The organism is Streptomyces sp. NPDC022910, from assembly GCF_055561075.1.
Genome location: NZ_JBVHHL010000012.1, coordinates 1 through 56,962 on the forward strand (window position 1 = coordinate 1; position 56,962 = coordinate 56,962).

Annotated in this window: 48 protein-coding genes and 7 pseudogenes; 27 read left to right on the top strand and 28 right to left on the bottom strand. The window is 70.4% G+C overall.

Going from position 1 to position 56,962, the window contains the following annotated elements; genetic code table 11:
* The coding region (locus tag ACZ3TS_RS14170; protein ID WP_467617315.1) for a YrhB domain-containing protein at positions 1-403 on the bottom strand (403 nt) is incomplete at its 3' end.
* A gap of 505 nt (positions 404-908) precedes the next feature.
* Here ACZ3TS_RS14170 and ACZ3TS_RS14175 point away from each other — a divergent pair.
* Complete coding sequence (locus tag ACZ3TS_RS14175; RefSeq protein ID WP_467617318.1) at positions 909-1,733, top strand: hypothetical protein; 825 nt, start codon at positions 909-911, stop codon at positions 1,731-1,733.
* Positions 1,734-1,976: 243 nt separating this feature from the next.
* Here the strand turns inward: ACZ3TS_RS14175 and ACZ3TS_RS14180 are convergent, their stop codons facing one another.
* The gene (locus ACZ3TS_RS14180) at positions 1,977-2,684 is read right to left on the bottom strand and encodes an SMI1/KNR4 family protein (protein WP_467617320.1); all 708 of its coding nucleotides are present in this window, start codon (positions 2,682-2,684) and stop codon (positions 1,977-1,979) included.
* A 270-nt stretch (positions 2,685-2,954) separates the two neighbouring features.
* Here ACZ3TS_RS14180 and ACZ3TS_RS14185 point away from each other — a divergent pair, with 270 nt between their 5' ends.
* Both ACZ3TS_RS14185 and ACZ3TS_RS14190 read left to right on the top strand, forming a co-directional pair.
* On the top strand, positions 2,955-4,040 hold the full coding sequence (locus ACZ3TS_RS14185) for an integrase core domain-containing protein (protein ID WP_467617323.1): 1,086 nt from the start codon (positions 2,955-2,957) through the stop codon (positions 4,038-4,040).
* Positions 4,041-4,262: 222 nt separating this feature from the next.
* A complete protein-coding gene (locus ACZ3TS_RS14190) occupies positions 4,263-4,970 on the top strand; it encodes a response regulator transcription factor (protein WP_467617325.1) in 708 nt (235 codons plus the stop codon).
* On the opposite strand, the gene ACZ3TS_RS14195 is transcribed toward ACZ3TS_RS14190, so the two are convergent.
* From ACZ3TS_RS14195 to ACZ3TS_RS14230, 8 genes are all read right to left on the bottom strand, one after another.
* Positions 4,956-6,599: a sensor histidine kinase gene (locus ACZ3TS_RS14195; protein WP_467617328.1), complete on the bottom strand. Its 1,644-nt coding sequence runs from the start codon at positions 6,597-6,599 to the stop codon at positions 4,956-4,958. The genes ACZ3TS_RS14190 and ACZ3TS_RS14195 overlap by 15 nt on opposite strands.
* A gap of 295 nt (positions 6,600-6,894) precedes the next feature.
* Positions 6,895-8,076: an ABC transporter permease gene (locus ACZ3TS_RS14200; protein ID WP_467617722.1), complete on the bottom strand. Its 1,182-nt coding sequence runs from the start codon at positions 8,074-8,076 to the stop codon at positions 6,895-6,897.
* A gap of 104 nt (positions 8,077-8,180) precedes the next feature.
* Positions 8,181-8,894, bottom strand: coding sequence for an ABC transporter ATP-binding protein (locus ACZ3TS_RS14205; RefSeq protein ID WP_467617330.1), 714 nt, complete (start codon positions 8,892-8,894; stop codon positions 8,181-8,183).
* Complete coding sequence (locus ACZ3TS_RS14210; protein ID WP_467617332.1) at positions 8,891-10,171, bottom strand: peptidoglycan-binding protein; 1,281 nt, start codon at positions 10,169-10,171, stop codon at positions 8,891-8,893. Before ACZ3TS_RS14210 ends, ACZ3TS_RS14205 begins: the two co-directional genes overlap by 4 nt.
* Before the next feature lie 2 nt (positions 10,172-10,173).
* Entirely contained in the window at positions 10,174-10,749 is a 576-nt protein-coding gene (locus ACZ3TS_RS14215; RefSeq protein WP_467617335.1) for a hypothetical protein, read from the bottom strand.
* 101 nt (positions 10,750-10,850) lie between these two features.
* The gene (locus ACZ3TS_RS14220) at positions 10,851-11,258 is read right to left on the bottom strand and encodes a hypothetical protein (RefSeq protein WP_467617337.1); all 408 of its coding nucleotides are present in this window, start codon (positions 11,256-11,258) and stop codon (positions 10,851-10,853) included.
* A 199-nt stretch (positions 11,259-11,457) separates the two neighbouring features.
* Entirely contained in the window at positions 11,458-11,781 is a 324-nt protein-coding gene (locus ACZ3TS_RS14225) for a hypothetical protein (protein WP_467617339.1), read from the bottom strand.
* Between the two features lie 94 nt (positions 11,782-11,875).
* The gene (locus tag ACZ3TS_RS14230) at positions 11,876-12,769 is read right to left on the bottom strand and encodes a LysR family transcriptional regulator (protein ID WP_467617342.1); all 894 of its coding nucleotides are present in this window, start codon (positions 12,767-12,769) and stop codon (positions 11,876-11,878) included.
* Between the two features lie 382 nt (positions 12,770-13,151).
* On the opposite strand from ACZ3TS_RS14230, the gene ACZ3TS_RS14235 reads away from it, so the two are divergent.
* Complete coding sequence (locus tag ACZ3TS_RS14235) at positions 13,152-13,658, top strand: hypothetical protein (RefSeq protein WP_467617344.1); 507 nt, start codon at positions 13,152-13,154, stop codon at positions 13,656-13,658.
* 32 nt (positions 13,659-13,690) lie between these two features.
* On the opposite strand, the pseudogene ACZ3TS_RS14240 reads toward ACZ3TS_RS14235, so the two are convergent.
* From ACZ3TS_RS14240 to ACZ3TS_RS14250, 3 genes and pseudogenes are all read right to left on the bottom strand, one after another.
* Positions 13,691-14,209, bottom strand: a pseudogene (locus ACZ3TS_RS14240) (IS701 family transposase); the annotation flags it as partial.
* 3 nt (positions 14,210-14,212) lie between these two features.
* Positions 14,213-14,766: pseudogene (locus ACZ3TS_RS14245) on the bottom strand (ISAzo13 family transposase); the annotation flags it as partial.
* 140 nt (positions 14,767-14,906) lie between these two features.
* Positions 14,907-15,884, bottom strand: coding sequence for a transposase (locus ACZ3TS_RS14250; protein ID WP_467617347.1), 978 nt, complete (start codon positions 15,882-15,884; stop codon positions 14,907-14,909).
* A 135-nt stretch (positions 15,885-16,019) separates the two neighbouring features.
* Here ACZ3TS_RS14250 and ACZ3TS_RS14255 point away from each other — a divergent pair, with 135 nt between their 5' ends.
* The gene (locus tag ACZ3TS_RS14255; protein ID WP_467617349.1) at positions 16,020-16,751 is read left to right on the top strand and encodes an HAD family hydrolase; all 732 of its coding nucleotides are present in this window, start codon (positions 16,020-16,022) and stop codon (positions 16,749-16,751) included.
* A gap of 75 nt (positions 16,752-16,826) precedes the next feature.
* Here the strand turns inward: ACZ3TS_RS14255 and ACZ3TS_RS14260 are convergent, their stop codons facing one another.
* Positions 16,827-17,417, bottom strand: coding sequence for a hypothetical protein (locus ACZ3TS_RS14260; protein ID WP_467617351.1), 591 nt, complete (start codon positions 17,415-17,417; stop codon positions 16,827-16,829).
* 107 nt (positions 17,418-17,524) lie between these two features.
* Between ACZ3TS_RS14260 and ACZ3TS_RS14265 the strand changes: the two genes are divergently transcribed.
* Positions 17,525-18,025 carry a metallophosphoesterase family protein gene (locus ACZ3TS_RS14265; protein ID WP_467617353.1) on the top strand — a complete coding sequence of 167 codons (501 nt, stop codon included), beginning with the start codon at positions 17,525-17,527 and terminating at the stop codon, positions 18,023-18,025.
* 5 nt (positions 18,026-18,030) lie between these two features.
* Here ACZ3TS_RS14265 and ACZ3TS_RS14270 read toward each other — a convergent pair whose 3' ends face one another.
* Genes ACZ3TS_RS14270 through ACZ3TS_RS14300 form a run of 7 tightly spaced genes read right to left on the bottom strand, consistent with a single transcriptional unit; the run spans position 18,031 to position 25,468 of the window.
* On the bottom strand, positions 18,031-18,663 hold the full coding sequence (locus ACZ3TS_RS14270; RefSeq protein WP_467617355.1) for an SRPBCC family protein: 633 nt from the start codon (positions 18,661-18,663) through the stop codon (positions 18,031-18,033).
* Between the two features lie 10 nt (positions 18,664-18,673).
* The gene (locus ACZ3TS_RS14275) at positions 18,674-19,786 is read right to left on the bottom strand and encodes an XdhC family protein (RefSeq protein ID WP_467617357.1); all 1,113 of its coding nucleotides are present in this window, start codon (positions 19,784-19,786) and stop codon (positions 18,674-18,676) included.
* 15 nt (positions 19,787-19,801) lie between these two features.
* Entirely contained in the window at positions 19,802-20,905 is a 1,104-nt protein-coding gene (locus ACZ3TS_RS14280; RefSeq protein WP_467617359.1) for a vWA domain-containing protein, read from the bottom strand.
* 1 nt (position 20,906) lies between these two features.
* Positions 20,907-21,782: an AAA family ATPase gene (locus ACZ3TS_RS14285; RefSeq protein ID WP_467617362.1), complete on the bottom strand. Its 876-nt coding sequence runs from the start codon at positions 21,780-21,782 to the stop codon at positions 20,907-20,909.
* 4 nt (positions 21,783-21,786) lie between these two features.
* Entirely contained in the window at positions 21,787-22,644 is an 858-nt protein-coding gene (locus tag ACZ3TS_RS14290; RefSeq protein ID WP_467617364.1) for an FAD binding domain-containing protein, read from the bottom strand.
* Positions 22,641-25,001, bottom strand: a complete 2,361-nt coding sequence (locus tag ACZ3TS_RS14295; protein WP_467617366.1) for a xanthine dehydrogenase family protein molybdopterin-binding subunit — start codon at positions 24,999-25,001, stop codon at positions 22,641-22,643. Before ACZ3TS_RS14295 ends, ACZ3TS_RS14290 begins: the two co-directional genes overlap by 4 nt.
* Positions 24,998-25,468 carry a (2Fe-2S)-binding protein gene (locus ACZ3TS_RS14300; RefSeq protein WP_467617368.1) on the bottom strand — a complete coding sequence of 157 codons (471 nt, stop codon included), beginning with the start codon at positions 25,466-25,468 and terminating at the stop codon, positions 24,998-25,000. The genes ACZ3TS_RS14295 and ACZ3TS_RS14300 overlap by 4 nt, the downstream gene beginning before the upstream one ends.
* Before the next feature lie 246 nt (positions 25,469-25,714).
* On the opposite strand from ACZ3TS_RS14300, the gene ACZ3TS_RS14305 reads away from it, so the two are divergent.
* Both ACZ3TS_RS14305 and ACZ3TS_RS14310 read left to right on the top strand, forming a co-directional pair.
* Complete coding sequence (locus tag ACZ3TS_RS14305; RefSeq protein ID WP_467617370.1) at positions 25,715-27,685, top strand: GTP-binding protein; 1,971 nt, start codon at positions 25,715-25,717, stop codon at positions 27,683-27,685.
* A gap of 378 nt (positions 27,686-28,063) precedes the next feature.
* Positions 28,064-28,567 (top strand): annotated as a pseudogene (locus tag ACZ3TS_RS14310) (endoglycosylceramidase); the annotation flags it as partial.
* Here the strand turns inward: ACZ3TS_RS14310 and ACZ3TS_RS14315 are convergent.
* Positions 28,560-29,810 (bottom strand): YncE family protein, encoded by a 1,251-nt coding sequence (locus ACZ3TS_RS14315; RefSeq protein WP_467617372.1) that lies wholly within the window; start codon positions 29,808-29,810, stop codon positions 28,560-28,562. The pseudogene ACZ3TS_RS14310 and the gene ACZ3TS_RS14315 overlap by 8 nt on opposite strands.
* A 224-nt stretch (positions 29,811-30,034) precedes the next feature.
* Here ACZ3TS_RS14315 and ACZ3TS_RS14320 point away from each other — a divergent pair, with 224 nt between their 5' ends.
* The 4 genes from ACZ3TS_RS14320 (at position 30,035) to ACZ3TS_RS14335 (ending at position 33,409) form a co-directional block, all read left to right on the top strand.
* Complete coding sequence (locus tag ACZ3TS_RS14320; RefSeq protein WP_467617375.1) at positions 30,035-30,694, top strand: TetR/AcrR family transcriptional regulator; 660 nt, start codon at positions 30,035-30,037, stop codon at positions 30,692-30,694.
* A 231-nt stretch (positions 30,695-30,925) separates the two neighbouring features.
* Positions 30,926-31,222 carry a hypothetical protein gene (locus tag ACZ3TS_RS14325; RefSeq protein WP_467617377.1) on the top strand — a complete coding sequence of 99 codons (297 nt, stop codon included), beginning with the start codon at positions 30,926-30,928 and terminating at the stop codon, positions 31,220-31,222.
* A gap of 180 nt (positions 31,223-31,402) precedes the next feature.
* A complete protein-coding gene (locus ACZ3TS_RS14330; RefSeq protein WP_467617380.1) occupies positions 31,403-32,860 on the top strand; it encodes an aldehyde dehydrogenase family protein in 1,458 nt (485 codons plus the stop codon).
* Positions 32,861-32,941: 81 nt separating this feature from the next.
* Positions 32,942-33,409 carry a PaaI family thioesterase gene (locus tag ACZ3TS_RS14335; RefSeq protein WP_467617382.1) on the top strand — a complete coding sequence of 156 codons (468 nt, stop codon included), beginning with the start codon at positions 32,942-32,944 and terminating at the stop codon, positions 33,407-33,409.
* 80 nt (positions 33,410-33,489) lie between these two features.
* On the opposite strand, the gene ACZ3TS_RS14340 is transcribed toward ACZ3TS_RS14335, so the two are convergent.
* Entirely contained in the window at positions 33,490-33,849 is a 360-nt protein-coding gene (locus ACZ3TS_RS14340) for a hypothetical protein (protein WP_467617384.1), read from the bottom strand.
* A 162-nt stretch (positions 33,850-34,011) separates the two neighbouring features.
* On the opposite strand from ACZ3TS_RS14340, the gene ACZ3TS_RS14345 reads away from it, so the two are divergent.
* From ACZ3TS_RS14345 to ACZ3TS_RS14360, 4 genes and pseudogenes are all read left to right on the top strand, one after another.
* Positions 34,012-34,869: a LysR family transcriptional regulator gene (locus ACZ3TS_RS14345; RefSeq protein ID WP_467617386.1), complete on the top strand. Its 858-nt coding sequence runs from the start codon at positions 34,012-34,014 to the stop codon at positions 34,867-34,869.
* 8 nt (positions 34,870-34,877) lie between these two features.
* Positions 34,878-35,636 carry a PIG-L deacetylase family protein gene (locus tag ACZ3TS_RS14350; protein WP_467617725.1) on the top strand — a complete coding sequence of 253 codons (759 nt, stop codon included), beginning with the start codon at positions 34,878-34,880 and terminating at the stop codon, positions 35,634-35,636.
* A pseudogene (locus ACZ3TS_RS14355) lies at positions 35,633-35,998 on the top strand (RraA family protein); the annotation flags it as partial. The gene ACZ3TS_RS14350 and the pseudogene ACZ3TS_RS14355, both read left to right, overlap by 4 nt.
* Position 35,999: 1 nt before the next feature.
* Positions 36,000-36,305, top strand: a pseudogene (locus ACZ3TS_RS14360) (VOC family protein); the annotation flags it as partial.
* Between the two features lie 763 nt (positions 36,306-37,068).
* Here ACZ3TS_RS14360 and ACZ3TS_RS14365 read toward each other — a convergent pair.
* The gene (locus tag ACZ3TS_RS14365) at positions 37,069-37,473 is read right to left on the bottom strand and encodes a hypothetical protein (RefSeq protein ID WP_467617389.1); all 405 of its coding nucleotides are present in this window, start codon (positions 37,471-37,473) and stop codon (positions 37,069-37,071) included.
* 392 nt (positions 37,474-37,865) lie between these two features.
* Here ACZ3TS_RS14365 and ACZ3TS_RS14370 point away from each other — a divergent pair, with 392 nt between their 5' ends.
* Positions 37,866-38,402: a MarR family winged helix-turn-helix transcriptional regulator gene (locus tag ACZ3TS_RS14370; RefSeq protein WP_467617392.1), complete on the top strand. Its 537-nt coding sequence runs from the start codon at positions 37,866-37,868 to the stop codon at positions 38,400-38,402.
* 12 nt (positions 38,403-38,414) lie between these two features.
* Here the strand turns inward: ACZ3TS_RS14370 and ACZ3TS_RS14375 are convergent, their stop codons facing one another.
* On the bottom strand, positions 38,415-40,181 hold the full coding sequence (locus ACZ3TS_RS14375; RefSeq protein WP_467617395.1) for an ABC transporter ATP-binding protein: 1,767 nt from the start codon (positions 40,179-40,181) through the stop codon (positions 38,415-38,417).
* Positions 40,182-40,401: 220 nt separating this feature from the next.
* On the opposite strand from ACZ3TS_RS14375, the gene ACZ3TS_RS14380 reads away from it, so the two are divergent.
* From ACZ3TS_RS14380 to ACZ3TS_RS14395, 4 genes and pseudogenes are all read left to right on the top strand, one after another.
* Entirely contained in the window at positions 40,402-41,490 is a 1,089-nt protein-coding gene (locus ACZ3TS_RS14380) for an S-(hydroxymethyl)mycothiol dehydrogenase (RefSeq protein WP_467617728.1), read from the top strand.
* The gene (locus ACZ3TS_RS14385) at positions 41,490-42,119 is read left to right on the top strand and encodes an MBL fold metallo-hydrolase (RefSeq protein ID WP_467617397.1); all 630 of its coding nucleotides are present in this window, start codon (positions 41,490-41,492) and stop codon (positions 42,117-42,119) included. The genes ACZ3TS_RS14380 and ACZ3TS_RS14385 overlap by 1 nt, the downstream gene beginning before the upstream one ends.
* A gap of 77 nt (positions 42,120-42,196) precedes the next feature.
* Positions 42,197-43,110 (top strand): annotated as a pseudogene (locus ACZ3TS_RS14390) (SDR family oxidoreductase).
* A 157-nt stretch (positions 43,111-43,267) separates the two neighbouring features.
* Positions 43,268-44,236: an aldo/keto reductase gene (locus ACZ3TS_RS14395; RefSeq protein ID WP_467617400.1), complete on the top strand. Its 969-nt coding sequence runs from the start codon at positions 43,268-43,270 to the stop codon at positions 44,234-44,236.
* 73 nt (positions 44,237-44,309) lie between these two features.
* Here the strand turns inward: ACZ3TS_RS14395 and ACZ3TS_RS14400 are convergent, their stop codons facing one another.
* On the bottom strand, positions 44,310-44,861 hold the full coding sequence (locus ACZ3TS_RS14400) for an RNA polymerase sigma factor (protein ID WP_467617402.1): 552 nt from the start codon (positions 44,859-44,861) through the stop codon (positions 44,310-44,312).
* A gap of 46 nt (positions 44,862-44,907) precedes the next feature.
* Between ACZ3TS_RS14400 and ACZ3TS_RS14405 the strand changes: the two genes are divergently transcribed.
* The 3 genes and pseudogenes from ACZ3TS_RS14405 to ACZ3TS_RS14415 all read left to right on the top strand — a co-directional run.
* The gene (locus ACZ3TS_RS14405; protein ID WP_467617405.1) at positions 44,908-46,290 is read left to right on the top strand and encodes a serine/threonine-protein kinase; all 1,383 of its coding nucleotides are present in this window, start codon (positions 44,908-44,910) and stop codon (positions 46,288-46,290) included.
* Positions 46,291-46,440: 150 nt separating this feature from the next.
* Positions 46,441-47,169, top strand: a complete 729-nt coding sequence (locus ACZ3TS_RS14410) for a DUF4232 domain-containing protein (protein WP_467617407.1) — start codon at positions 46,441-46,443, stop codon at positions 47,167-47,169.
* 120 nt (positions 47,170-47,289) lie between these two features.
* Positions 47,290-47,602: pseudogene (locus ACZ3TS_RS14415) on the top strand (SDR family oxidoreductase); the annotation flags it as partial.
* 33 nt (positions 47,603-47,635) lie between these two features.
* On the opposite strand, the gene ACZ3TS_RS14420 reads toward ACZ3TS_RS14415, so the two are convergent.
* Positions 47,636-49,651 (bottom strand): ArnT family glycosyltransferase, encoded by a 2,016-nt coding sequence (locus ACZ3TS_RS14420; protein WP_467617410.1) that lies wholly within the window; start codon positions 49,649-49,651, stop codon positions 47,636-47,638.
* Positions 49,652-49,977: 326 nt separating this feature from the next.
* Entirely contained in the window at positions 49,978-50,652 is a 675-nt protein-coding gene (locus tag ACZ3TS_RS14425) for a maltokinase N-terminal cap-like domain-containing protein (protein ID WP_467617413.1), read from the bottom strand.
* A gap of 168 nt (positions 50,653-50,820) precedes the next feature.
* Here ACZ3TS_RS14425 and ACZ3TS_RS14430 point away from each other — a divergent pair, with 168 nt between their 5' ends.
* From ACZ3TS_RS14430 to ACZ3TS_RS14440, 3 genes are all read left to right on the top strand, one after another.
* Positions 50,821-52,488, top strand: a complete 1,668-nt coding sequence (locus ACZ3TS_RS14430) for an NAD-dependent malic enzyme (RefSeq protein ID WP_467617731.1) — start codon at positions 50,821-50,823, stop codon at positions 52,486-52,488.
* A 281-nt stretch (positions 52,489-52,769) separates the two neighbouring features.
* Positions 52,770-55,664, top strand: a complete 2,895-nt coding sequence (locus ACZ3TS_RS14435) for a bifunctional glycosyltransferase/CDP-glycerol:glycerophosphate glycerophosphotransferase (protein ID WP_467617415.1) — start codon at positions 52,770-52,772, stop codon at positions 55,662-55,664.
* Entirely contained in the window at positions 55,661-56,794 is a 1,134-nt protein-coding gene (locus tag ACZ3TS_RS14440; RefSeq protein ID WP_467617418.1) for a glycosyltransferase family 4 protein, read from the top strand. The genes ACZ3TS_RS14435 and ACZ3TS_RS14440 overlap by 4 nt, the downstream gene beginning before the upstream one ends.
* The last annotated feature ends 168 nt before the right edge of the window (positions 56,795-56,962 follow it).

Genomic DNA, 56,962 nt, shown 5'->3' on the forward strand with positions numbered 1-56,962 from the left:
GCCCCCCGGGCGAAGTGCACGCCGAGTTCCAGGAATTGCAACTCACGGCATGAATTGCTCGGCCAGACCCTGTCCGAAAAACGCGAGGCCCCTCAAGCTCACGCCGCGGTATCTCACCCCGGACCTTCTGGCGGTATTGGTCCTCCCACTCCAGACCGTCGCTGCAAAACTGTCTGTGCACCATGTGCAGGCTGCCGTCCAGCTCGTCAACGAGGAATGGACCGTGACCCACGAACGCGTCCTTCCAGTTGCGCGTACGTGCAAACTGCTGCGACTGGCAGTGAACGAGCCATCCCAGTGAGTGGCGCTCGACGCCGATAACCACCATTGGCGGCGAGTGTTCAGTCTCTTCTTCACACAGGTGCCGCTGCACCACCTCGACCGCCCACTCACGCGAGATCACGCGCTCAGCGTACGTGGCAGTCCGGATCGCCCACGTGTTGTTCTTGACGATCGATCGGTGTGACCGTGACGGCAACGGACGTCACCGCATGCAGCCGGGTGTCAGCGGCTGTCGATCTGGGTCACTATCGGGCGGGGTCATGGTCCGTCCCGAGCCGTCAACTCGCCTGAGAAGAGCAGGCTCGTGCCCGCGGCGTGCCCGATGCAGCGGGACCTCTCGGGGAATCGCGGGGAACAGCGGCGACAGTTGCGCTCCGGACCAGGTCAGAAGCTTGGCAGGTCAGCCCTGATCCGCATACGCGATCTTCCAAACTAGCTACGCGGGTCCGATTCCCAGGTCTAAACCTGGGCAGCTGAGCGGCACCGAGCCCGAGGGCCGCGCAAACTGCATTGCCGGGACGACGACCAGGCGCCGGGCTCCGCGTCGAGAGCGCCCACCGGCCGTGGTGGTCCTCGGCGCGTCAATCCCCTCGGTTCCCACCGGACAAGGCCGGTACCTTGCCACGATGTGCATCTCAACCGGCGAGGCCGAGTTCTCCGGCACGATCGTGTACTGCGGGCGGCAGCACCACCGCGTGCACGGCCTCATCCACGTCCTGGGCTACCAGAACACCGCCGTCAACCTGGCGGATGGCCCGAACGCCATGCTGCTGCACCTGCCCACCAGGCAGCTCACCCCCCGGCACTTCCTCTCCGCCGGGCGCACCGGCGACGTCCTGCACCGCATGGTCGCCGCCGTGGAACGCGTCGCCGCCCCAGCCGACGCCATCGAGTGGATGAGCGCGGAACCGCAGGCCGTCCAGGTCTTCGACCACGACGTCTACACGGTGCTTTTGGCAGACGACCCCACCGCGGTCCTTGCCGCGCTGCGGCAGGTGCCGCCGCACCGGCGCCCCGATCTCGAGCCGGACCTTTTGCGCTTCTACGCCGACCACTTTCCCGACCACACCATCGCTGTGTGCTGCTTCGACAACGCCGACGCGCAACGCGCCAAGCCACTGCTGTTGTGGTACGCGCCCCTCGACCCCGACCGGCTGACCGTGCCGGCCCTGGACAGCCACACCGGTAAGACGCCGGACCTCAACGCCGCTGTGCCTGTGGACCACTGGGTCCTGCTCTCTACCGACCAGGCCCCCGCCGGCTGGGGCACCCCCGTCGACTACCCCGGGGACATGCGTCACCGCCTGCGAGCCTTCCTACCCACCGCCGTCGTGGGCCGGCACTACGGCGAAGGGCAGGCCCTGCCCAACGGAGACTTCACCATCAGCCACCGCGACCTGCTCGCCGGCGACCTCGACCGCATCGAGCGCCTGCAACCGACCCACCGCTGAAGGGCGGGACGGCCATGCCATCGCACGTCAGCCGAACCCGACATCGCCCAATCAAGTTCAGTAACTGCGTGACAACGCCCACGGACAACGGCGGACGAGTACGGATGCCAGCGGACCATCAACGCAGGTGAGTGCCACAACAGCCCAAGGTAGAGCCCTCATGCAAGTTGGGTGCAGTTCCTTTGAAGGGAAAGGTTGAGTAGTTCGCTGTGTGTGGGGCGGGCCAGGGTCACCAGCCCTTGATCATCGAGCTGCCCTCTCGCGTTGCTCAAGCCACTCGAGGTACCAGCTGCGGAAGGTGTGGCGGTTTCCCTTTGCGTCAACGTACGGATCGAAGGGCGGGTTGACCGCGCAGTCCCGGTCGCGGAGTTCCCCGCGGTGCGGGCCGACGATGATGAGCCAGCCGGTCATCCCGCATCCGTTGTCGCTGATGGGGATCGCACCCCGGCCGCGTTCCAGGAACCAGACATCGTCGCCGACGTCGCCGAAGACTTTGCGGTAGTCGTCCAGATAGTCGTCGTCTTCGTCACGTGTGGTGGGTTCGTACCCGGCGGCGCGAAGGGTCGCTATCTGCTGGTCGGCCCAGTCTTCCGTCTCGACGAACGGCCCACTGGGGTCCAGCAGCCAGGGATGGTCCTCGTCGTTCTCCCAGACCCATCCCCACGTCCCGTCGATTCGGCGCAACGACGTGAGCTCGAACGCCGGTCCGGGGCCACCGGCCCCGACCTCCGCCAGAAACGTACGGTACTCGTCGGGGAGCGCGACACCGAACTGCGCTTCGACCTCAGCGATGGCGGCGGGAGTCAGGACGGGTTCGAACGTCGGGTATCGAGACGGCCCACGGCCACGGGCTCGACGCTCGGCCTCCTCCACTGCGATGACGCGTTCCCGAACTCCCGACCAGTGCACGCGCGTGTTCACGGCTCTCCTATCGACGGCGAGCACGGACATTAGTCCCTGCCGCCGACATCCGACCTCCGTCTGGGCTGTGTTCGCGGCCGCTCGTCTCTACGCTGCGGCGGGTGGCGGCAAGCAGCACATAGGTGCCCCGGTAGTAAGAGTGGCGGGCTTTCCCGGCAGTGGTCCGGATCCACGACACGCACCGACAGGCGAGCTTCGCGGGGCCCGCGACACACCTCCGACAGAGTCAGCGTGTGGGGCTCGTAAAGTCATCGCCGCAGGTCGGGATGGTAGAGCGGTCTCGGCTGGGACCATGTCCGCGTGATCATCTCGATGCTCTACAAGGTGGCCCGCCGGCTGCTGTCCGTCCCCGGGGTGCTGCTGCGCCGCGACACCTCGAAGGACGCCGAATTGCTTGTCCTCCGGCATGAGAACGCGGTGCTGCGCCGTCAGATCGCTGGCCCCGTCCGCTACGAGCCCGCAGACCGGTTCTGGCTGGCCGCCCTCTCCGGCCTGATACCCCGGCGCCGCTGGCGCGAGGTCTTCCCGGTCACTCCCGGGACGCTGCTGGCCTGGCATCGCAGGTGCATCGCGGCGAAGTGGGACTACAGCGTCCGGCGCACCCGCACCGGACGCCCGCCGACCAAGGCAGCGCTCAAGAAGCTCATCCTGCAGCTCGCTCGAGAGAACGCACAGTGGGGACACAGGCGCATCCAGGGCGAACTGGTTCGTCTCGGCCACCCGATCGCCGCATCCACAGTATGGGAGATCCTCCACGCAGCCGGCATCGACCCGGCACCGCGCCGTGCCGGGCCAACCTGGCAGGAGTTCCTCACCAACCAGGCCCAGGGCATCATCGCCGTCGACTTCCTGCATCTCGACTCCGCCCTCGGACGCAGGCTGTACGCGCTGGCGTTCCTCGAACACGACACTCGGCGCCTACACATCACCGGTGTCACGGCACATCCCACCCGCGAGTGGGCGGGGCAACAGGCACGGAACCTGGCCGCCGACCTCGGCACGCGCATGGAATCCCTGCGCTTCCTAGTGCGCGACCGCGACGGCGAGTACGGCCAGTCCTTCGACGCCGTCTTCCAGGCCGAGAAAATGGAGATCCTCAAGAGTGCACCGAGAGCTCCTCGTATGAACGCCCACTGCGAGCGCGCCATCGGCAGCATCCGCCGTGAGGCCCTCGACCACGTCCTCATCATGAACGAGACCCACGCCCGGCACGTCCTGGCCGCCTACCAGCGGCACTACAACGAGCACCGCCCCCACCGGGCCCGCAACCAACTACCGCCCGGCGCCGACCAGCAACCCATCACCGTGCACGACCTCGAAGGCCGCCGACTCCTGCGCACCCGCATCCTCGGCGGCGTCATCAACGAGTACCGCTACGCGGCTTGACCTGCAGCGACGACTTTCCGAGCCCCACAGGGTACCAGCGGGCGGCGGCGATGACGGCGGGTGATCGCGAGCGTGGTCGCGTGCGGCCCGGATGCGGGGCGGGTGGCACGCTCGGACGCTTTCTCTGACCTTACCGCGTTGGACCTGGGCGGGAATCCCCGGTCACCTCTGTATTACGGTTCTCGAATGCGCAGGACCTTGGTGGGGGTGGGGGGAGATTCGGTGAGCGCTCGGATTCTGGTCGCCGAAGATGACGAGAAACAGTCTCGACTGATCCGGATCTATCTGGAGCGTGAGGGAAACGCGGTGCAGGTCGTGGCCGACGGCCGTGCGGCGCTGGAACGGGCCCGTTCGTCGAAACCGGATCTCATTGTTCTGGATGTGATGCTGCCGCTGGTCGACGGGCTCGATGTGTGCCGCATTCTGCGCGCCGAGTCGGACGTCCCGATTCTGCTGCTCACCGCCCGCACGACCGAGGAGGACATGCTCCTAGGCCTCGACCTCGGTGCCGACGACTACCTCACCAAGCCCTACAGCCCGCGTGAACTGACCGCGCGGGTCCGGGCGTTGCTGCGCCGGTCGAGGAAGGCCGGCGGTGCGGCGGAGCCCGAGGTGCTTACGGTCGGCGAGGTGGAGCTGGACACCGCGCGCTTCGAGGTCCGGGTGGCGGGGCGGCCGGTGGAGCTGACCGCGAAGGAGTTCTCCGTCCTGGAGACGCTGGCCCGTGAACCGGGCCGGGTCTTCACCCGGGCGCAGATCATCGAGCGAGTCTTCGGATTCGACCGGGACGTGCTGGAGCGGACCGTCGACGCGCACGTGATGAACCTGCGCCGGAAGCTGGAGGCGGACCCGGGGCGGCCCCGCCTCCTGGAGACGGTGTACGGCCGGGGCTACCGCCTCGTGGACGGGTCGGGCTCAGCGCGCTCCTGACGCACTGCCCTTTTCCGGCGCCGTGGGCAGGATGACCGCGAACGTCGTGCCCACTTCGACCGTGCTGCGTACCTCGATCGTCCCCCGGTGGTCGGTGACGATCTGGCGGGCGATGGACAGCCCCAGTCCGCTGCCACCGGTCGCCCGGCCCCGGGACGCGTCCGCCCGCCAGAAGCGGTCGAAGAGATGCGGCAGGTCCTCGGCCGATATCCCCTTGCCGGTGTCCCGTACCTCCACGACGGCCAGTTCGCCCCGCGGGATCAGGGCCAGGGTCACGGTGCCACCCGCCTGGGTGGCCCGCAGCGCGTTGCCGACCAGATTGCCGACGACCTGGCGCAGCCGGTCCGGGTCGGCTGTCACGTACACGGGCTGTGACGCCTCCACCTCGAGTGCGAGGCCCGCCGTCTCGGCCTGGGCGTGGAGGGCGGTGCGGCTGGTCTCCAGGAGCTCGCGCAGGTCGACCTCGGTGGGGTGGTAGGTGAGCGCGCCCGCCTCCGCCAGGGCGAGATCCTGGAGGTCGTCCACGATCCGCTGCTGCAGCAGTGCCTCCTCGTGGAGGGAGGCGAGCAGTTCGGGGGTCGCCTCCACGACCCCGTCCCGCAGAGCCTCCAGATAGCCGCGCAGGTTGGCCAGCGGGGTCCGCAGTTCGTGCGCGATGTCACCCGTGAGGCGGCGCTGGCGCTCCTCGCCGGCCTGGAGGGAGTCGGCCATGCGGTTGAAGGCGCCGCCGAGCTGCGCGATCTCGTCCCGGCCGGAGACGGGGACCCGCCGCCCCAGATCGCCCTCACCCAGCTCCTTCGCGGCGAGGGTCATGGCACGGACGGGGCGCAGTACGGCCCTGCCCAGAAGCAGCGCGCCGAGGACGACCGCGAGGGCGACCCCCGATGCGACGGCCACCGTGGGCGCGGCGGCCAGGGTGGGCGGTGACTCGTTCCGCACGCCGAGGCGGACCTCCAGGCGCGGTGGGGCGACGGGGCCGACGCGCTCGTTGAACACCCGCTGCAGGCAGGCGGTGAACCGCTGCTCGGACTCGCACGGCCGGAGCGCGTCGAGGTCCTGCTGGATCAGCGGGTCCGCTTCGCCTTTTGGTTGCCGGCACTGCGAGAGCCGACGATCCGCGCTGATCCGGGGGACACCGAAGTCGCCCGGCCGGGCCGTCACCTCGGCTCCTGCCCGTGTCAGGCAGGCCGCGTACTCCGCTGCGGCGCGGTAGTTGCCGATAGCGGCGGCGGTCTGCTTCATCGAGATCCGGCGCACCTGGCCCGCGGGGAGCCTCAGGACGGGGCGCGGGTCCACCAGGGCCGGAGGCTGGCCGCTCAGCGCGCGGGGATCGCGGCCGGCGAGGGCGTCGGAGTCGGCGAGCAGCACGTCGGACTCCGTGGCGACCCGGATGCGCTGGCCGGTGTCCTTCGCGAGCTCGGCCACCGTCGGTGAAAGCCCGTCCCAGGTGCCGTGCGCGAATCCGTACGCGCGGAGTTCGCCGGTGATCCGGGAGACCTCCTGCCGTCCGGCCGTGACGGTCTCCTGGACCTGGCGGTTCGCCTGACGCAAAGTCAACCAAGCGGTGGCGGCGGTGGCGGCCATCGCGACCACCATGAGCAGACCGAGAACCCGGAGCCGGAAGCTCATCGCACCCCGCCTCCTCCGGCCGAAGGGACGCATCCGCTCAACGTGACTCCTTCGGTTGGGGAATTCCACCGTTGGCAACGACGGCTGCACGTGGACGTTCCCAAGAAACGACTCCACCGGCTTCCGGCTGGGTGCGTGACGACCTGCTGAACGACGGCGGCAGCTACGTCAGCTGTGGTCTCTGGTAGCCCGCCCGCCGGGCTGAGCACATCGACGTAACGCACCAGCAGGGGCGGTCCCGATCGGGTCCGCCCCTGCTGTGTACCGGAACATCGACAGGGACGTCGGGCGGTGCTCACGAGCCGGACAACGCCTCGGTCGGCGGCAGTCTGCTCGCCCGGACCGCCGGGTACAGCCCTGCGATCATGCCGATCACCAGGGTCGAGGCGATACCCGCCGCGCTCGCCCACACCGGGACGACCGTCGGCCAGTCGCGACTGAGGGCGTATCCCGCGGTGATCAGTGTCCCGAGCACCATTCCGCCCAGGCCGCCGATGAGCGAGAGCAGCAGTGACTCCGTCACGAACTGCGTACGGATCTGGCCCCTTGTCGCCCCGAGGGCACGGCGCAGCCCGATCTCCGGACGCCGCTCCAGGACCGAGATGACCATGGTGTTGCCCACGCCGACGCCACCGACGAGCAGCGCGACTCCACCGAGGCCGAGCAGCAGCCCGGTCAGCGCCGACTCGGTGGCCTCGCGGGCCGCGAGTGCGTCGGAAGGCCGAGAGATCTGCACCTCGCCCGGCTTCTCGGGGTACACGGTGGCCGGGAGCACCGCCCGTACCGCCGTGACCTGGCTGTCCTCCGCACGGACGTACACGGTCGAGGGATGGCCGTCGAAGCGCAGGTAGGACCGGCCCGCCGACCAGCCGACCAGAGCGGCGCTGTCGAGCTCCGGCGCGAGCGGTACCGGATCGAGGACGCCGATCAGCGAGAACCAGCGACCGCCGAGCCAGACCCGGGTGCCCGGGGTGTACACGTCGAGCCGCTGGGCGGCGGTCGCCCCGAGCACGACCGCCGGGTACTTCTCGGTCGTGGAGTCCAGCCAGCGGCCCGTGCGGACGTGACCGCCGACGGCGGGGAGGAGATCGGTGCCGGCGGCAAGAAGAGTCAGCGAGCCGGTGCGGCCGACGGCGATGTGTTCGTTGCGGTAGACGTGGGCGTCGATCGCGCCGGTGGCGGCCACCTGCCGCACTGGTGGGATCCGGCGGACCATCGAGACGGCCTCGTACGGCAGTTCGGCCTTTTCGCCCTCGAGGGACTCGCCGGGGGCCACCCGCAGCAGGTTCGTACCGAGGGCGTCGAGCCGTCGGTCCACCTCCGCCTGCCCGGAGCCGGAGATGCCGACAACCGCGATCATAGCGGCGACGCCGATGGCGATACCGAGCGCCGAGAGGAAGACCCGCAGCGGACGGGTCCGCAGTCCCGTCCCGCCGAGCCGTACGACATCGGCGGGCCGAAGCCGCGCGGCGCGCAGCCGGTCCCGGCTGCGGCCGGGACCGGACGGCGGTCCGGGGGCGCAGTCCGGACGCTGCTTTGCGGGCTCGGTACCCGTCCAGGGGGAGTTCGTCGCGTTGTCTGTCACCACCGGGGCGCCCCGATCGTCGTGCTCTGTGCCGCGTCGCTGATTAGCCGGCCGTCGCGCATCTCGATACGGCGGGGGAGCTCGGCCGCGATCTCACGGTCATGGGTGATGATCACGACCGTGGTGCCGACCGCGTGCAGTTCGCGGAGCAGGTTCAGTACGGCGGCTCCCGACGCGGAGTCGAGGTTTCCGGTCGGTTCGTCCGCGAGCAGGACCGACGGCTCGCCGATCACCGCGCGGGCGACCGCAACCCGCTGCCGCTCGCCGCCGGAGAGCTGGTGCGGCAGATGATGGACGCGGTGGCTGAGCCCGACCCGGCCCAGTGCGGCCGCGGCCTCGGCCCGGCGGCGGCGCATCGCGACGCCCGCGTAGAGCAGGCCGTCCGCCACCGAGTCCAGCACCGGAACACCGACCGCCAGATGGAATTGCTGGAAGACGAAGCCGATCCGGGTGGCCCGCAGCGCGGAGACCTCGCGGTCGGACAGCTTCCCCACGTCGTGGCCGTCCACCAGAACGCGGCCCGCGGAGGGCCGGTCGAGGCTGCCCATGAGATTGAGCATGCTGGACTTGCCGGAGCCCGACGGGCCGACCACGCCGACCAGTTCCCCTCGCCCGATCCGCAGACTCACGTCACGGACCGCGGCCACATTGCCCGGATAGGTCTTGGAGACCTCGTCGAACTCCACGACCGGGGGCGAACCGTCACTCACTCCGGGATCCTCACCTTCATGCCCTCGCGGACCGCGGGACCGCTGACCTCCACGTCGCCGTCGGCGAAGAGCCCCGTCTTCACGGCGACGAACCGGCCGTCCTCGGTCTCCAGGCCGTGTCCGCCCTCGGCGAGGGCAACCAGCGCGGCGACCGGGACGGTCAGGACATCCTTGGCCTCGCGGCCCACGTACTCGACGGTGACGGGTCCGCTCTCCCATCGCCCCACAGACTTCTGGTCCTTGATGGCGATGGTCACCGGCACCGTCGTGGCGCCCGGCCCTGAGCCGCCCTCGCCCCCTCCCCCCTCGGGCGCGCCTGCCTGCTTCCCCACCGACGCCACCTCGCCCTGCACGGCCTTGCCCTCGGGCAGCCGGACGCGGACGGTCGTGCCGTGTACGGCCCAGGAGGCGTCCGCGGCCGAGGCGTTGACGACGACCTTCCGCGCCGTGCCGGTGTACGTGAGGGCGTTCTCGCCGACGGCGTCGCCGAGCCGGACGCCCGGCTGACCGATCCGTACCTTGCCGGCGCAGTAGATGACGTCCCCGATGCCCACCGTGCCGGTCTCAGGCAGCCCCAGCGACTTCTGCCAGCGCTTGACCGCCCGGGCGGTACTGGTGGTGAACGTCTCGTCCACCGTGAAGCCGGTGTAGCCGAGCGCGGCCAGGTCAGCCTCGAACTGCAGGACGTCCATGCCCTTCAGCTCTGTCGGCGCGGCGGTCCCACCGTCCGCCCCCGCAGCCCCAGCGCCCCCCGGCGTGGGCGATCCGGAGGGGCTCGGCGCGGCCTTGCCGGACCCGGCGTCCGACTGCTGCCGGCCGGAACCCTGGTTGCTCTCCTCGGTCTGCGAGGAGGTGGTGGCGGTCAGCCCCAGGTCCCGGTACATGGGCAGCGTCCCGAACAAGAGCACCACCGGGCGGTCGTCGACGCGCAGCAGCGTGTCGCCGCGCTCTACCGTGGTGCCGGGCTCGGGCAGCCAGGTCACCGTGCCCGTCGCCTTGACGGGCAGCGGTATCTCCGAACCGTATCCCAACTGGCCGTCCACCTCCGTGCGCTCGGTCAACGTGGCCCGGGTGACCGGGACGACCGAACCGGCCCGGGGCGGTGCACTCGGGCCCTCCTCCTTTGCGCCGCCGAGCCCGAGAGCGCCCACCATGGCGACCGCCGCCACGACGACCACGGCGCAGGCGATCAGCGCCGTACGCCGCCCCCGTCTGCCGCGTGACGGCTCGGGAGCCGTCCCTGGCTCTTCATCGATGTGCGTCATCGTCTCCGCCATGATCAGCCCTTGCCCGGGCTCGGGGTGGCCGGAACGCCGACGATCGGCCCGCAGATGCGGGTGGCCCGCTTGGCACCGGCCGACGTCTGGTCCCATTCGCCCTGCCCGAGGCCGTCGGGACCCGGGTCGGGGAAGTCGGGAGCGCCGTTGTTCTGCATGCACTCGGCGTACTGCTGTTTCACCTTGATCTGCTCAGGAGTGAGCTTGGGCTGGTTGCCCTTCTCGACGCTCTCGGGGACGGCCGTCACATATTCGGCGCACTTCTCGTTGGCGGCCCTGAACTTCGCGTCCTGCTTCAACGCGCGCACGTTGTCGCCGCCGAAGTCGATGTTGCCCTTGGCGTCCGGATCCGGCGCGTCGATCCCTTCATCCCGCAGGCACTTCACGTACTCCCGCTGGGCCTGCACATACGCGGCCACGTCGTCGGCGCTCTGCCCGGCCGGCGTGCCGGATGCCGTGGCCGCGCCACCGCGCGCTGCCGTCGGGACCTTCGAGCCGCCGTCGTGGTTCCCGCAGCCGGTCAGCACAAAGACCATGACCGAGGCCGCAACGGCCAGCAGTGCCCCATTCGTCCTCATCCGTTTCTCCCGCTCCCCAGTCGATCCCTTCCGCGAACGCGGCGGGCAGGCCGACCGTAGGACGGAGATGATGAAGAACCCTTGAAGAACCTGTCAGCTGATCATGCGGCCGCTGATCGTGGGGCATCGCCCGCCACACCGTGCCGGCACCGGCGCCGGTGGAGAACAGAGCGCCGCTGCGGGGATCGAGCACGAGGCCGTTGAGGAACTTCGCCTCGGGCAGGGCCACCACCTTCGGAGCCGGTGTGCAGGAGGGCGTGGGTGTAGGAGTCGGTGGCCGGTGAGTAGATCGCGAAGGCCCATTCCTCGTCGTCGCCGAGGTATTCGATGCGGCACAGCGGTATGTGCTCGTCTTGGCCGTTGCGCTCGATGATCGCGGTGAGGTAACCGAACGAGCCGCGCCAGCGCACGTCGACTTCTGCCAGGGCGGGCCAGCGTTGCTGCTGAGCGGCGTGGTGGTCGTCGGTGTCGTCGACGTCGTCCTTGAGGCGTTTGGAAGGTACCGGCACGGCGCCAGTTGACGCACGGGCACCCGGAGCGGGGCATGGACGGCACCCTGGCCCGGCCCCGCCCGGGGGCGGGCATGATGGCGCCCTGACGACCGCCGCATCCTGTACGGAGGAAGAGCATTGGCGCATCCTGCCGCCGCCCCTCTGGCGTTATCCCGAAAGCAGGAGCGCAAGGTGCGGCGGGTGCTGGCCAGCCCGCTCAGCGGGCAGGCCCTGGTACTGCGGGCCACGATCGTGCTGCTGAGACCTCGCCCGCGGCCGCCTGAGCTGCCGCACGGGCTTGGGCGGGACGAAGGAGGCACCGGGGGCCGTTGCCGCCCGACCGCGAGCCCCGCCCGCCGGCCCGCTCGGACTCGGCCGCCAGATGCTCCTCCAACTCGGTCTCCAGCGCGGCCTGCATCAGGTGCTGTGTGATCGCGGGCAGCAGCCCGCCCTCGCCCACCAGCTTCAGCCCGCCGGCACGGACCTGGTCCTGCGCCAGCAGCGTCAGCGCGTCCATCAGGTCCAGGCTCAGCCCGTCCACGCTCTCCGGCATCCTCTTCGCAAGACATCCGGATCGTCCACAAGGTCAACCATGCGCGACTACAAAACCCGGTCTGAACACTCCGAGGCGATGCTCATCCTCGCCAGATGAGGAACTCGTGCGTTATCGCGATCAGGGCACGTGCCGCACGACTGGGCGTGCGCTCGGACGGAACGGCCAGGGAAAACGGCCAGTCCAGGTCGGCGTCGTCGATGGTCAGCGTGGCGACGTCCTCCGCCTTGGCGAGGGCAGGCCGTGGCAATAGCGCCACGCCCAGGCCGCTGCGGACGTAGGCCACGCCGGTGGGGACGTCGGTGATCTCGAGGGCGACGCGACGGGTCACGGAGGCGGCAGCGAAGGCCTGATCGGCAACGGTCCGGATGCCATAGCTCACGGGGAAGTCGACGAAGTCCAGGCCGGCTAGTTCGGTGATCGGCACGGTGCGGCGTTTCGCGAGCGGATGGTCGGCCGGCACGACGAGGTCGAGCACCGAAGTGACGAGGTCGGTCAGCGTGATGCCCGTCGGGTGCGGTCCGGGCAGGGAGACGAAGGCGAGGTCGAGGCGCCGTTCGAGGAGGGCGTCGATCAGGCCCTGGGAGCCGGGGGCGGCGGCGCTGGTCTGCAGGAGCACACCGGGATGACGCCGGTGGAATTCACTGAGGAGCGCAGGAAAGTCGATAAGCCCCACCGTGGTCATCGTGCCCAACCGCAGGGTGCCGCGCAGTCCTCCGCGGACCTCGGCCACCGCGTCTGCGGCTTCCCGGGCGGCGTCGAGAGCGGCATGGGCGCGCGGGAGCAGGGCAGCACCGGCATCGGTGAGCAGCACGCGTTTGGTGGTGCGTTCCAGCAGCGGCGTGCCGAGTTCTCGCTCGAGGTTCTTGATCGTGGTGGAGACCGCGGACTGGACGACGTGCAGCCGTGCGGCGGCACGGGTGAAGTTCGCTTCCTCGGCGACGGCGACGAAGTGCTCGAGCTGGCGCAGTTCCACCCTCCCAGTATCCCTCAGAGAGCCCCCTACTTATCTCTCGGTGAGATAAGTGCAGTCTCTGACTTTCGTTGGACAGCGATCGTTACGGTCAACGATTCTTTTCATCGGAGGAACTGCTCGAAGCAGGAATGCTTGCTGGCGGGCATATCGAAACTGAAGGACAGGCGCAAGGTGACCGACACGATCAACAGGCTGGTCGCCGAGACGCTCGATATCCCCCGACGACATCTTCATCTCCCTGATTCGAACGAGAATTTCTTGCTCGGACGGGAGGAGTTGCAATTGGCCCGAAAGTGCACCGCGCTGGTAAATGCCAAAACCTCCGGACGTCCCGAGCTCGGAAACACGCCGAATCAAATCCAGGAACGAGGAGACGACTGCCATGACCACACCGAACGAGCCCACCGGCAGGCTGAACAACCAGGCGCCGCACCTGGACTACTACCCAGAGTGGCTCGACAATCTCGCCGACGACGTCATCCTCCAGGGCAATTTCGCCAACGGTGAAGTGATCGGCAAGGAAAAGGTAGGGAAGCTGCTGAGCTTCGCTCGAAGCAACTACGCTTTCCAGGACTTCCGCTTCTTCGGCAAGCGCGGTGAACTCTTCCTGGAGGACTACCGTTCCACCATCCGTGGCAGCGAGACCTACCGTCCGGGTGGAATCGAGATTTACAACTTCGTCGTCGTGTACTTCAACGAGACGGGCGAGACCAGTCAGCTGGTCATGAATCACCGGCCACAGTCAGCCGCACTGCTGTTCTCGTCCTTGCTGGCGGAGCACTTCGGTGACGAGTTCGGCTCGGACCTCTTCTACAAGGGCGATGTCAGCGACCGACTGCTCGACCACGACCTGTCCCGCGGTCAGTGGCCCCCGTCGCAGTCCCACTGACTTGCGACGGCCGGGCTGTCCGGTCAAGGACGGGCCAGTTCACCGGTGGTGCGGTTGCGGCGGATCAGCAGCTGATGGCTGCCGGGGCGGGGTTCGGCCAGGTCGATGACGGCCCAGTCGTAGAAGCGGTGGCCCTTGGCGCCGGCCCCGGCCGACAGCTTCTGCCAGGCCCGCTTCGGCACCTTCGCGGCCAGGGCGTCTGCGCGGAACTTCCCACCATCGGTGGTGACTTCATGGGAGCAGGCAACGGCGAGCACGTGGCCGACCTGGCGCTCTTGCAGTGTCGCCCGCAGCTTCGGGTTGCCACCGTAGACCTCGTCTGCCGCGACCCAGCCCACACGGTGCCCGGCGTCAAGGAACCGGCCGATCATGCGAGCGGCCAGCTCCGGCTTGGTCGCGAAGACGATGTCCTCACCCAGTCCCGCTGTCCGGCAGCGGTCCGGGTCGCACGTCCACGAGCGAGGGACGTACAGCTCACGGTCCACCGCCGCATGTCCGCGGCGGCCTGCGTAGACGAGGTAGACGGCGACCTGGGCGTTTTCGATCCTCCCGGGGGCTAGTAATTGAATAACTGTCAGGTTTGATCTGTGGGGTGTCTTTCGATTGGCGTCCCAAGGGCCTTCAGTTGCTCCAGGGTGCGGGCGGGCGCTCCGGGCAATGGTGTGACGGTGATTTTGTGCAGGTCCAGGAGACGGTTCCCGTCCTGGAACTGATTGGACAGGTTGGTGCGGGTGAGGCCCAGCAAGTGAGCCAGGAGCGTACTGGTCGCTGCTCTGCGGCGGCGTAACAGTGCCGTCAGCAGCCGGTGGTAGTGGTCCACGCTGCTGGTCTGCGGGTGGAGATAGCTGCGCGGACGGTGAAAGCGTCGTTGGAATGCGGCCTCGGCCAAGGCGTCCCAGTACGGCTCCGAGATAGCCACCAAGTGGTCGAAGTCGGAACGGTCCATGCCCGTCAGGGCCGGGTCGGTGAGCAGTTCGGTCAGGGCGGGGTCGATCCGGCGACGAGTCCGTGGCGCCTCGGGAGGCTTGGGCGGGGCAGGTGCGAGGGTGTAGTTCCAGTCGCCGTGGAACGTGCTCGGTGTGATCGGCAGGGCGTGGAACTCGGCGGGTTCGTCGAGAACCTTCATTGCACCGGTGCCGGGCTCGGGCATGTCCTCGGGCGAGATCTTGTCATCCCAGTCCATGAGGTAACGAGTAGCCGCACGATGAGGCTTGGGGCGTGTCGGCCTGGCGAGTTGGCTCGGGGTATTCAGCAGACTGTCGGCCCGGCCGGGGCGAGCTCTGTGCTCGGCTTGCGGCGGGTCGGACGTTGGGCGCTTCGATCGGAAACCAGTGCGCCGATTGCGGCAATGACCTCGGGGAGATCGTCGCGGTCGCCGGTCCAGCGTTGCAGGGATCGCCACTGCTTCGGCTCGGCGATGGCGTGCTCGACCATGATCCGTCGTTGGGACTGGCGGCGGCGGGCGTGGTCATAGAAGTTGCGCTCAGACGGCCCGGCGTCCACGGCGGGCTTCTTCGGCGGGGCGCTGACCTGGTGTGGGAAATCGCGGGCCAGTCCGGCATAGCCGGAGTCGACCTCGGCCCGGACGTCGGGGTGCAGCCGTAGCTGTTCCTCGATGCCTTCGGTGCGGACCTGGGTCGCATCGTGCATCCGGCCTGGGCGGATCGCTCCCAGCCACAGCGCACGGCCCTGCCCGTCGCTGATCACCGCGGCTTTCTCGGTATTCTGCTTCTTCTTGCCCGACACGAACGCCTTGCGGCCAGGCCGGTTCGCCTTCGGCCGGCGGACCTGGACCTCGGTGCCGTCGACGCGCAACGTGATCCCTTCGGCCTCGGCGTAGGCGAACACGTCCGCCAGAGTCTTCAGCCGAAGGCCGGGCCGGTCCGGGACCGCGAAGCCGCGGGCGGCCAGCAACGGACGCACCTCAGCCACCGCCCGGTCGACCGTGGAGCCCGACACCCCGAACAGCACCGCCAGTACCTTGTGGGACAGCTGCCAGCGCAGCACCACCAGCGTGACCAGGACCCGGTCGACGAACACCAACTGGTGGTCCGGTCCGGCCCCGGCGGCCCGAATCCGGGCGTGACCGCGTCGTTCGCCAAGCTTAGAGTCCCGTGCCGCCGACCACGGATCGGCCAACTCCTTGATCAGGGCACCCAGGTGTTTCTTCGAGATCCCACACAGGGCAGAATCAGAGCAGGCCGCGCGGGCCCATGTTGACTTCACACTCTGATGATCCCGCGCGGCTCTTGGCGTCCTGATACAGGGTCAACACCCCGAGTCGATGCCAACGCCACCAACTTGCCACCGGAAGCACACCCCTTCTGGCGTCAGGGACAGGCACCACGAGATGATCACCCTATGGCAGATGTGATCTTCTTCGATCTGGACGGCACCCTGGTCGATCATCGAAGCGCGGTCTTGGAAACGATCGGCCAGATCGTCCAGGCCGCGCCGAACGCGACGGCTCCACCGCAGGAGCTGGTGACGTTGTGGTGGACGCTGGAAGCGCGCCACATGCGGGAATACCTGGCCGGTCAGTGCTCCTTCGCCGAGCACCACCGACGTAGGCTCCGTTCCTTCCTGCCGATGCTCGGCGAGCCGGTTCCGACGAGCCCCAGCCTTCTGGACGCCTGGATCGCCGAGCGCTACCTCACCGTGTTTGAGGAATCCTGGCGGTGCTATCCCGATGTCCAGCTCTGCCTGGAGAACCTGAAACGACTTCCCCGAGGCCCGCGACTGGCTGTTCTCACCAACGGAGACCCTGAGCAGCAGCACGCCAAGCTCGCCCGCTTCGGCCTCCTCGAATACTTCGAAGCCGTCCTGACCCCGACCGAGCTCGGCGCGGCCAAGCCCGCCGCCTACGCCACCGCCTGCCGGCGGATGCGGACGGACCCCGCGCAGGCGGTCAACGTCGGCGACATGCTGGAAAGCGACGTAAACGCAGCAGCCCTCGCCGGGCTCACCGGCATCTGGCTGGACCGCGGCATCGACTTCGTCACCGGTGGACCCTCGCCCACGGCAGACGAGACGGTGCTCCGCATCGAACGGCTCACCGACCTCCCCGACCACCTTTCACACACGAACGCCTGACCAGCTCTCACGGTCGTCGCAAAGCCGATCGATCCGACAAGACCCAGCGATCAGGAACTGACTCCTATCGTGCGGCTACTCGTAAGCGACCTCGCGCTGATCGCTCTTCATCGCGATCTTGAGTCCGCACTGCACAACGAGCTGCGGCTCTTCGAGCACATCCTGCGTCGCCCGCAGCGCCGACGCGATCACGTTGCACGCGACCGCGCGGGCGAGCTCGACGACCTGCAGTAGCGCGTCGCCGGCCTTGCGCAGCATCGGGTCGCGGCGAGCCTTGGACGAGTACAGCTCGGCGATCTCGTCGGCGTTCACGATGATGCCGGGCACGGCGGGCGATATGGGCAGCTTGTCGTCGTCCGCCTCGATCTGCAGGTCGGCGTATCCCGGTTTGCGTGCCCGCGCGATCCGCAGCAGTGCCTCGGCCATCGCGAGCGCCCGCTCGGGAGTGAACGCGACCCAGTCGATCGGCGGCCGGTGCTCGGCGACCGCGAGGCAAAGCAGCGCGAGTTCGATGCCCTTCCGGCCGCAGCGCAGGCGCCTGCGTCGCCCGCGGCGCACCGCGAGACGGTCGAGGGTCTGCTCGCCGAGTGGGACACGATCAGCGTGCAGTCGAAACGGCTGATGCTGGCGAAACTGATCCGGCGGGTCGAGCTCGGCCTCGATCACTCGGTCGCCGTCGTACCGGTGTGGGCGCCCCCCGAGCAGCCGCTACCGCGCATCAAGGGGGACACGAGGCGCGTACCGTAGTCCGTATGGGGGTTTCTCTACTACTGATGTCCGACACCCACCTCCCCAAGCGCGCCAGGGAACTGCCCGCTCAACTGCTCGCCGAACTCCCGCACGCCGACGTCGTGATCCACGCCGGCGACTGGGTGGACGTCGCCACCCTCGACCTGCTGGAGAGCCGGTCCGCGCGGCTGATCGGCGTCCACGGCAACAACGACGGCCCCGCCCTGCGGGCCCGCCTGCCCGAGGTGGCCCGCGCCGAACTCGACGGTCTGCGCCTCGGCGTGGTCCACGAGACCGGCGTGGCCCAGGGCCGGGAGCGCCGCTGCGCCGAGCGTTTTCCCGACCTCGACGTGCTGGTCTTCGGCCACAGCCACATCCCCTGGGACACCACCACGGACACCGGACTGCGGCTGCTCAACCCCGGTTCACCGACAGACCGTCGCCGACAGCCCCACTGCACGTACATGACCGCGACGGTGACGGAGGGCGAACTGACGGATGTGGTCGTGCACCGGCTGCCCGCCCGCCCGGGCCGCCCGGTCTGAAGGGCTCAGCCACGCCGACGCCGGCGTACACCGAGGTACGCCAGTACGGCCGCCGCGACCAGGGTCGCCGCCGGGCCCACGAGCCGTCTGGCCACCGGAGCGCCCGTGGTGCGCAGGAGATCGATGGGCTCCGCGACCGCGACCCGGTACGGGGCAGCGGACGGGTCGCGGTCGGCACGTGCCGCTTCACCCGGCTCGTCCAGCCGCTGCGCCAGACAGTCCGCGAACTGCCCGACGAGCTTGTCGCCCACCTCCGCCAGCACCCCACGTCCGAACTGCGCCGGACGGCCCGTCACGGTCAGATCGGTACGCACCGACACGGTCGTACCGCCGCCGTCCCGTGGCTCGAGCGTGCCCGTCACCGTCGCCCGTGCCGTGCCCTGCCCCCTTGTCTCCCGGCCGCTCGCCGTCAGCACCATCCTGTGGGCCGACTCGTCCTGCTCCTCGAACACCGCGGTGCCCCGGTAGGTGACCGTGATCGGGCCGACCTTCACCTTCACCGACCCGGTGACGGACTTGCCGTCATAGTCCTCGACCGTGGCTCCCGGCATGCACGGTGCGACCCGCTCGATGTCGAGAAGCGTTCGCCAGGCGTCCTCGACGGGGACCGGGACCGTGAACTCGTGGTGCAGCTCCATTCGTTCCTCCTCACAGCGGTGCGGGACCGGACGGGTGGATCGCGCCTGCCGTCGCCGCCAGCGGCGCCCCGGTGCCGCCCCACCGCAGCGCGACGATCTCGGCGGCGACGGACACCGCCACCTCCTCGGGCGTGCGCGCCCCGAGATCCAGGCCGATCGGCGAGCGCAGCCGGGCGAGTTCGGCCTCCGCCAGCCCTGCCTGGGCCAGCCGCTTCATCCGGTCGTCGTGGGTGCGGCGGCTGCCCATCGCCCCGATGTACGCGGCAGGCCGGCGCAGCGCCTCCTCCAGCAGGGGCACATCGAATTTCGGGTCGTGGGTCAGCACGCAGATCACCGTGCGATCGTCGGTGGCCGTGGCACGCAGATAGCGGTGCGGCCAGTCCACGACAACCTCCACGCCCTCCGGGAACCGCTTCGGCGTGGTGAAGACCGGACGGGCGTCGCACACCGTCACCCGGTAACCGAGGAAGTCGCCGATACGGGCGACCGCGGCCGCGTAGTCGATGGCGCCGAAGACCAGCATGCGCGGCGGCGGCGCGAAGGAGTGCAGGAACACGGTGACGGCGTCCTCGCGCCGCTCGCCGTGCGCGCCGTAGTGCCGCCGACCGGTGGCGCCCTGCGCGAGTTCGCCGCGCGCGTCGGCCGTGACCGCCACGTCCAGGCCCGTCGAACCCAGCGACCCGGACACTCCGTCCGGCCACACGGCGAGCGTGGCCCCACGCGAGGCGGGACCGTCGATCACCGTCGCCACCGTCACCGGACGCCCGGCGGCCACCGACTCGGCCACCGCCCCGAACGAGACGTCCTCCCGCGGCGCCACCCGGCGCACCAGTAGCGTGATCTCCCCGCCGCAGGTGAGCCCCACGGCGAACGCGTCCTCGTCGCTGTAGCCGAAGGTCTCGAGGCGGGCCTCGCCCGTCTCCACGACCTCCTGCGCGAGTTCGAACACGGCGCCCTCGACACAGCCGCCGGAGACGCTGCCCACCACCTCGTCGCCGGGGCCGACGGCCATCGCCGCCCCCGGCTCGCGCGGTGCGCTGCGGCTCACGGCAACGACCGTGGCCAGTCCGAACGGGGCTCCCGCCGTGTACCACTGGTGCAGCGCCGGCAGAATCTCACGCATCACGCGCTCCCTCGGTCACGGTTCCGCTCCTCTCACCACCGCGGCCAGCCGCTCCAGCGCGGCCAGGCTGTGCCCCTCGACGAACGCGTCCACACTCGGCAGCGCCGCCGCCATACCGGCCGCCAGGGGCGCGTAGCCGGGGCGGGCCTTGCGCGGATTGGCCCAGATCACCCGGTGCGCGAGCCGGTGCAGACGGTGCATCTGGCCCGCGAGCAGGGCCGGATCGCCGCGTTCCCAGCCGTCCGACAGCAACACCACTATCGCTCCGCGCGCCATGCCCCGCTGCCCCCACCGGTCGAGGAAGGCGCGCAGCAGTTCTCCCAGCCGGGTGCCGCCCCGCCAGTCCGGCACGGCAGCGGCGACCGCCGCCAGCGCCGCCTCCGGGTCCCGGTGCGAGAGCTCGCGAGTGACTCTGGTCAGTCGTGTGCCGACGGTGAAGACCTCGGTACGGCCGCCGCGAGCGGCCGCGTGCGCGAAGCGCAACAGGGCGTCAGCGTACGGGGACATGGATCCGCTCACGTCCACCAGCAGCACGACACGCCGGGGCCGTTCGGTTCGGGCGTGCTGCCGCGGCCGCACAGGTTCGCCGCCGCGGCGCAGCATCTCCCGCACGGTGCGACGGGGATCGACACCGCCGCGCCGCGCCGGATGCCGCCGTGCCGTGCGCCGTGCCTCGCCGCGCAGCGTGAAAGCGGCGAGCAGCCGCCGCACCTGCTCCCGCCCGGCCGCGTCCAGCCCGGCGAAGTCACGGTGGCGCAGGACCTCGGTGCGGCCGGCGAGCGCGGGTGCCGCCGCCCCCTCGGCGCGGTCGGTCGGGCGGGGAGTGCGCCCCGCGTCCCGGACGGTCATCCGCAGCCGGGGCGGTGGTGCCACCCTGCCGTTGCCGTGGGCCGGGGCGCCCTCGAAGTACCCGGCGAAGACGCGCTCGTAGCGCTCCAGATCGTCCCGGCCGGAGCACAGCGTGAGCCGTCCGGCCCAGTACACGTCGGAGCGGGCACCGGGCCGGAGCGTGTCGAGAGCGCGAAGGAAGGCCTGGACGCGGTCCGGCCCGGCGTCGACCCCCGCCGCGCGCAGGGCCCGGGCGAAGCCGACGAGGACGGCGGGCGGGTCGCGGTCCATGTCAGGCCCCGCGCGCCGCGAGAATCGCCGACAGATCGAGGCCCCGTGCCCGGGCCATGTCCTCCCGGTACTTGAGCACCGAGCCGAGTGTCGCAACCGCCAACTCGGCGTCCACCTCCGTCGCGCCCAGCGCGTCCAGCGCCCGCGCCCAGTCGATCGTCTCCGCGACACCCGGCGGCTTCACCAGGTCCTGAGCGCGCAGTGCCTGTGCCAGCGCCGTCACCTGCTCGGCCAGCCGGGCGGTCACCTGCGGCAGCCTGCGGCGGACGATGGCGAGTTCCCGTGCGAAGCCGGGATGGTCGAACCAGTGGTAGAGGCAGCGGCGCTTGAGCGCGTCGTGCACCTCGCGCGTGCGGTTCGACGTCAGCACCACCACGGGCGGCACCTCGGCCCGCAGCGTCCCCAGTTCGGGGACGGTGACCGAGAAGTCCGACAGCAGCTCCAGCAGGAACGCCTCGAACTCGTCGTCGGCACGATCGATCTCGTCCACCAGCAGCACACAGGGCCGGGTCTCCAGGGCCTTGAGCAGCGGGCGGGCGATGAGGAACCGGCGGTCGTACAGTTCGCCCTCGAGTCGCTCCGGATCCCGGACCCCGGCCGCCTCCGCCGCCCGCAGGTGCAGCAGCTGGCGCGGGAAGTCCCAGTCGTACAACGCCTGGGAGGCGTCGATGCCCTCATAGCACTGCAGCCGGATCAGCGGAGCACCGAGCGCCTCGGCGAGGGCGGACGCGAGCGCGGTCTTGCCCACGCCCGCGTCACCCTCGCAGAACACCGGCCGGTGCAGCCGCAGGGCCAGGAAGCAGGCCACGGCCAGCCCTTCGTCGACGAGGTAGCCCGTCTTCTCCAGGCGTTCGCGCACCTCTTCCGGGCCGGTCAAGCCGTCACTCCGTTCCGGCCGCGGCCAGTACCGCCCGCCGGGTGAGCACCCGGGCGAGATGCGCGCGGTACTCGGGCGTGGCCGACGGGTCTGACGACGGGCGCGTGCCCTCGGCGGCCGAGGCGGCGGCCCGGGCGACGGCGTCCGTCTCCACCACGGCCCCGGCCAGCGCCGCCTCCGTCGCAGCGGCCCGCAGGGGCGTCGATCCCATGTTCGTCAGCCCGACCCGAGCCTCCGCGATGTGCCCGTCGGCGCGCCGTACGAGGGCCGCCACGCCGACCACCGCCCAGGCCTGCGCGACCCGGTTGAACTTCTCGTAGTGGAAGCCCCAGCCGTCCGTCTTCGGCACCCGCACCTCCACGAGCAGCTCGTCGGGGCGCAGCGCGGTCTGCAGATAGTCCACGAAGAACTCGCGCGCCGGTATGGTCCGACGTCCCTGCGGTCTCGCCGCGACCAGCTCGGCGTCGAGGGCGAGCGCCACCGCCGGCAGATCACCGGCCGGATCGGCGTGCGCCAGCGAGCCGCCCAGGGTGCCCCGATGCCGTACGGCCGGATCGGCGACCGTCGCCGTGGCCGCAGCGAGCAGCCCGGCGTGCCGCCGCACCAGCGGATCCCGGATCACGTCGTCATGTGTGGTCAGCGCGCCGATCACCAGCGTGCCCCCGTCCTCACGCACCCCGCGCAGACCGGGTACGCGGCCGACGTCCACGACGAGCTCGGGGAAGGAGAGCCTCAGGCGCAGCAGCGGCAGCAGGCTCTGGCCGCCTGCCAGCACCTTCGCCTCCTCGCCGGCCTCGGCGAGCACCTGTACCGCCTCGTCGACGCTCGCCGGACGGGTGTACTCGAATGCCGCGGGAATCATGCCGACGCCTCCTCGAGGGCTTGCCAGACACGCCCGGGTGTACAGGGCATCGGGACGTCGGTGACGCCCAGGGGACGGAGCGCGTCGACGATCGCGTTCACCACCGCCGGTGTGGCCGCGATGGTCCCGGCCTCGCCGACCCCCTTGGCGCCCAGCGGGTTGGAGGTGGCGGGCGTCTCGGTCCGGTCGGTCACGAAGTCGGGCAGGTCGGCGGCCGACGGCACGAGGTAGTCGGCCATCGTGCCCGACACCAGGTTGCCCTCGTCGTCGTACACCGCCTCCTCGTACAGGGCCTGGGCGATGCCCTGCGCGACCCCGCCGTGCACCTGGCCCTCGACGATGAGCGGGTTGACGACCCGGCCGACGTCGTCGACGCACACGTAGGACCGGATCGAGGTCCGACCTGTCTCCGTGTCCACCTCGACCGCGCACAGGTGCGTACCGTGCGGGTAGGAGAAGTTCTCCGGATCGACGAGGTGCTCTGCGTTGATGGTCGGCTCCATGCCGTCGGGCAGGTCGTGCGACGAGAAGGTCTCGAAGGCGATCTCCTGGATCGTTCTGCGTGCGTCGGGCGAGCCCTTCACCGAGAACACCCCGCCGGTGAAATCGAGGTCCTGTTCGCTCGCCTCCAGCAGGTGCGCGGCGACCTTGCGGGCCTTCTCCACCACCTTCACCGCGGCCCGGTGCACGGCCGCCCCACCGACGACCAGCGACCGCGACCCGTAGGTGTCCATGCCCTGCGGGGCCGCCTTGGTGTCGCCGTGCACGACCTCGACGTCCTCGAACGGCACGCCCAGCACGTCGGCGGCGATCTGGCTCCAGGCCGTCACATGCCCCTGCCCGTGCGGGCTGGTGCCGGTGACCACCTCGACCTTGCCGGTGGGCAGCATACGGATGCTCGCCGCCTCCCAGCCGCCGGCCGCGTACCTGAGGTCCCGCAGCACCCTGCTCGGCGCGAGCCCGCACATCTCCGTGTACGTCGACACACCGATGGCGAGCCGCACGGGGTCCCCGCGTTCGATGCGCTTCTGCTGTTCGGACCGCAGGTCGTCGTACCCGAACAGCGCCAGCGCCTTGTCCGTCGCGGCCTCGTAGTTGCCGCTGTCGTAGGTCAGGCCCGCGACCGAGGTGTACGGGAAATCCTTGTGCCGTATCCAGTTGCGGCGCCTCAACTCGATGGGGTCCAGGCCGAGTTCGGCGGCCAGCTCGTCCATGATCCGTTCGATGGCGAACGTGGCCTCCGGGCGCCCGGCGCCGCGGTAGGCGTCGGTCGGCGTGCGGGTCGTGAACACACCGGTGCAGGTGAAATCGTAGGCGTCCATCTTGTAGATCGCCGGATACATGAAGGCGCCCAGGATCGGGATGCCGGGCGTGACGAGCATCAGATAGGCGCCCATGTCGGCCAGGAGGTCCACCTTCAGACCGAGCAGCCTGCCCTCGCGGGTGGCCGCGATCTCGACGTCCTGGATCATGCCCCGGCCGTGATGGGTCGCCAGATAGCCCTCGGAGCGGGACTCCGTCCACTTCACCGGGCGTCCGAGGCGGCGCGCCACGGCGAGCGCGATGGCCTCCTCGCCGTACACCTGGAGCTTGGAGCCGAAGCCGCCGCCCACGTCGGGGGCGATGACGCGCAGTTTGTGCTCGGGTACGCCGGTGACCATGGCGAGCATGATCCGCAGGATGTGCGGGATCTGGGTGGCCGAGTGGACGGTGTACTCGCCCGATGCGGCGAGCGGGGTGACCACGACGGCGCGTGGCTCCATCGCGTTGGGGATGAGCCGCTGCTGGTGGTAGCGGCGCCTGATGACGACCTCGGCACGCTGCTTCACCGCGTCGTAGTCCTCGCCCGTTCTGAGCGGCCAGACGTAACAGCGGTTGGTGCCCTTGTCCGCGTGGACCCGCGGCGCGTCCTCGGCGAGCGCGGCCTCCAGGTCGAGTACCGGCGGCAGGGGCGTGTAGTCGACCTCGACGGCCTCCAGCGCGTCTGCGGCCGCGTACCGGTCACGGGCCACCACGACCGCCACGGGGTCGCCCGCGTAGCGCACCTCGTCCACCGCGATCGGGGGATGGTCGGGCAGCACGATGTCCTCGGTCACCGGCCAGGCGCACGGCAGCGAGCCCAGCCCCTCCGCGAGGTCGCGCCCGGCGAAGGCCGCGACGACGCCGGGGCGTTCGAGCGCCGCGGAGGCGTCGACCCGGTCGATGCGGGCGTGGGCCATGGGGCTGCGCAGGACCGCGAGGTGCAGCAGGCCCGCCACCTGGATGTTGTCGGTCCAGTTGGTCTGTCCGGTGACGAGCCGGGCGTCCTCCTTGCGCAGCCGGGCGCGGCCGACCTCCCGCTCGGCGGTCCCGGTCATGACACGGTCTCCTGCCCGGAACCGGCGAGGACCGCGCGCACGATGTTCTGGTACCCGGTGCACCGGCAGAGGTTGCCCTCCAGGGCGTGCCGCACCTCGTCCGAGGTGGGGGCGGGGTTCTCACGGAGCAGGTCCCGGGCCGCCATGATCATGCCGGGTGTGCAGTAACCGCACTGCAGCGCGTGCCGCTCGTGGAACGCCTTCTGCAGGGGGTGCCACTCCCCGTCGCGGGCGAGTCCCTGGACGGTGGTCACTTCGCTCCCGTCGGCCTGGACGGCGAGCACCGAGCAGCTCTTGACCGTCTCTCCGTCGAGGTCGATCGTGCAGGCGCCGCAGTTGGACGTGTCGCAGCCGACGGGGGTCCCGGTGAGACCCAGCCGGTCCCTCAGGTAGTGGACCAGGAGGAGACGGGGTTCGACGTCGTCCTCGTACGGGATGCCGTCCACTTTCACCGCAATACGCGTCATGTGCCCTCCCAGAGAGCCAGGTGAGGGGTGTCAGCCGGTTTGCGTGACGTGCGTCACTCTAGGGCCGACTGCCGGGGGCGGGGAGTGGCGCGACGCGATTTGGTTGATGGTTAATCCGTTGCCGCCGCCGACGGGCTCCTGCTGCACTGCACGCGACGAATCGTCGAGACCGAGGAGAGGCAATGCGCACAGCGTTCATGTCCACCCAGGAAGGAACCACTCCCACTTCAAAGGACATGACGCTTCGTGCACACGCTGAACCTGGGAATCCTGGCGCATGTAGACGCCGGTAAGACGAGCCTCACCGAGCGGCTGCTCCACACGGCCGGGGTGATCGACGAGATCGGCAGCGTCGACGACGGCAGCACCCAGACCGATTCCCTCGCGCTGGAACGGCAGCGCGGCATCACCATCAAGTCCGCCGTCGTCTCGTTCGCGCTCGACGACGTCACCGTCAATCTGATCGACACGCCGGGTCACCCGGACTTCATCGCCGAGGTGGAGCGGGTGCTGAGCGTGCTCGACGGCGCGGTGCTCGTCGTGTCGGCCGTGGAGGGCGTCCAGGCGCAGACGCGTATTCTGATGCGCACTCTGCGGCGGCTGCGGATTCCCACGCTCGTCTTCGTCAACAAGATCGACCGGCGCGGGGCCCGGGAGGAGAGCGTGCTTCGGGCACTCTCCGAACGTCTTTCGGCGCCGGCCGTGCCGATGGGGCGCGTCGAGGGCCTCGGCACCCGCGATGCGCACTTCGTCCCCCGATTCGGTCCGTTGGCGCTCGACGTGCTCGCCGATCACGACGATGCGCTGCTGTCGGCGTACGTCGAGGACGCGGTCTCCCACGGCCGTCTGCAGGATGCTCTCGTGGCCCAGACGCGCCAGGCCCTGGTGCACCCCGTGTACTTCGGTTCCGCCATCACCGGCGCGGGTGTGGACGCGCTGATCTCCGGCATCAAGGAGCTACTGCCCGCCGCTGACGGCGCCTCGGACGGGCCGTTCTCGGGCACTGTGTTCAAGGTCGAGCGGGGCCCGGCCGGGGAGAAGGTGGCGTACGCACGGATGTTCACCGGAACGCTCCGCATCCGCGACCGCATTCCCTTCGGTGACGGCCGCACGGAGGGCAGGGTCACCGCGATCAGCGTCTTCCACCACGGCACGGACGTCCGAGAGGACGCTTTGCCCGCGGGCCGGATCGGCAAGCTGTGGGGCCTCGCCGACATCAGGATCGGCGACGACATCGGCGTCCCGAGGAATGCGTACGGACACTTCTTCGCGCCACCGACGCTGGAGACGGTCGTCGTGCCGGGGCCCGGTGCCGATACAAGGGCCCTGCATCTCGCGCTCACCCGGCTCGCCGAGCAGGACCCGCTGATCGACCTCAGGTACGACGAGGTGCGGCAGGAGACCTCCGTGTCGCTGTACGGCGAGGTGCAGAAGGAGGTCGTCCAGGCCACGCTCGCCGACGAGTTCGCCCTGGAGGTCACCTTCCGGGAGACGACCCCGCTGTGCATCGAGCGGCCGGTCGGTACGGGAGCGGCCGTGGAGTTCGACAAGAAGGACCTGAACCCGTTCCTCGCCACGGTCGGCCTTCGCGTCGACCCCGCCCCCGTCGGATCGGGCGTGGCCTTCCGGCTGGAGGTGGAGCTGGGCTCGATGCCGTACGCCTTCTTCAAGGCCGTCGAGGACACCGTGCGGGAGACGCTCGGGCAGGGACTGCACGGCTGGGAGGTCACCGACTGCACCGTCACCATGACCCACTCCGGCTACTCGCCCCGGCAGAGCCACGCCCACCAGGGGTTCGACAAGAGCATGTCGAGCACGGGCGCGGACTTCCGGGGACTGACCCCGCTGGTGCTGATCGAGGCGCTGCGCCGGGCGGGCACCCGGGTGTACGAGCCGATGCACGGCTTCCGTATCGAGGCCCCGGCGGACACGCTCGGCGCCCTGCTGCCGATGCTGGCCGCCGTGCGGGCCGTGCCGCAGACGACCGGGACGAGGGGATCCGTCTGCGTCCTGGAGGGAGCGGTCCCGGCGGCGCAGGTGCACACCCTGGAACGGCAGTTGCCGGGACTGACGCGGGGCGAGGGGGAGTTGGAGAGCACCTTCGGCCACTACGCAGCGGTCTCGGGCGGATCGGTGCCGGAGCGGTCGCGCACCGACCACAACCCGCTGAACCGGAAGGAGTACCTGCTCAACGTGATGCGGCGGGTGGGCGGATGAGCCGCCGGTACGCCGGGGTGTCAGCGCGGGCCGAAGGCGCGCGCTCCCGGTCCTCGCGCCCCACCCGATGGGCGCCGGTTGCCCGGCCGCCCGGTCGGCCGGGCGGCGCGTTCCCCCCACTGCCCCCACTCCCTGTAGGTGACGGCCCGACGGGCGTCCGGAAACGCTCCGGGCGGCCCGGTCTGTCGGTCGGAAGCGCGTTCATCGTCGCCGGGCCCGTGTGGTGCGCGGGTATTGACGTATTTCGCAAATCCTGTCGATTGTAATATCCATGCCAAAGCTGCGCGCGTCCGTCTGCTCGGCGTTCTCGTGGCTCTCACCGGCCTCCTCGCGGCGACGGGCGTCCGGCCCGCGGCAGCCGCCGCCTCCCCGACTCCCTCGGGCATCCCGGAGCTGCGCCAGGACGCGCATCTGCTGGACCGGCTGTACCCGAGCGCCACCGCAGGAACGACGGTCGCCTTCACCTACGAGGACCGCTCCCGGGACGGCTCGACGACCCTGACGTGGAACCCGGTTCCCGGCTCGCTCCCGAACGTCGCGCAACTGGTGGGCTCGGGGCAGTACGGCCTGCTGGTCTGGCGCTCGAACGGCTCGACGGCGCCCACGGAACTGCATCTGCCCGCCTCCTTCCCGGCCGCGTCCACCACGGTGGTCTCCGACCTCGGCACCGCGGCGGGCCTGCCCGCGTACACGAGGTCGACCCCGGTCGCCGTGGCGAACGAGCCGGGTGGAACGGGCAGCAAGCGGCTCCTGCTGACGGCGTCCGACACGAACGCCGTGCACTACGCGCTGGTCACGAACGGGGCGACGGCTCCGTCCGCGACCCTGCTGAGCGCGGCGCGGGCGGAGCTGTCGGCGTGGGCGGCGAAGGAGGTCAGCTAGCGGAGGAGCCTGTCCAGTCCGCGGGGACGTGCGCCAGGCGCACCCGCTGCGGGTGGTCGCCGACCGGGACCGAAACCGCCTTCTCGCCCGTCGTGAAGTCGATCGCGGTGACCTGGTCGGCGCCGCTCTCCGAGATGATGCAGTCCTTGCCGTCGCCGCTCACGGTCGCCCAGTAGGGCTTGGACGCGGTGACGAGCGGGCCCTCCTGGAGGGTGGCGCGGTCCACGACGGTCGCGTAGTCGTCCATCGTCCCTGCGACGCACAGCTTGGTGCCGGACGGGTTCATCGAAATGCCGTGATGGCGCGAGTCGTTGACCCACGTGGTGCGGTCCTCGCTGGTGGCCGGGTTCTTCGGCAGGGTCTTCACCCGGGTGATCTTGTCGGCGGCCACGTCATACTCCAGGAAGCCGTTGAAGAACGACACCTGGAAGTAGAGCTTCGACTCGTCGGGGGTGAGGACCGCGGGCCGTACCGCGTCGGAGAAGTCCTTGAGGCCGATCGCGTCCAGTCGGTTCCGCATGTCGATGATCTTGACCTGTTTGAACGTGGCGGCATCCACGACCGTGATGTGGCGGTCGCCCTTGGTCCAGTCCCAGGCCGGGTCGTCGAGTGAGGTGTTGACGTCGCCGATGGCCATGTTCCAGATGTACTTGCCGTCTTCGGTGAAGATGTTCTCGTGCGGCTTGTCGCCGGTGGCGAACTCGCCGAGCTGCTTGCCGGTGGTGATGTCCAGTACGTGCACCTTGTTCGCGGTGGAGGCGGAGACCGCGACCTTGGTGCCGTCGGGGGAGACCGTCATGTGATCGGCCCGGTAACCCGCTACGGGGAAGCGCCAGTTGATCCTGCCGGTGGTGAGGTCGAGCGACACGACGTCGGCGAAGCTGGGCCGGGAGACGACCATCGACTTCCCGTCGGGTGTGGAGTACATGTCGTCCACGAACTGGTCGTGGCCCTCGCCGACGCTGTTGCGGATGGCCATGAAGTAGATCCACTTGATCGGATCGGCGTTGATCTCGGCCATCCGCTCCGTCTTGTCCGGGATCACATTGATGCGGCCGATCCTGGCGAAGTCGCCCGTGGACTTGATGACGTCGGCGGTGCCGTCCCAGTTGTTGCCCACGAACATCACCTCGCGCAGCGCGGCGGAGGAGTCCTGTGCAGAGGCGGCGGTCGCCGTCCCGCCTGCGGTCAGGGCGAGGGCGGCGGCGAGGGAGGAGAGGTGCCGGAGTCTGAGGACGGGCATGGCGGGTCCCTGTCTGTGGTGGTCAGCCTTGGTCCGGGCATGACAAGCGGGGGTGGTGGGTTCGACTCGAAGGTCGAGGGTGCTGCGGCTCGGGAATCTGAATACGGCTGCGTTCAGAGTGGACTTACTGGAAAGTAAGGAAGGGGTGGCCCTCTCCACAAGGGTCCGTACAGGACAAAATTGACCGACGGTCGAACGGATCACCGAGTGGCGAGGGGGAGCGAGTGGCGGGCAGGCTCAAGCAGCCCACTGGCCGGTACGGCGGCAAGTCGGCCGAGGAGCGGCAGGCCGAGCGGCGTCGGCGATTCCTGGACGCCGCGCTCCATCTCTTCGGCGACAGCCCCGGCTTCCGGACCACCACCGTCGCCGCGCTGAGCGAGGCGGCTGGCCTGTCGACGCGTCAGTTCTACGAGGAGTTCCACACCCTTGAGGACGTTCTGGCCGCCCTGCACCTCCAGGTCAACGACTGGGCGGAGGAGGCCGCCGCCGATGCCCTCGCCCAGGCCCGCGACCTGCCGCTCGCGGAGCGCGCCGCCGCGGTCTTCCGGGCCTATGCGGCGAACGTCGCCTCCGATCCGCGCCGGATCCGCATCACCTTCGTCGAGATCATCGGCGTCAGCCCCCGGCTGGAGGAGCAGCGGCTCGAACGCCGGTCCCGCTGGGTGGACTTCATCTGCGCGGAGGCCGCCGAGGCCGCCGCGCGCGGCGAGGCGGCTGAGCGCGACTACCGGATCGCGGCGACGGCGTTCATCGGCAGCGTCAACGGTCTGCTCCACGACTGGCGGGCCGGCTGGGTGGACGCCACCCTCGAGGAGATCGTGGACGAACTGGTCCGCCAACTGCTCGCGATCCTGCGGCCGGCCGGATGGCTGCCGGACGTCTGAGGCGCGGCTCGGCGATCAGCTCGCGGCGACGGCCGGCAGGAGGGCCGCGAACGCGAGTGCCGCGCTCAGCACACAGTACGCGCAGATCCTGCGGCACAGGGGCGGTGGGTGTCGCTCCTTCGAGCCTCCCCCGCCGCACGGCCCCGGCAGATGCAGCCGGCCTGTGCGCCTTGTGGGTGAGGGCGGAGGGGGTCCCGTGACCGCCCGGGTCCCGGTGGCGTTGCTGAAGGCATGATCTCAACACGACGCATCGTCGCCGCGGTCGGACTCGCTGTGGGCGTCACCGGACTGGCCGCGCCACTGGCCAACGCGGCCGCCGCCGAGACCCCGGACGCGGGCAGGTCGAACCCGGTCACCCTGCTCGACTCACTGGCCCGCAGCGGCATCCCGGCTCAGCACAGGGACCAGATGCCCGGGCTCTCCGGCCAACTCGGGGGCATGAACCGCCTCAACGACCTCAATCAGCTGCATCAGGTGACCGACCTGGTCGCGCCGGTCACAGGGCTGCTGCCGGCCATCCAGAGCTGAAGCGACCGTAGCGACCCCACCCTGGGGCCCCCGGCCGGGAACGCCGGGGGCCTTGACATTCCCGGAGGTGGGTCGGAGCATCGCAGGAGATCGGTGAATGAGATTTCACTACGCGAACAATCGGGATCGTTCGCCCGGTCCCCTGCGTACCGTCGTAGCTACGTACCGAAGGAAGCCGCCATGCCCGTCACCCGCGAACTGCTCATCGGCGGCAAGGACGTGCCCGCCGCGTCCGGCCGCACCACCGTCGACGTCAACCCCTACACCGGTGATGTGTACGCGACGCTCGCAGCGGCGGGCTCCGAGGATGTGAAGCGGGCGGTCGATGCCGCGGACGCGGCCTTCGCGGACTGGGCGGCGCTCGCGCCCTTCGCCCGCCGCGCGATCTTCCTCAAGGCGGCCGACCTGCTGGACTCCCGGGGCGAGCAGGTGGCCGAGATCATGGCCCACGAAGCGGGCGGCACCCGCCCGTGGGCCTACTTCAACGTGGCCCTGGCGGCGAACATCTTCCGCGAGGCGGCAGCCGCGATCACCGCGCCGCGCGGTGAGGTGCTCAGCGCCCAGGAGGAGGGTGCGCTCGGGCTCGCGGTGCGTGAACCCCTCGGCGTGGTGGCCGCGTTCGCGCCGTGGAACGCGCCGGTCATCCTCGGTGTACGAGCCGTGGCGGCCCCGCTCGCCGCGGGCAACACGGTTGTCGTCAAGCCGAGCGAGGACGCGCCGATCGCCTGTGGCCTGCTCGTCGCCGACGTCCTGCGGGAGGCCGGGCTGCCGGACGGGGTGCTGAACGTGGTCACCAACGCGCGCCAGGACGCCGCCGAGATCGCCGAGGCACTGATCGGCGACGCCCGGGTGCGCGCGGTGAACTTCACCGGTTCGACCGGAGTGGGACGGATCATCGGCGAGCTCGCGGCACGTCATCTCAAGCCCGCCGTCCTGGAGTTGGGCGGCAAGAACGCGGTGCTGGTGCTGGACGACGCCGACGTGGACTACGCCGTCGACGCGGTCACCTTCAGCGTGTTCATGAACGCCGGGCAGATCTGTATGTCCGGCGACCGGATCCTCGTCCACGAGTCGCTCGCCGAGGAGTTCACGCAGAAGTTCGTCGAGAAGGTCGCCTCGCTGCGGGCGGGCGACCCGACGCATCCGCGCACCGTGGTCGGTCCGCTGGTCAGCACGCAGGCCGCCCAGCGGGTGGCCGGGTTGGTGCAGAACGCCGTGGCCAAGGGAGCCAAGGTCCTCGTCGGCGGCGAACCCGAGGGCGCGGTGCACCCGGCGACCGTCCTCACCGACGTCCCCAAGGACGCGGACCTGTACTACGCCGAGTCCTTCGGCCCGGTCTGCGTGCTGGAGACCTTCGCCGACGACGACACGGCGGTCACGCTCGCCAACGACTCCGAGAATGGCCTGACCTGCGGAATCATCACCGAGAACGCCACCCATGGTCTGGCCGTCGCACGAGGTGTCCGCACCGGCATCGTGCACGTCAACGACCAGTCGGTGGCCGACGAGCCCCACGCTCCCTTCGGGGGCGTGAAGGCATCCGGCTACGGCCGCTTCGGCGGACGGTGGGGCATCGAGGCGTTCTCCAACACCCGCTGGGTCACCATCGCCACCCGGCACGCGCATTACCCCTTCTGACAGGGGAGCTTCGGACGGCGGCGACCGGGCGTTGCCCGGTGGTCACCCCTGTGTCATCGCGCCCTGTCAGGCTGACGCGATATGGACCTGACGGAACTGGCCCGAACGCTGCTGGAGTCCATTCCGGCGCATCGCACGGCCCGGATCGAGGTGCTCCGGGCCGTGGACGGCGAAGCCCGGATCGCGTGCGAGACACCGGGGGAGCTGACGAACGTCATCGGCTCGCTGCACTCCAGCGGACTGGTCGCCCTGCTCGACGCGACCGGCCTGGGTGCCGTCATCGGGTCGGCTCCGCACACCCGCGCCCTCGACGGGATCGTGCCGCTGGGCACGGCCGCTGCCCTGGAGTTCCTCGCCCCCGCCCGGGGACGGCTGATCGCCTCCTGCCGCCTCGACGAGGAGGCCCGGCGTGCGCTGGGCCCGCTGTGGACGGGCGAAACCGACCGGGCCCGGCTCGCCACCCGGGCCGCGATCACCGACGCGGCGGGCAAGGTGGTGTGCCGGGGACACTTCGACTGGAGCGTGCGCCGCACAACGCCCTCCGGATGACGTCCGGACGGCAAGCCTGACGGACATCTGCGGTCTGCCGCGGGCCCCCGCCCGCGGCAGGTCCCACTCGGGCCGCGTCGTCACTCGTCGAAAGTCACGACCACTTTCTCCGCCGCACCAGGGGTCAGCGTCAGCTCGAAGGCCCGCTCGACCTCCGTGAACGGGACCCGGTGGCTGATCAGCTTCGCGAAGCGCTCCTGGTGCTCGGCGAGTTCGGAGGTGACCTCGAAGATCTCCGTCGGGTAGCCCTGGGAGGCGATCAGGGTCAGCTCACTGCGGAGCATGCCGCCGAGGTCGATGGCGTCGGACTTCTTCTGCACCGCGACCATGACCATCCTGGCGCCCCACTTGGCGGAGGCGACGGTGGCGTTGAAGACGGCGGGGGCGCCTGCCGCGTCGATGTTCATACCTGGCGGCTGGCCGTCGGGACGGTGCGGCATGGCAGGAGGCCGTTCCGGCCGGGAGGCCGGCGGCGGGAGCAGCGGCGAAGGACGTGTGGCCGCCGTCGCGGGGTGTGCGGATGCTCCGTGCATGGTGCGATCGTGCGAGGGCCAGGGTCTTTGCGGAAAATGCATCCGCCCGGACATCCATACGCTTGAGTCATGCATGATGTGGAACTGCGCCAGCTTCGCTGTCTCGTCGCGATCGTCGACGAGGGCACGTTCACCGATGCGGCCATCGCCCTCGGTGTCTCTCAGGCGGCCGTGTCCCGCACGCTGGCTTCGCTGGAGCGGGTGCTGGGTGTACGACTGCTGCGCCGGACCTCCCGCGCGGTGACCCCGACCGGTACCGGACTGCGCGTGGTGGCGCACGCCCGTCGGGTGCTAGCCGAGGTGGACGATCTGGTCCGCGGGGCCACCTCCGGCCCAGCCCGGCTGCGGATCGGCTACGCCTGGTCGGCGCTGGGGCGCCACACCCTCGCCTTCCAGCGGCTCTGGAGCGAACTGCACCCGCAGACGCAACTGCACCTCGTGCGGGTCAACTCGGCCACGGCAGGGCTCGCGGAGGGCGCCTGCGACCTCGCGGTGGTGCGCAGGCCCGTGGACGACCGGCGTTTCGACTCGGCCATCGTCGGACTCGAACAGAGGCTGTGCGCCATGGCGGCCGACGACCCGCTGGCCGGGCGCCGCTCGGTGCGCCTGGCCGACCTGAGTGGACGCACCCTGTTGGTCGACCGGCGCACCGGCACCACGACCGCGCACCTGTGGCCCCCGGACGCCCGTCCGGCCACCGAGGAGACGCCCGACGTCGACGACTGGCTGGCCGCGATCTCCACCGGCCGCCGCATCGGCGTGACGGCGGAGTCCACCGCCAACCAGTACTCCCGCCCCGGTGTCGTCTACCGGCCGGTGCGCGACGCCGAGCCGATCGCCGTGCGGCTCGCCTGGTGGCGTGACGGCCCGCACCCCGCCATGCAGTCAGTGGTCGAACTGCTCATCTCCCTGTACGGCACGGGCTGAGCCATCGGCTGCACGGCAGGCCCGTCACCGCTGCCTGCGAGCACCCACGATCCACACTCGTCATCACCGCGCACGCCGGGGACTTCGTGTGGCGTGCGGGGGGAGCCATCGCCCTGGCCGCCTCCCGAGGAGAGAAGGTCACCATCGCGTGTCTGACTTTCGGTGAGCGCGGAGAGTCCGCCAAGGCGTGGCGCGAGGGCAAGAAACTCGACGAGATCAAGGCGATACGCCGGGAGGAGGCCGAGAAGGCCGCCGCCACCCTCGGCGCCGAGGTCGTCTTCTTCGACGCCGGCGACTACCCGCTCACCGCCACGCCCGAGCTGACCGATCAGCTGGTGGCCGTCTACCGCAAGGCGCAGCCCGACGTCGTGCTCACCCATCCGCTCGAGGACCCCTACAACGGAGACCATCCGGCCGCCGCCCGAACGGCCCTGGACGCGCGCGTGCTGGCCCAGGCCATCGGCTACCCGGCCGAGGGCGAGATCATCGGCGCCCCGCCGGTCTTCTTCTTCGAGCCCCACCAGCCAGAGATGTGCGGCTTCAAGCCCGAGGTCCTCCTCGACATCAGCGGGGTGTGGGAGGCCAGGCGCAAGGCCATGGAGTGCCTGGCCGCCCAGCAGCACCTGTGGGACTACTACACCGACCTCGCCGTCCGCCGCGGCGTGCAGCTCAAGCGCAACGCCGGCCCCAACCTCGGTCTGGCCCACACGACCATGGCCGAGGCGTACATGCGTCCTTACCCGCAGGTCACGGGGGAGCTGGCATGAGCGGCGTAATCGTCACCAACCCGCCGAAGGCGGACGCAAAGGACGTCGAGGCGCTCGCCGGACACGGCGTCGCCACCGTGCACGAGGCCATGGCCCGCACCGGCCTGCTCGGTGCCCGTCTGCGCCCGATCCAGCACGGCACCCGGGTCGTGGGCACCGCGGTCACGGTGCTCTCCTGGCCCGGCGACAACCTCATGATCCACGCGGCCGTGGAACAGTGCGGCGAGGGCGACATCCTGGTCGTCACCACCACCTCGCCGTCCACGGACGGCATGTTCGGCGAGCTGTTCGCCACCGCGCTGAAGAAACGCGGCGTGCGCGGCCTCGTCATCGACGCCGGTATCCGGGACACCGCCGAACTGACTGCACCACATCGCCTTCGCGACGGACACCCGCGAGGACATCCTGCGCGCCGCCGACCTCGCCATCGACACCCGCGTGTTCATCGAGACCGGTCCGCACAAGCACGCCATCCAGCAGACGTTCTTCTTGTACGTCTACGAACCCGGCGGCAACCGTATCGAGCTGTGCAACCCGCTCACCCGCCTGGTCCTGGCGCCCGACTGGCCGCTGATCACCTGGACCGAGGCGGAGCGCGCCAAGGGACAGGCCTGGGGGCTGAAGACCATCGCGTCCTTCCACACCCACGGCACACCGCCGGCCGGCTGAGGCCGGACCAACCAAGGGGGGTGGGCAGCGCGCCGGTGTGCGCCGCCCACCCACTTTGACCTGGGGCTTTGCCCGCTCCTCAGTACAGGCCGGAGCCGCTGGATTGTTGCTGAGATTGTTGACAAGAACGTTGACACCCACGCTTCCGATCCCTAGCGTCTAGCGCTGCCCACCACCGCCGACGAGAAGGCCCCGGCCGACGGTCAACCTGTTCCGCGGCGGCGAGTGGGTCCAGACCCTGCTGTACTGGCTGGCCTCCTTCGGTGGTCTGCTCCGATCCACCGCCGACAGCCGCGCTACCGCGGTCGGTTGGACCTCCGGGGCCGGGCTCACATCGAGCCCGGCCCGGCGCGCGTCCCGGCGTCCCGCGGCAGCGCGGCCGACGGCTTGAGGGCCGCCGTCCGCACATGTGCCAGATAATCCCTCGTCAAGCAGAAACCCGTCCGGAGATACTCCTTACTCATGAGGCGTGATGATCCCGATCGGGAGATTCCGGCCAATCCGGCATTGCGACGAGTCCTGGGACGGCCCCGTGGCCCGGAGCTATTGGACTTGATGACCGACGGTTTGTCTGGCGGTGATCTGACCACGCTGTTGCTCGAGGTGTTCCGGCGCCGAGCAGACCGGCTCTCTCCGGCGGAGGTGATGCGGCGCTAGCCGTATCCCTGCGGCAGTGACGGCAGTCCCGACGGCAACGAGGAGGGACGACGGCGACATTCGGCAGCATGCCACAGATGTGGCGGGCGCCGCTCAGGACGTGCCGTCAAGTTCCGATCCGTCGTCCGTCTCGTTTCGCAGAGACGGTCACGGCGGAAACGACGGCGGTCACGGCGAGGCTCCCCATCATGACCATCCCCACGCCGACCATATAAAGGCCGCTGGAATCGTCCGACCAGTCGCAATAGGCGGCAATGGTCAGGCCGGCCGAGGTGCCGAGCACAGCACCTGCGACGTAGCGTCGGGATGTCGCCCAGTACACCGGTACCAGCAGAGTCAGCACCAGCCCGATCACCTGCCACGCCTCGTACGGGCCGGTCGTCGTACCGTCAGGGTGCACGTCACGATGCTGGTCCCAGCCGAGCCAGGCAGCCCACACCGCCAGCGATGCCCCAGCCAGTACGAGGATCGACAACAGCTGGGGAACGGGTTTCAGTAGTCCTTGCCGCATGTCCCCAGAGTCTCGGCTCACCCCGACGCCGACCAGAGCGCAAGTACTCAACTCTTCACGAGTACATGAGCCATGGGCAGATCGTGACGTCGACGACCAGATCAACCGCGGGGGAGTGCCCATGATGCTTCGGGGGGTTGCCACTGTGAGCGTGCCCGCGCTCCCATCGTCGTTGAGGTCGAACGTCATCAAAATGAGGGCTCAGGCCAACGAGAGGTTGGGGCTCAACCGGCCAAGCGCTTGGAAGATGCGGGCATATCCGAGCGGCCTGGCCCCAGGGCCACCGCGACGCTTCCACGACAAGTCGCCGGGGGTCGTCGTCCGTGCTCGGTGCCGTGCCCCGTATCCTCAGGCGCGGAGGGCGAGGGAATTTACTTGAGTCAGGCAACGACATGGTAAAGGTATGCCCACCGCCACAACCCCCCTCAGCCCCCGCCTCGCCGGAAGTGATCGAGATCGAGCGAGTGCTCAACCGCATCACCTACTTGAGCACACGCGCCCGACAGCACGACCGTCTGATGGCCATGGCCGGTGTCCCGCTGGACCGCGCCGCCGTGGCGCTGCTGCGGCAGATCGCCGACTCCGAGCCGCTGCGCCCGGGGGAGCTGGCCAACCGGCTCGGCGTCGAAGCCTCCCATGTGACCCGGCAGGTGCAGCAACTGCAGCGGGCGGGGTACGTCTCCCGCGTGCCCGATCCCGACGACCGCCGCGCCCAGCGCATCGAACTCACCCCCCTCGGCCAGGAGGCCATCGACCGCATCCGCGCCGCCGGCGTCCGCGGCATGCAGGCGGCGCTGTCCGCATGGTCGCCCGAGGAGCTGCGGGAGCTGGCCGCCCTCTTCCATCGCATGGTCGACGACTTCCTCGCCTACGCCGCCGACGACGAGGCCGTCCAGGAGATCCTCGCGGCCGCGCGCCCCGAATCCTGAGCCGTCCCGGCCTCAGCCGGCCGTGGCGAGGAACTGCGTCGCGGCCAGTTCGGCGTAGAGCGGGTCGGCGGCGACCAGCTCGCGGTGCGTGCCGACCGCGCGGACGCGGCCCGCGTCCATGACGACGATCCGGTCGGCCATCGTCACGGTGGACAGCCGGTGCGCGACCACCAGGACGGTCGTCGACCGCGCGACGTCCGTGACCGTGTCCCGCAGTGCCGCCTCGTTCACCGCGTCGAGCTGCGAGGTCGCCTCGTCCAGCAGGAGCAGACGGGGGCGGCGCAGCAACGCCCGGGCGATCGCGACGCGCTGGCGTTCGCCGCCCGAGAGCTTCGTCCCGCGATGCCCGACCAGAGTGTCGAGACCCTGGGGGAGCCGCTCCACCAGACCGTCGAGCCGCGTCGTCTTGAGCACACGCTGCACTGCGGCGTCATCGGCCTCCGGATTGCCGAGAAGCAGGTTGTCACGCAGGGATCCGGACAGCACCGGCGCGTCCTGCTCCACATATCCGATGGCGGACCGCAGACTGGACAGCTCCCACGCGGCGATGTCGCGACCGTCGAGCGCGATGCTGCCCGACTCTGGGTCGTAGAACCGCTCGATCAGTGAGAACACTGTCGTCTTGCCCGCGCCCGACGGGCCGACGAACGCGGTCGTGCCCCGGGCCGGCACCGCGAAGGTCACGCCGTGGTGCACATACGGCAGGTCGTCGGCGTACCGGAAGCGCACGTCCTCGAAGACGAGCGCGGCCGGCTGCGCATCGGACGACGGCAACGGCGTGGGTCCGGCGGGCGTTTCGGCGGGCAGCCGCAACGCCTCCTGCATGCGGGCGAGCGCGGCGGCGCCCGTCTGGTACTGGGTGACGGCGCCGACCACCTGCTGGATCGGCGACATCAGATAGAAGACGTAGAGCAGGAACGCGACCAGCGTGCCCACGTCGATGGCGCCCGTCGCGACCCTGGCGCCGCCCACCGCCAGCACCGTGATGAAGGCGATCTGCATCGCGAGGCCGGCGGTGTTGCCCGCGGCCGCCGTCCACTTGGCCGCCCGCACGCTCTGCCGCCACGACTCCTCAGCCGCGGCGTGGACGGCCTCCTCCTCGCGGTGCTCGGCACCCGACGCCTTGACCGTGCGCAGCGCGCCGAGGACCCGCTCCAGGGACGCGCCCATCGCACCCACCGCGTCCTGCGCCTGCCGGCTCGCCCGGTTGATGTGCGGCACGATCACCCCGAGCACGGTGCCCGCGACCAGGATCACGCCGAGCGTGACGCCCAGCAGCACCACGTCGACCACGCCCATCATCACCACCGTCGCGACCAGGGTCAGCCCTCCGGTGCCGAGGCCGACCAGCGAGTCGGTGGTGACCTCCCGCAGCAGCGTGGTGTCGGAGGTGATCCGGGCCATGAGATCCCCGGGTTCGGTGCGGTCGACTGCGGAAATCCGCAGTCGCAGCAGATAGGACGACAGGGTGCGCCGCGCACCGAGCACCACCGACTCGGCGGTGCGGCGCAGCACGTACGAACCCAGCGCGCCCACCGCCGCATTGGCGACCACCAGGCCCGACATGCCGATCAGGGCACGGGTGATGGGCCGGTCGTGCGCCAGGTCGTCGATGAGTCCGCGGGCCACCAGCGGCAGGAGGAGCCCGGTGGCACCGGTGGCCAGCGCCAGCAGCGCTCCCGCGAACAGCGCCCACCGGTGCGGCCGTACGTATCGGAGGAGCAGCCGCCACGCGGGCGGGTCCGATTCCGGCTCAGTTTCCGTCTCTGCGATGCTCACGGCGTTCCTTGCGGCGTAGGGGCGTTCAGCCTACGTCGGCCGGGTCGTACGGAAGTCACCCGCATGCACGTGTGCGCGGCCCCGCCCGCAGTCGATCTCACTTCCGCCGCGCGGAATACGTGCAGAGGACGTGCCCACCGCGCAAGGATCATGGGTGCGGGCCGCCGTGGCCCGCACCGGGCGCGAGGCGTCCGCACCACCGACGGAAGGCAACAGCACCATGGCGCAGGAAGTACGCGGCGTGATCGCCCCTGGCAAGGACGAGCCGGTGCGGGTCGAGACGATCGTCGTACCGGATCCGGGTCCGGGTGAGGCGGTGGTGCGCGTCCAGGCATGCGGCGTGTGCCACACCGACCTGCACTACAAGCAGGGCGGCATCAGCGACGACTTCCCGTTCCTGCTCGGCCACGAGGCCGCCGGGATCGTCGAGTCGGTCGGCGAGGGGGTGATGGACGTCGCCCCCGGCGACTTCGTGATCCTCAACTGGCGGGCGGTGTGCGGCCGGTGCCGCGCCTGTCTGCGCGGGCGTCCCTGGTACTGCTTCGACACGCACAACGCCGAGCAGAAGATGACCCTCGCGGCCACCGGCCAGGAGCTCTCCCCGGCTCTCGGTATCGGCGCCTTCGCGGAGAAGACGCTGGTGGCGGCCGGGCAGTGCACCAAGGTCGACCCGTCCGTCTCCCCGGCCGTGGCAGGTCTCCTCGGCTGCGGGGTGATGGCGGGCATCGGTGCCGCCATCAACACCGGGAACGTCGGCCGGGGCGACTCGGTCGCGGTCATCGGCTGCGGCGGCGTCGGCGACGCGGCGGTCGCCGGATCGTATCTGGCGGGCGCGTCCAAGATCATCGCCGTGGACATCGACGACCGCAAGCTCAACACCGCCCGGGAACTGGGCGCGACCCACACCGTCAACTCCCGGGAGACCGACCCCGTCGAGGCGATCCGCGAGCTGACCGGCGGCTTCGGAGCCGACGTCGTCATCGAGGCGGTGGGCCGCCCTGAGACGTACCGTCAGGCCTTCTACGCCCGCGACCTGGCCGGCACCGTCGTGCTCGTCGGCGTCCCCACTCCCGAGATGAAGCTGGAACTTCCGCTCCTTGACGTCTTCGGGCGCGGCGGTGCCCTGAAGTCCTCCTGGTACGGCGACTGTCTGCCCAACCGTGACTTCCCCATGCTCATCGACCTGCATCTGCAGGGGCGCCTGCCGCTGGAGAAGTTCGTGACCGAGACCATCGCACTCGACGAGGTCGAGAAGGCCTTCGAGCGGATGCACCACGGCGACGTGCTGCGCTCGGTGGTGGTGCTGTGATGACCGCGCGCATCGACCATCTGGTCACCTCCGGCACCTTCTCCCTGGACGGCGGCACCTGGGACGTCGACAACAACGTGTGGATCGTCGGCGACGACCACGAGGCCATCGTCATCGACGCCGCCCACGACGCCGACGCCATCGCCGCGGCCGTCGGCGACCGTCGGCTGCGCGCCATCGTGTGCACGCACGCCCACAACGACCACATCGACGCCGCCCCCGCGCTCGCCGAGCGGACCGGCGCGACGATCTGGCTCCACCCCGACGACCTGCCGCTGTGGAAGCTGACCCATCCCGACCGCCTGCCCGACCACTGGCTGGCCGACGACCAGATCATCGAGACGGCCGGAACCGATCTGACCGTCCTGCACACCCCGGGCCACGCACCGGGCGCGGTCTGCCTCTACGACCCGGGCCTCGGCACGGTCTTCACCGGCGACACCCTCTTCAAGGGTGGGCCGGGCGCCACCGGACGCTCGTACTCCCACTTCCCGACGATCATCGAGTCGATCCGTGACCGGCTGCTCACCCTCCCGCCGGAGACGGTGGTGCGCACGGGTCACGGCGAGACGACGACCATCGGAGCGGAGGCACTCCACCTGCAGGAGTGGGTCGCGCGCGGCCACTGACCCGAAAAGGCGACAGAAGATGTCCGGCTTCCGCGAGAACCTCGACGCGGACGGTTCCATGAGCGCGGAGGTCGGACATGTCGAAGTCACTCGAACGCAAGGTCGCACTGGTCGCAGGGGCGACGCGCGGCGCGGGACGGGGGATCGCCGTGGAACTGGGCGCGGCCGGAGCGACGGTCTACGCGACCGGGCGCAGCACGCGTGAGCGGCGCTCCGAGTACGACCGGCGGAGACCATCGAGGACACCGCCGACCTGGTGACCATGGCGGGTGGGCACGGTATCGCCGTGCCCGCCGACCATCTCGTCCCCGCCGAGGTGCGCGCCCTCGTGGACCGCATCGAGGACGTGCAGGGGCGTCCGGACATCCTCGTCGACGACATCTGGGGCGGCGAGAAGCTCTTCGAGTGGGACAGCCCGGTGTAGGAGCACGACCTCGACAAGGCGCTGCGTCTGCTGCGGCTCGCCGTCGACACGCACGCGATCACCAACCATCACGCACTGCCCCTGTTGTTGCGCCGGCCGGGCGGACTGGTCGTCGAGATGACCGACGGGACGGCCGAGTACAACCGCGACACCTACCGGGTCTCGTTCTTCTACGACCTCGCCAAGGCGTCCGTGCTGCGGATGGCGTTCGCTCTCGGCCACGAGCTCGCCCCGCGCGGCGCCACCGCCCTCGCCCTCACCCCCGGCTGGCTGCGCTCGGAGCTGATGCTCGACGGGTTCGGGGTGACGGAGGAGAACTGGCGCGACGCCCTGGAGCGCGTCCCGCACTTCTGCATCTCCGAAAGCCCGTTCTACGTGGGCCGCGGTGTCGCGTCGCTGGCCGCCGATGCCGAGGTCTCCCGCTGGAACGGGATGTCCCTCTCCAGTGGGCAGCTTGCCCAGGTGTACGGCTTCACGGATCGTGAGGGTAGTCGCCCTGACGCGTGGCGCTATCTCGTGGAGGTTCAGGACGCGGGCAGCGCGGCGGATGCGACGGGGTACCGCTGACCGGAAGCCGTCGACCCTTTGGTGTGGGGGCTTCGTGGCACCTAGGGTGGGCAGAGATCACGTCGTCGGGGGCGACGGCGCCACCGCAGGGACGCGTCTGGCCGTGCTTGTGCGGCCCGCGGCGCCTTGCCCCGCCCCGAGTGAAAGCAGGAGTCGTATGGAGTACGTGAAGCTCGGTTCGACGGGTCTCGACGTGTCGCGGATCTGCCTGGGCTGTATGAGTTTCGGCATCCCCGACCGCGGCCCGCACACCTGGAGCCTCGACGAGGAGGCGTCCCGCCCCCTGATCCGGCGGGCACTCGACGCCGGCATCACCTTCTTCGACACCGCGAACGTCTACTCGGACGGCACGAGCGAGGAGATCGTCGGCCGGGCGCTCACCGACTATGCCCGGCGCGACGAGATCGTGCTGGCGACGAAGGTGCACGGCCGGATGCGCCCCGGACCCAACGGCGGTGGGCTGTCCCGCAAGGCGATCATGACGGAGATCGACCACAGCCTGCGCCGTCTCGGCACCGACTACGTGGACCTCTACCAGATCCACCGCTGGGACCCGCACACGCCGATCGAGGAGACGATGGAGGCCCTGCACGACGTGGTCAAGGCGGGCAAGGCCCGCTACATCGGTGCGAGTTCGATGTACGCCTGGCAGTTCTCCAAGGCCCAGTACACGGCCCGGCAAAGCGGCTGGACGCGGTTCGTGTCGATGCAGAACCACTACAACCTCCTCTACCGCGAGGAGGAACGCGAGATGCTGCCGCTCTGCGCGGACCAGGGCGTCGGCGCCCTGCCCTGGAGCCCGCTGGCCCGCGGGCGCCTCACCCGGGACTGGGACGAGGCGACCGAGCGCAGCCGTACCGACGAGTTCGGCAAGGGGCTCTACCAGGAGGGAGACCGGGCCGTCGTCGACGCGGTGGCCGCGGTCGCCGCCCAGCGAGGAGTCCCGCGCGCCCAGGTCGCCCTCGCCTGGCTGCTGCGGCAGACCACCGTGGCCGCGCCCATCGTCGGCGTCACCAAGCCGCACCACATCGACGACGCGGTCGCGGCCCTCGATGTCGAACTCACCGACAAGGAGGTCCAGGCGCTGGAGGAGCCGTACCGGCCGCATCCCATCAGCGGCCACTGAGGTTGTGCGGGGACACGCCGGGGGCGGTGCGCGATGCCCGTGCCGCCCCCCGCGTGGCTGATCCCCGGCGTTCTCACACGGAGCCGGTCAGCCAGGGCCTGACCTGCTTGCGGGCCTCGTGCAGCCGGGACTTCAGCGTGCCCAGCGGGACGCCGACGCGCTCGGCGACCTCCGCGTACTCCAGCTGGCAGATGTCCCGGTAGACCAGCGGTGCCACCAGGTGGGGGTGTTCGCGCTCCAGCCGCTCGAGGGCCTCCAGCAGGTCGACTCGGGACCCGGCGATCACGCTGGTGGTCCGTGGATCCACGTGCTGGGCCGCGTCGATGGTCGCAGGCTGCTCGGCGGCCCGCCGCTTCAGCTCCCGGTACTTCTGCCGGGCGCAGTTGGCGACCACCGTGTACAGCCAGGTGCTGAAGCGGCTGCGGCCCTGAAACGTGGTGATCTTCCGTGCGACCTGCAGCAGCACGTCCTGGGCCCCCTCCTCGGCGTCCTCCCGGCACGGCAGGAACCGTCCGCAGCGCCGTACGACCTCCGGCTGGATGTGCTGGAGCAGCGCGTCCAGAGCTGCTCCCTCACCCGTGGCCGCGCGCCGAGCGAGCTCCTCGGTGTCCGCGGCATCCCCCACTGGGAGCTCCCCTCGAAGTCGATATCGGACCAGGCATGATAGTCGCATGCACTCCCTGGAGCGGATCGACCGCTACCGCCTCGAACGACGCTTGGGCGGCGGCGCGTTCGGCGTCGTCTGGCTCGCCCACGACGACGTCCTGGAGGCGCCCGTCGCGGTGAAGGTGCTCGCCGAGAACTGGGCCGACCGGCTGGACATCCGGGAGCGCTTCCTGTCCGAGGCACGCCTGCTGCGCCGGGCCGACTCGAAACGTGTCGTGCAGGTCTACGACATCGGTGAGCTCCCCGACGGCAGGCCCTACTTCGTCATGGAGTACGCGGACGGCGGCACCCTCACCGACCGGATCGCCGGCAGTCCGCTCCCCGTGGGCGAGGCCCTGCGGCTGACCGCCCTGGCCGCCCGCGCGGCGGCCGCGCTGCACGACGCCGGGATCGTGCACCGGGACATCAAGCCGTCCAACGTCCTCCTGCGGACGGCGCCCGACGGCTCCACCCGGCTGCTGCTCGCGGACCTCGGCCTGGCCAAGAGCCTCGCGCAGGCCTCCGGACTGACCATGGCGGCGGGCTCCGCCGGGTACGCACCGCCCGAACAGAGCGAACCCGGCTCGGGCATCGACGCCCGCGCCGACGTCTACAGCCTCGGCGCCCTCGGCTATCACCTCGTCACCGGCACGGTCCCCGACCCGCCCGGCAAGGTGCAGCGCCCCGACCGGCTCCGCCCCGACCTGCCTCCCGGGGTCCAGCGAGCGCTCATGCAGGCCCTGGAACCCGACCGCGACCGGCGTTGGGCGACCGCGGAAGCCTTCGCGGACGAACTCGACCGGCTCGCGGGAACGTCCTCCGCGCCGACCCCCGAGCGGCCGCGCCGCCAACGGGGCACCGCGGTCCTCGTCCTGGCCGCCCTGGCCGCCGCCGGCGCCGCCGCGGTCACCACCACCCTGCTGCTTCGGCATCCCCCCGTCACGGACGTGAAGGTCCAGGACTCCACCGGCCGCATCCACGCGGCCGTGCCCGCGGCCTGGGGTCGTCAGCTGCGCGACGCCGGCTGGAACCCGAAGACCGTGGGCCTGCCGAGCGGGCAGGAGCCCGCACTCGCCGTCGCCGACGACCTCGGGCGCTGGCCGGACCTCGGCACCGACGTCAACGGCGCGTTCATCGGTCTGAGCGAGCACGGGGACCTCGCGGCCGAGGTGCGCGCCCTCGACCACACCGGCTGTCACTACCAGGGCAGCCGCGACTACCGCGGCACCGCCTGGCAGGGGCGCATACGCACCTGGAACGCCTGCGACGGAGGCAAGGGCTCCGTCACGGAGGCCGCCCTCGGCCCTGCCGACGGCGCCGACCAGCCGCGGGTGTACGTACAGCTGCGCCAGGACGGCGGCAGCGACGAGACCGACCGGATCCTGGACTCGGTGCGGGTCAGCGGCTGACAGCCGCCAGGACACGGCTGCCGCGACTCCACTGCACAGGAGTCGCACGCGAACTTTTCCGCGCGGGAGCGCATCGGACAGGAAGGACGGGGCACACGGCTCCGTCCACACGCGCCCGGCGCGGGCGGTGAGTTTCAAGGAGCAACGGACATGGTGACCTACCGGCGCGGCACAGCGGGCCCGGACCTCGACGGCACGGCCCCCTTCCTGACGGCACGACGCGTGGTGTCCGCGCTGGGCGCGGTCGCCGCGCTGAGTCTGCTCACCGCCTGTGGCAACGACCACACCGGCGGCAGCGCTCCACAGAAGCTGCCCGGGACGGCCCAGCCCGCCTCCGGCGACCACTCGACCGCCGACGGCACCGGGACGAGCACGGGCAGCGGCACCTCCGCCGCCTCCACGGGGCCGGGCGGCGCCGGCACGGCGTCCTCCGCGACGACCACCGGGAGCGGAACCACGAGCACCCGCTGCCACACGTCCGAACTGCGCGCGTCCGTAGGCGCCAACAACCCGGGGGCCGGGCAGGAGAACTTCCCCCTCGTCCTGACCAACCGCTCCGGGCGTACCTGCACGATCAACGGCTTCCCGGGTGCCGCCTTCGTGGACGCCTCCGGCAAGCAACTGGGAGCGGACCCCAAACGCACCTCGGACAGCCCCACGAAGATCACGCTCGCGCCCGGCAGGAGCGCCTGGGCCGGTCTGACCTTCTCCAACCCCGAGGTCAGCGGAGCCGACAAGGCCACGCCCGCGGCGATCCTCATCACCCCGCCGGACGAGAAGGCGTCCCTGAAGGTGACATGGCCGGGCGGTGCGGTGCCCGTCTCGGGCAACTCCTCCTCCGCGTTCCTGACGGTCTTCAGGGCGGGCACCGGCGCCTGACCCGGCCTGCCCCACACCCCGCTGTCCGCTCGCCGGCAGCGGAGTTCGTCATGGAACGGCTGCGGTTGTCACAGGACGGCCACACGTCCTGGATGCCGCGACCTTTGCGCCGCGCCCACTCACGCCTACAGCGCCGCGAAGGTGGGCCTGATGTCGCTGACCGCACTCTCGCCGGGCACGCGGCCCCGCGCGGAGTCCGTGTCAACCTCGTGGCGCCGGCACGGTGCGCACCACCGCGTGGGAGGGTCGGGAGGCGGACCTCGCCGCGGCGAGCGAGCTCTACCCGCTGGGCCGGGTCGGCGGCCCGGAGGACATCGCGGCGGCCGTCGCGTTCGTCGCCTCCCGGGATGCCGCGTGGATCACGGGCACCACGCTGAGCGTCGACGGCGGCCTGCTCGCCGTGAACACAGGGTTCCGGCAGGCGATGGGGCGGCGCGGCGACCGTCCCGAGACACCGTGGGGGACGTCAGCGGGCCGATTCCGGGTCGCACCGGTAGAGCAGGGTCACGTCGGCGCCGGTGCCGCCGTACGCCGCCGGAGACACGACCGTGCAGTGCGTGCTGACCCAGCGCGTGATCACGGCGGTGCTGGTGGACGGTGCGGTCTCTCCGTTCCGTCCGGTCCCTTCGTTCTGTCCGATCCGGCCGCGCGGGGCGGTGTCCTCGTGCTGCCCGGCCTCCGACTGCCGCCGGGTGGCGTGGTCGAGAGCGACGTAGTGCAGTTCGCCGGAGCCGACCAGTCGGCGGAACCGGGCAGGAGTGGGGTCCGGGACATGTCCGGTGTAGCCGCCCATGGGGAGCACGGACGCGTTGGCCTCGATGATGTAGGGCGCGGCATCCGACCATCTGGACATGGCCGCAAGGTACTTCGCCCCGTCCCGGTGCGCAGTGAGGTAGGCCAGGAGACGCTCGCGCGCGGGCGTGAGCAGGGATGGTCCGCCGTCGGCCGGGCGGACGACCGGACCCACCCTGCCCATGCCGCCGGGCTGGTTGTAGCGGGGGGACAGCGCCGAGGCCGACCACGTGGCGGGTATCAGGAGGACCGCGGCGAGTCCGGTTGCCAGACCTGCCACGAGGATCCGCGGACGGGCGGCCACGAGCCTGCGGCCGGCGCCGACGAGCGCCAGGGAGACGACGCAGAGAGCGACGGATGCCGGGGCGAGCCAGCCGAAGAAGTCCGGGTAGTACAGCGTCAGAGCCGCACACCACAGGACGTTCGCGGCGGTCACCGCCGGCAGTACCCAGGCACGGCGGCCGCCGGCCCGGCACGCCCCCCAGGCCCGTACGAGACCGTCACCGCTCAGCGCCGCCAGGGCCACGGCGACGACGCCCATGTAGTACGTGTGACCGGTGACGCTGCCGAAACTGAATGCGGCGAAGAAGGTGGCCAGCCACACGCCCCACATCAGATGGCCTGCCAGGGTCCGGTCGGTACGGGTGACGCGTCGGCGCCACGCGAGGGCGAGGCCCCATAGGAGGGCGCACGTGGCCAGGGGGTACAGCCACCCCGTCTGCGTGGCCAGTCCCGGACTGAACATCTTGAGCACGCTGTGTTCCAGTTGCGGCCCCGTACGGCTGGTTTGCCGCGTGGTGTGGCCCCTGCCGCCGCTGTCGTTCGTCCGGGCGGTGCCGCCCGTGCTGCCGCTGTCGCTGGTGCGGGCGGTGTGGCCGGTGCTGCCGCCCGACCGCGCGGCCTGGCCTGTGACGACGCTGCCCGTGTCGGCCGCGTTCACGCCGAGCGTGTTGAACCGGGTCAGAAAGTTGTAGCCGACGACCATGCTGTAGGCCGAGTCGTCCGTGGTGCCGTCCACGTAAGGACGGGACTGTGCGGGGACGACCGTCGCGACGGCCATCCAGGACGCCGACACCGCCACGGTGACCGCGCCGGCCACCGCGACATGACCGATCCTGCGGCGCACGGTCGTGGGGGCCGCCACCAGATAGGTGACGGCCAACGCCGGCAGTACCGCCCAGGCCTCCAGCATCTTGCACTGGAAAGCCACCCCGACCCAGACGCCGGCGAGCAGCAGCGTGCGCAACCGGGCCCGCTCGACGGCCCTTTGCGTGGCCTCGGCGGCCAGGAGCAGCAGCAGGACGAACGGCGCGTCCTCCACGACCGACCGGCCGAGCCCGACGGTCACGGGGGTGAGCGTCAGGAACGCCGCGGCCAGCAGGCCCGCCAGGACACCGGCCCAGCGGCGGACCAGCAGATGGAGGAGGAGTACGCAGGCCACGCCCTCGACCACCTGCGGCAGCACCAACGCCCATGGGTGAAAGCCGAAGACCATGGCCGACAGGGCCTGGGGCCACAGGAAGCCGGGCAGTTTGTCGAGGGTTATGGAGTTGGCCGGGTCGAACGAACCGAAGAAGAACGCGACCGGGTTGTCGGTCATGCTGCGCACGGCAGATGCGTAGAACGTGTGGTAGACGCTGTGGTCGATGCCCCACGCGTAGAGGACGGCCGCGAGTGCCGTGATGGACAACAGAACCGGGAGCTCGTACGACGGCCGTGGTGGCCGTGGCCCACGGGGAGGCCGCTCTCCGCCGTGGCCGCGGGCCGTGTCGGTAGCGGTCGACACGGCCGTCGTCGGCTCGGTGCCGGGCACCGCAGTCGGTTGGGAATGGGGGCTGAGCATGGGTGCGCCTTCCAGGACTCCCGCGGATTCTTTGCCGTCGCGTCGGTCCGGTCTCCGGGAACCGGAAGACCGGACCATCGACCACGAAGAGGGAGTCGTGTGCGCGCCCGTTGTCCGACTGGTGCAGGACCTTGGTAAGAACCTGCTCACTCAGGCCGTACGGGGTTCCCCGATCAGGAGCCGGTCTCGCGCAGGGCGGCGAACACGGCGCGGTGCTCGCTGCCGTCCGGGGAGCGCCAGCCCGCGGTGACATGGCCCGAGGCATCGGCCGGGGACGTACCGGCGGCTCGGAGGACGTGTGTCACCTCGATGGTCAGCCGTCGGACGGTCCCCGATCCGGCGGTGTCCATGGTGATGCGGGAGCCGTCGGGCCCGTGGGCCACCGTCGTCGAGGCCGCCCCGGCGGCCACGCCGGTACCGGTGAAGTGGACGACGACGGACGGGTCGGGGGTGTCGGTGAGGCTCTGCGCCTGTGGTTCGGCGCGGCCCTGGAGGAGTGCCAGCAAAGCGGTGACCAGGACCGGATCGTGCGTACCGTCGTAGATCCAGCGTCGCCCGAGTACGCCGTGCTCGGACGTGCCGATGAGCGCCTCCTCGGCTCCGTGGAGGGGCGCGCCGCGATAACTGAGCGGCACGTGGTAGCTGACCGGCCGGTCGCCGGACTCGTCGGTGGCCACCATGAACTCGATCCCGACCTCGCCCTCCGGGTCGTCCAGCCGGAAACCGCCGGTCTTGGACAACACCGGGGCGCCGCCGCCCGTGCCGGGATACCAGGGCTGGGTGGGAAGCCAGGAGGTGAGGTGCTCCAGCTTGGTGGGGGTCAACGTGGTCCTGTGGATGATCGCCATGCCCGGTGAACGAGCGTCGTCGGCGTCGGATTCCCATCGCGACCACATGGCCGGCACCGGCCCCGGTCCGGCGAAAAGGTGAAGGAATTCGTCTCGTCGGCCGTGCGGAAGGTACACGAGCGGGGCAGAGGGAAGAGAATGCTGAACCCCCTCTCACTGGACCGTACGATGACCCACCTCACCGGACAGACCACCGCCCGCGGCGCCGCGATCCTCGCCGACCCGCTTTTGAACAAAGGCACGGCTTTCACCCGGCAGGAACGCAAGGCGCTCGGTCTGGACGGGCTGCTGCCGCCCGCCGTCGAAAGCCTGGACGAGCAGGTCGCCCGCGCCCACCAGGCGTTCCTCGACTACGGCAAGCCACTCAACCGGCACATCTATCTGCGGCAGTTGCAGGACACCAACGAGGTGCTCTTCTACCGCCTGATCACCGGGCATCTGGAAGACCTTCTCCCCATCGTCTACACGCCGACCGTCGGCGAGGCGTGCCGCCGCTTCAGCGAGATCTACCGACGGCCCCGCGGCCTGTTCCTGGCCTGGGAGGACCGCGACCGGTTCCACGAGATCCTGCACAACCGCCCGTACAAGGGGGCCGTGGACGTCATCGTCGTCACTGACGGCCAGCGCATCCTCGGCCTCGGCGACCAGGGCGTCGGAGGGATGGGCATCCCGATCGGCAAGCTCAGTCTGTACACCGCCATCGGCGGGATCAACCCGGCCCGCACTCTGCCGATCCTGCTCGACGTGGGCACCGACAACGAGGAGTTGCTGTCCGACCCGCGGTACCTGGGCCGCCGGGAGCACCGGCTCACCGGCGCCGAGTACGACGAGATGATCGAGGCGTTCGTCTCGGCGGTCGAGGCGGAGCTGCCCGGCACACTGCTGCAGTGGGAGGACTTCGCGACCGTGCACGCGCGGCCGATCCTCACCCGCTACCGCGACCGGCTGCTCACCTTCAACGACGACATCCAGGGCACCGCGGCGGTTGTGGTGGGGGCGCTTTCCACGGCGTGTCAGGTATCCGGCACGCCGCTGACCGGACAGCGGCTGGTCGTGCTGGGGGCGGGCTCCGCCGCCGTGGGCGTCGCCGACATGATCCGCGCCGCCCTCATGGACGAAGGGCTCTCGGCCGAGGAGGCCACGGGCCGTTTCTGGTTCGTCGATGTCAACGGGCTCCTCGTCGCCTCGCGCACCGATCTGACCGACGAGCAGCGGGTGTACGCGCGCGCGGACGACGAGGTGGCCGACTGGGACGGCACCGGGCTCGCCGAGGTGGTGCGCCGGGTCGAGCCGACGGCGCTCATCGGCTTGTCGACGGCATACGGCGCGTTCAGTGAGGACATCGTGCGCCAGATGGCCTCGACCTGCGAGCGGCCCGTCATCTTTCCGCTGTCCAACCCCACCTCGCACTCCGAGGCCGCGCCGGCGGACCTTGCCCGCTGGACGGACGGGAGGGCGCTGATCGCCACCGGTTCGCCGTTCCCGCCGCTGGAGATCGACGGCCGGGAGATTCCGGTGGCGCAGGCCAACAACGTCTACATCTTCCCGGCCATCGGGCTCGCGGTGGTGGCGGGCGGGGCGACCCGGGTCACCGACCGGATGCTGGTGGCCGCCGCGCGTGCCGTCGCCCGGCGGGCCGCGGAGGAGGCCGCCGGGCTGCCCGGGCCTCCACCTCTGCTTCCGGCGGTCGGCGGTATGCGCGAGGCGGTACGGGAGATCGCGGTGGCCGCGGCGCTCGCCGCCGTCGAGGACGGTGTGGCCCCGAAGGCGACCGAAGGGGAACTGCGCCAGACGATCGCCAGGACGCAGTGGGCCCCTGAGTACCCGGCCTACTGATGCGCGGTTCGCCGTCGACCCCGCAGCCGGTCACGACGTGTCCGCGCCGAGGCCGCCCCCGCCGACTGCCCTCACGTAGCGTGGAAGGGCGGTGGGGCACCGCCCTCGCCGTGATGAGCCGGTGCAACCCTACAAGATGTAGGGTGGTTGTCCCGGTCCTGAGCCGGGCGCATTCCTTTCCGCGGATGTCGTTTCCGTGGACGTCCTCGCGGACGCCGCCGAGCCGCGGCGGTGACGGGTCCGCCGTCCGGCGAGCCGGAAATACGAGACGAGAGGTGGCCGTGTCGATCGATACCCCCGAGTCAGGCGGGGCGGAGCCGGACATCAGCGTCGTCGTCATCGTCTACAACGATGCCCGGCGGCTCCCCGCAGCCGTTCGCTCCGTGCTCGACCAGACGCTGCGCAACGTGGAAGTGGTCATCGCCGACGACTGCTCGACCGACGGCTCGTACGGCGTCGCGCAGCAGCTCGCCGCGGGCCACCCCGGCCGGGTGCGGGCGATCCGGCTGGACGAGAACAGTGGCGGCTGTGGAGAGCCCCGCAACCAGGGCATGGCGGTGGCCCACGGGCGCTATGTGATGTTCCTGGACAGCGACGACACCCTCGAGCCCAACGCCTGCCGCAACATGCTGGAAGCAGCCGACCGCACCGGCGCCGACCTGGTCTCGGGACTCTGCGTCCGGGTGCACACCGACAGCCGGCACGACAAGAGGATCCCCTGGTATCCCTGGCTGTACCGGTCCACGCGCACCGTCGAGTCCATCGCCGAGCTGCCGGACCTGTTCGTCTTCGACACCCTGTCGACCAACAAGTGCTACCGGCGGGAGTTCCTCGTCGAGAACGGGCTCACCTTCCCGCGGGGCATCCACTACGAGGACCTGCTGTTCTCGGCGCAGGCCTACCTGGCGGCGGGGCGGATCACCCTGATCCCCAACACGGTCTACTTCTGGCACGTGGCGGAGAAGACCACGACCAAGTCGATCAGCAACCGGCGCCACGAGATCAACAACTTCACCGACCGGCTGGAGATCCACCGCCGCATCGACGCCGTGCTGGACCGGCGCGGCCTCGACGAGCTCGCGCTGCACAAGGACATCAAGTTCCTCAAGCACGACCTGGTCCTCTACCTGCGTGACCTGCCGTTCCTCGACGACGAGTACCGGCACCGCTTCGCGGAGCTGGCCTGCGGCTACATCCAGGACTTCCCGGAGGAGGCGTACGCCCAACTGGACCGCGTTCACGCCATCTGCGCCTACCTGCTGATGCGGGAGGACTGGGACAACCTGATGCCCGCCGTCGACACGCTGATCAACCGGGACAAGATCTCCGCACCGCTCGTCGAGCGCGACGGCCGTATCTACTGGTGCGACCAGTACCTGGACGATCCGAAGGCGCGCGATGTCATGGATGTCACGGGTCTCGGCTACCGCGGCAGACCACTGGAGAGGATGTTCCTGCGCAACCTGCTCACCGGGTACGCCGTGCGCGGTGACCTTGTGGTGCTCGAAGGCGCGGTGGTCAATCCGCTGCAGAGCGTCGCCGCGGACGCCCAGCTCTCCGCCGAGTTGGAGTTCCGTGCCCGCCGCCGCAGTCTGCAGACCTTCCGGTTCCCGGTGCGGACGGTGCTGCACGAGGGCGACACCCTCACCTGGCAGGCCGCCGTCCCGCTCTCCGCCTGCTTCCGTCCGCTCGGCGTCGTCGACGAGGTGTGGGACGTCCGGCTGCATCTGACGGCGGACGGGAAGCGGACCACCAGCCGGCTCACGGCCGGCCGCGTCGACCTGGAGAACTCCGCGTCCGTGCCCGTACAACCCCGGCTCAGCCGGCTCGTGGCCGACCGGCTCGAACCCCAGGTGTCTGCCAAGGGGCATCTGGCCTTCCGGCTCAGCCAGCAGGGCACGGCGGCCCGCCGCGGGCGCGCTGTCGTGGACCGCAATCTGCACGGCTCCGCGGCCAGGACCATCAAGGGCGCCTACCGTACGCTCCGGACCGTCAAGAGGGACCTGTCCTCCGGCCCGCGCAAGGTCCAGGGCTACCACCGCCTGCTGCGGCTGCTCCCGGTCCGCAAGGGCACCGTCGTCTTCGAGAGCCACCTCGGCAAGCAGTACAGCGACAGCCCACGGGCCATCTACGAGGAACTGCGCCGCCGCCGGGCGCCCGTGACCGCGATCTGGTCCTACGCGGGCGACAGGCCCGAGGGCTTCCCGGACGACGCCGAACTCGTCCGCCGGTGGTCCTGGCGCTACCTGAAGGCGCTGGCCCAGGCCGAGTTCTGGATCGACAACCAGGGCTTCCCGCTGAGGCTGGCCAAACGACCGGAGACCACCTATATCCAGACGTGGCACGGGTCGGCCCTGAAGAGAATGGGCTTCGACGAGCCCACCTACCGGGTGATGCCGGAGCAGGAACAGCGCTCCTACCAGGAGGCGCTGGACCGCTTCGACCACTTCGTGGTCCGCAGCGAACACGACGTCCGCACCCTGGTCCGGGCCTACCGCCTCCCCGAGGAGAAGCTGCTGCGCACGGGCTACCCCCGCAACGACGCCCTGGTCCGGGCGGCCCGTGATCCTCAGGCGCCCGACCCGGCCCTGCGCCGGCTCGCCGAACGCCTCGGCATCCGCCCGGATCGCCGCGTGGTGCTGTACGCGCCGACGTTCCGCGCCCGCGCCGACGGCGCCGTACGGGCCTTCGAGTTCCCCTTCGACGTGGAACGCTTCGTCGACCGCTTCGGGGACCAGTACACCCTCCTGGTCCGCTCCCACTACCTGAACCGGGTCACCCTCCCGCCGTCGATGGCGGGCCGGGTGATCGACGTGACGGGCGAACCGGACATCACTCCCCTCCTGTTGCTTTCCGACGCTGTGATCACCGACTACTCGTCCGTGATGTTCGACTTTGCGCTGCTGCGCCGGCCGATGGTGTTCTACGCGTACGACTGGGAGGAGTACTCCCAGGACATGCGCGGCACGTACTTCGACCTCCTCGAAGAGGCACCGGGACCGGTGGCGCACACCGAGGACGAGCTCTTCGCGGCGGTGTCCGAGCTGCCGGCCATGGGCACCCAGTACGAGGCACAGCTCAAGGAGTTCGTGGACAAGTATGGCGAGTACGACCGCGGGGACGCGGCGGCTCGCATCGTGGACCGTTTCTTCGGCCCTGCGGGAGAGACCCGATGACGCAGCGTGAGATCTTCTTCGTCGCCAACGAGGTCAACGAGCTGGGAGGCGTGGGCCGCTGGCAGACCCAGATGGCCCGGCTGTTCGCGGAGCGCGGCCACCGGGTCCGGGTCATCGGCATCTCCCCGCCCGAGGTACCGATGGACCTGGGCGAGGATCCGCCGTTCGAGACGCTGACCCTGTACGACCGGCGCCCTGCGGGCCGCCGCAGGCCGCGCATCCTGTTCGGCCGGTTCGATCCCGCCGTCCGGCGGCACAGCGCGGACATGCGCGCCGCCGCGGACCGCCTCAGCCGGGCGTTCCGGGCCGCACGGCCCGGCGCCGTGATCATCGTCACCCAGGTCTGGGCGATGGAGTGGGTGGCGCTCGCGGACACCGCGGGGCACCCGGTCATCGGTATGAGCCACGAGTCCTTCGACGCCTCCCGCCGGTCCTCGCGCTTCGAGCGCGTGAAGACGTACTTCAAGGACGTGGACCGGCTACTGGTCCTCACCCAGGAGGACGCCGACCTCTGGGTGGGGGAGGGCGTCAACCACGTCGGTTTCATGCCGAACCCGCTGCCGGTGCTGCCCGACGGTCCCTCGCCGCGCACGGAGAAGGTGGTGGCCAGTATCGGACGGCTCAGCCATGCGAAGGGTGTCGACCTGCTGCTGGACGTCTGGGCCGAGGCGGCGCCGCGGCAGCCCGGCTGGATCCTGCGCATCTACGGTGCCGGCGACCACGAGGCCGCGCTCCGGGAGCAGTGCACGGAACTCGGTCTGGACGACTCGGTGGAATGGGCTGGGCAGACCGACGACGTGACCGCAGCGCTGGGGCGGTCGTCCGTGTTCGTACAGTCCTCCCGCGGCGAGGGCTTCCCGCTGGTCCTCCTCGAGGCGATGGCCTGCGGCGTGCCGTGTGCCGCGTTCGACTGTTCCCCCGGTGTGCGCGAAATCGTCAGGAACGGCGAGGACGGGCTGCTGGCCCGGCACGGCAACACCTCCGAACTCGCCCGTCACCTCGTGCGGTTGATGGCCGACGAGAACCTCCGCGACACGATGGGGGAGAGGGCGCGGCAGAACGTCCGGCGCTTCGCCCCCGACGTGATCACGAGCCGCTGGGAGGAGCTCTTCGACTTCCTAGAGCGCTGACGGAGGCGCCCCGGTGTGAGCCGGGGCGCACGGCTTGCTGCGGCACTGGGTGGTTCAGGAAGTGAACGATGCGGGAGGCGAGAGCGCTCCCTCGTCGGTGGATGCTTCCTCCGCTTGAACGAGGCGTCGAACAGTGTGACCGAAGTTCAGTCGGAGACGGCCGGCCTG

What these genes read in the sequence shown, in the direction of transcription:
- ACZ3TS_RS14175 (WP_467617318.1), top strand. Translation starts at nt 909, where the DNA reads ATGTGCATCTCAACCGGCGAGGCCGAGTTCTCCGGCACGATCGTGTAC.
- ACZ3TS_RS14180 (WP_467617320.1), bottom strand. Translation starts at nt 2,684, where the DNA reads ATGTCCGTGCTCGCCGTCGATAGGAGAGCCGTGAACACGCGCGTGCAC.
- ACZ3TS_RS14195 (WP_467617328.1), bottom strand. Translation starts at nt 6,599, where the DNA reads ATGAGCTTCCGGCTCCGGGTTCTCGGTCTGCTCATGGTGGTCGCGATG.
- ACZ3TS_RS14210 (WP_467617332.1), bottom strand. Translation starts at nt 10,171, where the DNA reads ATGGCGGAGACGATGACGCACATCGATGAAGAGCCAGGGACGGCTCCC.
- ACZ3TS_RS14215 (WP_467617335.1), bottom strand. Translation starts at nt 10,749, where the DNA reads ATGAGGACGAATGGGGCACTGCTGGCCGTTGCGGCCTCGGTCATGGTC.
- ACZ3TS_RS14235 (WP_467617344.1), top strand. Translation starts at nt 13,152, where the DNA reads ATGACCACACCGAACGAGCCCACCGGCAGGCTGAACAACCAGGCGCCG.
- ACZ3TS_RS14255 (WP_467617349.1), top strand. Translation starts at nt 16,020, where the DNA reads ATGGCAGATGTGATCTTCTTCGATCTGGACGGCACCCTGGTCGATCAT.
- ACZ3TS_RS14265 (WP_467617353.1), top strand. Translation starts at nt 17,525, where the DNA reads ATGTCCGACACCCACCTCCCCAAGCGCGCCAGGGAACTGCCCGCTCAA.
- ACZ3TS_RS14270 (WP_467617355.1), bottom strand. Translation starts at nt 18,663, where the DNA reads ATGGAGCTGCACCACGAGTTCACGGTCCCGGTCCCCGTCGAGGACGCC.
- ACZ3TS_RS14275 (WP_467617357.1), bottom strand. Translation starts at nt 19,786, where the DNA reads ATGCGTGAGATTCTGCCGGCGCTGCACCAGTGGTACACGGCGGGAGCC.
- ACZ3TS_RS14280 (WP_467617359.1), bottom strand. Translation starts at nt 20,905, where the DNA reads ATGGACCGCGACCCGCCCGCCGTCCTCGTCGGCTTCGCCCGGGCCCTG.
- ACZ3TS_RS14290 (WP_467617364.1), bottom strand. Translation starts at nt 22,644, where the DNA reads ATGATTCCCGCGGCATTCGAGTACACCCGTCCGGCGAGCGTCGACGAG.
- ACZ3TS_RS14295 (WP_467617366.1), bottom strand. Translation starts at nt 25,001, where the DNA reads ATGACCGGGACCGCCGAGCGGGAGGTCGGCCGCGCCCGGCTGCGCAAG.
- ACZ3TS_RS14300 (WP_467617368.1), bottom strand. Translation starts at nt 25,468, where the DNA reads ATGACGCGTATTGCGGTGAAAGTGGACGGCATCCCGTACGAGGACGAC.
- ACZ3TS_RS14315 (WP_467617372.1), bottom strand. Translation starts at nt 29,810, where the DNA reads ATGCCCGTCCTCAGACTCCGGCACCTCTCCTCCCTCGCCGCCGCCCTC.
- ACZ3TS_RS14325 (WP_467617377.1), top strand. Translation starts at nt 30,926, where the DNA reads ATGATCTCAACACGACGCATCGTCGCCGCGGTCGGACTCGCTGTGGGC.
- ACZ3TS_RS14330 (WP_467617380.1), top strand. Translation starts at nt 31,403, where the DNA reads ATGCCCGTCACCCGCGAACTGCTCATCGGCGGCAAGGACGTGCCCGCC.
- ACZ3TS_RS14335 (WP_467617382.1), top strand. Translation starts at nt 32,942, where the DNA reads ATGGACCTGACGGAACTGGCCCGAACGCTGCTGGAGTCCATTCCGGCG.
- ACZ3TS_RS14340 (WP_467617384.1), bottom strand. Translation starts at nt 33,849, where the DNA reads ATGCCGCACCGTCCCGACGGCCAGCCGCCAGGTATGAACATCGACGCG.
- ACZ3TS_RS14345 (WP_467617386.1), top strand. Translation starts at nt 34,012, where the DNA reads ATGCATGATGTGGAACTGCGCCAGCTTCGCTGTCTCGTCGCGATCGTC.
- ACZ3TS_RS14365 (WP_467617389.1), bottom strand. Translation starts at nt 37,473, where the DNA reads ATGCGGCAAGGACTACTGAAACCCGTTCCCCAGCTGTTGTCGATCCTC.
- ACZ3TS_RS14370 (WP_467617392.1), top strand. Translation starts at nt 37,866, where the DNA reads ATGGTAAAGGTATGCCCACCGCCACAACCCCCCTCAGCCCCCGCCTCG.
- ACZ3TS_RS14380 (WP_467617728.1), top strand. Translation starts at nt 40,402, where the DNA reads ATGGCGCAGGAAGTACGCGGCGTGATCGCCCCTGGCAAGGACGAGCCG.
- ACZ3TS_RS14385 (WP_467617397.1), top strand. Translation starts at nt 41,490, where the DNA reads ATGACCGCGCGCATCGACCATCTGGTCACCTCCGGCACCTTCTCCCTG.
- ACZ3TS_RS14395 (WP_467617400.1), top strand. Translation starts at nt 43,268, where the DNA reads ATGGAGTACGTGAAGCTCGGTTCGACGGGTCTCGACGTGTCGCGGATC.
- ACZ3TS_RS14405 (WP_467617405.1), top strand. Translation starts at nt 44,908, where the DNA reads ATGCACTCCCTGGAGCGGATCGACCGCTACCGCCTCGAACGACGCTTG.
- ACZ3TS_RS14410 (WP_467617407.1), top strand. Translation starts at nt 46,441, where the DNA reads ATGGTGACCTACCGGCGCGGCACAGCGGGCCCGGACCTCGACGGCACG.
- ACZ3TS_RS14425 (WP_467617413.1), bottom strand. Translation starts at nt 50,652, where the DNA reads ATGGCGATCATCCACAGGACCACGTTGACCCCCACCAAGCTGGAGCAC.
- ACZ3TS_RS14430 (WP_467617731.1), top strand. Translation starts at nt 50,821, where the DNA reads ATGACCCACCTCACCGGACAGACCACCGCCCGCGGCGCCGCGATCCTC.
- ACZ3TS_RS14440 (WP_467617418.1), top strand. Translation starts at nt 55,661, where the DNA reads ATGACGCAGCGTGAGATCTTCTTCGTCGCCAACGAGGTCAACGAGCTG.